33 protein-coding genes, 1 tRNA gene and 2 pseudogenes are annotated in these 57,671 nt (G+C 57.7%); 17 read left to right on the top strand and 19 right to left on the bottom strand.

Annotated elements, in window-relative coordinates; translation table 11 throughout:
- Positions 1 to 405 precede the first annotated feature (405 nt).
- The 6 genes from HFD95_RS09215 (at position 406) to ompC (ending at position 27,415) form a co-directional block, all read left to right on the top strand.
- Entirely contained in the window at positions 406 to 18,411 is an 18,006-nt protein-coding gene (locus tag HFD95_RS09215; protein WP_167430163.1) for an Ig-like domain-containing protein, read from the top strand.
- A 347-nt stretch (positions 18,412 to 18,758) separates the two neighbouring features.
- The gene (locus HFD95_RS09210; RefSeq protein WP_167430162.1) at positions 18,759 to 20,702 is read left to right on the top strand and encodes an Ig-like domain-containing protein; all 1,944 of its coding nucleotides are present in this window, start codon (positions 18,759 to 18,761) and stop codon (positions 20,700 to 20,702) included.
- 304 nt (positions 20,703 to 21,006) lie between these two features.
- On the top strand, positions 21,007 to 22,362 hold the full coding sequence (locus tag HFD95_RS09205; RefSeq protein WP_167430161.1) for a TolC family outer membrane protein: 1,356 nt from the start codon (positions 21,007 to 21,009) through the stop codon (positions 22,360 to 22,362).
- Positions 22,363 to 22,378: 16 nt separating this feature from the next.
- A complete protein-coding gene (locus tag HFD95_RS09200; RefSeq protein ID WP_167430160.1) occupies positions 22,379 to 24,532 on the top strand; it encodes a type I secretion system permease/ATPase in 2,154 nt (717 codons plus the stop codon).
- Positions 24,529 to 25,698 carry an HlyD family efflux transporter periplasmic adaptor subunit gene (locus HFD95_RS09195; RefSeq protein ID WP_010248368.1) on the top strand — a complete coding sequence of 390 codons (1,170 nt, stop codon included), beginning with the start codon at positions 24,529 to 24,531 and terminating at the stop codon, positions 25,696 to 25,698. Before HFD95_RS09200 ends, HFD95_RS09195 begins: the two co-directional genes overlap by 4 nt.
- A 598-nt stretch (positions 25,699 to 26,296) precedes the next feature.
- On the top strand, positions 26,297 to 27,415 hold the full coding sequence (gene ompC / locus HFD95_RS09190) for a porin OmpC (RefSeq protein WP_167430159.1): 1,119 nt from the start codon (positions 26,297 to 26,299) through the stop codon (positions 27,413 to 27,415).
- 17 nt (positions 27,416 to 27,432) lie between these two features.
- Here the strand turns inward: ompC and HFD95_RS09185 are convergent, their stop codons facing one another.
- Both HFD95_RS09185 and HFD95_RS21975 read right to left on the bottom strand, forming a co-directional pair.
- Positions 27,433 to 27,627 carry a hypothetical protein gene (locus HFD95_RS09185; RefSeq protein ID WP_010248364.1) on the bottom strand — a complete coding sequence of 65 codons (195 nt, stop codon included), beginning with the start codon at positions 27,625 to 27,627 and terminating at the stop codon, positions 27,433 to 27,435.
- Between the two features lie 149 nt (positions 27,628 to 27,776).
- On the bottom strand, positions 27,777 to 27,887 hold the full coding sequence (locus HFD95_RS21975) for a hypothetical protein (protein ID WP_010248361.1): 111 nt from the start codon (positions 27,885 to 27,887) through the stop codon (positions 27,777 to 27,779).
- A gap of 171 nt (positions 27,888 to 28,058) precedes the next feature.
- On the opposite strand from HFD95_RS21975, the gene apbE reads away from it, so the two are divergent.
- The 3 genes from apbE (at position 28,059) to HFD95_RS09170 (ending at position 31,495) form a co-directional block, all read left to right on the top strand.
- A complete protein-coding gene (gene apbE, locus HFD95_RS09180; RefSeq protein ID WP_045140632.1) occupies positions 28,059 to 29,105 on the top strand; it encodes an FAD:protein FMN transferase ApbE in 1,047 nt (348 codons plus the stop codon).
- Positions 29,105 to 29,746: a DNA oxidative demethylase AlkB gene (alkB, locus tag HFD95_RS09175; RefSeq protein ID WP_033767444.1), complete on the top strand. Its 642-nt coding sequence runs from the start codon at positions 29,105 to 29,107 to the stop codon at positions 29,744 to 29,746. The genes apbE and alkB overlap by 1 nt, the downstream gene beginning before the upstream one ends.
- A gap of 96 nt (positions 29,747 to 29,842) precedes the next feature.
- Positions 29,843 to 31,495: a multidrug ABC transporter permease/ATP-binding protein gene (locus tag HFD95_RS09170; protein WP_010248354.1), complete on the top strand. Its 1,653-nt coding sequence runs from the start codon at positions 29,843 to 29,845 to the stop codon at positions 31,493 to 31,495.
- Positions 31,496 to 31,665: 170 nt separating this feature from the next.
- Here HFD95_RS09170 and HFD95_RS09165 read toward each other — a convergent pair whose 3' ends face one another.
- The 5 genes from HFD95_RS09165 to HFD95_RS09145 form a co-directional block, all read right to left on the bottom strand.
- The gene (locus HFD95_RS09165) at positions 31,666 to 32,382 is read right to left on the bottom strand and encodes a 4'-phosphopantetheinyl transferase (protein WP_167430158.1); all 717 of its coding nucleotides are present in this window, start codon (positions 32,380 to 32,382) and stop codon (positions 31,666 to 31,668) included.
- 71 nt (positions 32,383 to 32,453) lie between these two features.
- A complete protein-coding gene (locus tag HFD95_RS09160; protein WP_003854174.1) occupies positions 32,454 to 32,657 on the bottom strand; it encodes a hypothetical protein in 204 nt (67 codons plus the stop codon).
- Positions 32,658 to 33,097: 440 nt separating this feature from the next.
- Positions 33,098 to 33,174, bottom strand: a tRNA-Pro gene (locus HFD95_RS09155).
- Positions 33,175 to 33,247: 73 nt separating this feature from the next.
- Complete coding sequence (yejM, locus tag HFD95_RS09150; RefSeq protein ID WP_022625056.1) at positions 33,248 to 35,002, bottom strand: LPS biosynthesis-modulating metalloenzyme YejM; 1,755 nt, start codon at positions 35,000 to 35,002, stop codon at positions 33,248 to 33,250.
- A 22-nt stretch (positions 35,003 to 35,024) separates the two neighbouring features.
- On the bottom strand, positions 35,025 to 35,252 hold the full coding sequence (locus tag HFD95_RS09145; protein ID WP_010248348.1) for a YejL family protein: 228 nt from the start codon (positions 35,250 to 35,252) through the stop codon (positions 35,025 to 35,027).
- Between the two features lie 158 nt (positions 35,253 to 35,410).
- On the opposite strand from HFD95_RS09145, the gene yejK reads away from it, so the two are divergent.
- The gene (yejK, locus tag HFD95_RS09140; protein ID WP_010248346.1) at positions 35,411 to 36,415 is read left to right on the top strand and encodes a nucleoid-associated protein YejK; all 1,005 of its coding nucleotides are present in this window, start codon (positions 35,411 to 35,413) and stop codon (positions 36,413 to 36,415) included.
- A gap of 118 nt (positions 36,416 to 36,533) precedes the next feature.
- Here yejK and rplY read toward each other — a convergent pair whose 3' ends face one another.
- Together rplY and HFD95_RS09130 are read right to left on the bottom strand one after the other, a co-directional pair.
- Entirely contained in the window at positions 36,534 to 36,818 is a 285-nt protein-coding gene (gene rplY, locus HFD95_RS09135) for a 50S ribosomal protein L25 (protein WP_003854168.1), read from the bottom strand.
- A 176-nt stretch (positions 36,819 to 36,994) separates the two neighbouring features.
- Complete coding sequence (locus tag HFD95_RS09130; protein WP_010248344.1) at positions 36,995 to 38,749, bottom strand: DEAD/DEAH box helicase; 1,755 nt, start codon at positions 38,747 to 38,749, stop codon at positions 36,995 to 36,997.
- A gap of 155 nt (positions 38,750 to 38,904) precedes the next feature.
- On the opposite strand from HFD95_RS09130, the gene rsuA reads away from it, so the two are divergent.
- From rsuA to HFD95_RS09115, 3 genes are all read left to right on the top strand, one after another.
- A complete protein-coding gene (gene rsuA / locus HFD95_RS09125; RefSeq protein ID WP_010248342.1) occupies positions 38,905 to 39,624 on the top strand; it encodes a 16S rRNA pseudouridine(516) synthase RsuA in 720 nt (239 codons plus the stop codon).
- 49 nt (positions 39,625 to 39,673) lie between these two features.
- Positions 39,674 to 40,870 carry a Bcr/CflA family multidrug efflux MFS transporter gene (locus HFD95_RS09120; protein ID WP_010248339.1) on the top strand — a complete coding sequence of 399 codons (1,197 nt, stop codon included), beginning with the start codon at positions 39,674 to 39,676 and terminating at the stop codon, positions 40,868 to 40,870.
- A 294-nt stretch (positions 40,871 to 41,164) separates the two neighbouring features.
- The gene (locus HFD95_RS09115; RefSeq protein WP_010248336.1) at positions 41,165 to 41,485 is read left to right on the top strand and encodes a hypothetical protein; all 321 of its coding nucleotides are present in this window, start codon (positions 41,165 to 41,167) and stop codon (positions 41,483 to 41,485) included.
- Here HFD95_RS09115 and yejF read toward each other — a convergent pair.
- From yejF to yeiP, 9 genes and pseudogenes are all read right to left on the bottom strand, one after another.
- The gene (gene yejF / locus HFD95_RS09110; RefSeq protein WP_167430157.1) at positions 41,472 to 43,076 is read right to left on the bottom strand and encodes a microcin C ABC transporter ATP-binding protein YejF; all 1,605 of its coding nucleotides are present in this window, start codon (positions 43,074 to 43,076) and stop codon (positions 41,472 to 41,474) included. The two genes, HFD95_RS09115 and yejF, sit on opposite strands and share 14 nt — an antisense overlap.
- Positions 43,077 to 44,099 (bottom strand): ABC transporter permease, encoded by a 1,023-nt coding sequence (locus tag HFD95_RS09105; protein ID WP_167430156.1) that lies wholly within the window; start codon positions 44,097 to 44,099, stop codon positions 43,077 to 43,079.
- Entirely contained in the window at positions 44,096 to 45,190 is a 1,095-nt protein-coding gene (locus tag HFD95_RS09100; RefSeq protein ID WP_167430155.1) for a microcin C ABC transporter permease YejB, read from the bottom strand. The genes HFD95_RS09105 and HFD95_RS09100 overlap by 4 nt, the downstream gene beginning before the upstream one ends.
- A gap of 11 nt (positions 45,191 to 45,201) precedes the next feature.
- Positions 45,202 to 47,010: pseudogene (locus HFD95_RS09095) on the bottom strand (extracellular solute-binding protein).
- A 43-nt stretch (positions 47,011 to 47,053) separates the two neighbouring features.
- Positions 47,054 to 48,616 carry a cyclic di-GMP phosphodiesterase gene (locus HFD95_RS09090; protein ID WP_029519627.1) on the bottom strand — a complete coding sequence of 521 codons (1,563 nt, stop codon included), beginning with the start codon at positions 48,614 to 48,616 and terminating at the stop codon, positions 47,054 to 47,056.
- Positions 48,617 to 48,838: 222 nt separating this feature from the next.
- Entirely contained in the window at positions 48,839 to 49,414 is a 576-nt protein-coding gene (gene mepS, locus HFD95_RS09085) for a bifunctional murein DD-endopeptidase/murein LD-carboxypeptidase (protein WP_010248316.1), read from the bottom strand.
- A 512-nt stretch (positions 49,415 to 49,926) separates the two neighbouring features.
- Entirely contained in the window at positions 49,927 to 50,634 is a 708-nt protein-coding gene (locus HFD95_RS09080; protein ID WP_010671014.1) for a phosphatase PAP2 family protein, read from the bottom strand.
- Between the two features lie 45 nt (positions 50,635 to 50,679).
- On the bottom strand, positions 50,680 to 51,648 hold the full coding sequence (locus HFD95_RS09075; RefSeq protein ID WP_010671013.1) for a GTP-binding protein: 969 nt from the start codon (positions 51,646 to 51,648) through the stop codon (positions 50,680 to 50,682).
- Between the two features lie 76 nt (positions 51,649 to 51,724).
- Complete coding sequence (yeiP, locus tag HFD95_RS09070; RefSeq protein ID WP_003854146.1) at positions 51,725 to 52,297, bottom strand: elongation factor P-like protein YeiP; 573 nt, start codon at positions 52,295 to 52,297, stop codon at positions 51,725 to 51,727.
- Between the two features lie 343 nt (positions 52,298 to 52,640).
- Here yeiP and HFD95_RS09065 point away from each other — a divergent pair, with 343 nt between their 5' ends.
- Positions 52,641 to 52,895, top strand: coding sequence for a YkgJ family cysteine cluster protein (locus HFD95_RS09065; protein WP_031292689.1), 255 nt, complete (start codon positions 52,641 to 52,643; stop codon positions 52,893 to 52,895).
- A 39-nt stretch (positions 52,896 to 52,934) separates the two neighbouring features.
- On the opposite strand, the pseudogene HFD95_RS09060 reads toward HFD95_RS09065, so the two are convergent.
- Positions 52,935 to 53,171, bottom strand: a pseudogene (locus tag HFD95_RS09060) (twitching motility protein PilT); the annotation flags it as partial.
- A 312-nt stretch (positions 53,172 to 53,483) separates the two neighbouring features.
- Between HFD95_RS09060 and fruB the strand changes: the two are divergent.
- Genes fruB through fruA form a run of 3 tightly spaced genes read left to right on the top strand, consistent with a single transcriptional unit; the run spans position 53,484 to position 57,278 of the window.
- Entirely contained in the window at positions 53,484 to 54,614 is a 1,131-nt protein-coding gene (fruB, locus tag HFD95_RS09055) for a fused PTS fructose transporter subunit IIA/HPr protein (RefSeq protein ID WP_010248303.1), read from the top strand.
- Positions 54,611 to 55,549, top strand: coding sequence for a 1-phosphofructokinase (gene fruK, locus HFD95_RS09050; protein ID WP_010248301.1), 939 nt, complete (start codon positions 54,611 to 54,613; stop codon positions 55,547 to 55,549). The genes fruB and fruK overlap by 4 nt, the downstream gene beginning before the upstream one ends.
- Before the next feature lie 16 nt (positions 55,550 to 55,565).
- Positions 55,566 to 57,278: a PTS fructose transporter subunit IIBC gene (fruA, locus tag HFD95_RS09045; protein ID WP_167430154.1), complete on the top strand. Its 1,713-nt coding sequence runs from the start codon at positions 55,566 to 55,568 to the stop codon at positions 57,276 to 57,278.
- Positions 57,279 to 57,671: the final 393 nt, after the last annotated feature.

Below are 57,671 nucleotides of genomic sequence, written 5' to 3'. Positions count from 1 at the left end.
CCGCATCATTCTCGGAAACAGTCAGCAATAAATTGACATGTAAAAACAAAGGCAAAGCGGATTTCATGAAAACCTTATTTCAAGTGTGGCTTATGTAATGAAGATTAAACCATAATTAAATCTGTACATTGAAATTGTTTTTTAACACGATTACGCTAAAACTTAATCTGTCAGAAACGTTACATTTTGCGTGAGTCTGTACAAGTAAAACTAACAATAATAGCGCCGTTCGCCACTCAGGTTAGGGCGTGCGGCCAGCTTTGGCTTTGCCGTTTCGACATACACCAGGTTAAGACATCTTCTGATCTTCAGAAGGTGAAACTATGTGTGAACACTGTAAGCATAAAATAATTTTATGTTTATGGATTCAGTATATTAGCTAATCTGGTGGAGTAGAGGTTACAAATGGCAGAACTCACGCAAGGCCGTGTAGACATTATCTCGCGCGAAAACGGCACACTCATCTCGCAGTCCGTCAGCGGTTCGTCACAATCCATTAACCTCACCGAGCCCAGCGTCGTGCGCATCAGCGGCACCCGCGACATGGTGACGCAGTATGAGCGCCAGGGTAACGATCTGGTGCTGCATATGCGCGACGGCAAGACTGTCCGCTATCAGAAATTCTTCCTCGACGACGCCGATGGCCAGCACAGCGAACTGGTGTTCGATGATGGCGTCAACCCACCGGAACACGCGCTCTTTCCGCAGACCGCAGAAGGGGCTGAACTCGCTTCGACGTCGGTCACGCCAACCTATGAATCACTCGACAGCGTAGAGCCGCTGCTGCTGGCAGATAACGCCAACACCTCGATGGGTGTGATAACGGCGGGCGGTCTGGGTGTGCTCGGCTTAGCCGGTCTGGCCGTTGGCGTCGGCGGTGGTGGTGGTGGCGGCGGTGGGGGTAACGGTGGCGGCAATGACGGTGGCACCGATCCTGGAACACCGGTCACGCCGGGGACGCCTGCTATCACGCTCAATGCGTTCGCTGGCGATGATGTTCTGGATAACGCGGAAAAAAGCAGCGATCAGGTACTGAGCGGCACCACCAGTAATGTCGAAGCGGGTCAGATTGTCACTGTCACGCTGGGCGGCCAGACCTACAACGCCACCGTCGGTGCTGACGGCAGCTGGAGCGTCACTATTCCTGCTTCCGCGCTGGCGGGACTCGCCGCAGGCACCACCACCATCGACGTCAGCGTCACTAACGCGGCGGGCACGACGACCACCGGCAGCCTGCCCATTACCGTCGCGGCCGCCGATCCCGGCACACCGGCTGCGCCGTCCATTAGCCTGAACCCGTTTGCGGGCGATAACCTGCTGGATAACAGCGAAAAAACCACGCCACAAACGTTGTCCGGCAGCACCAGCAATGTCGAAGCGGGCCAGCAGGTCAGTGTGACATTGGGCGGACAGAGCTATAACGCCACTGTGGGGGCGGATGGCAGCTGGAGCGTCTCAATTCCGGCTGCCGCACTCTCGGCGCTGGCTGCAGGCAGCAGCACCATTTCGGTCAGTGTGACCAGCGCCGCGGGCACGGCGGCTTCCGCCAGCCTGGGTATCCAGGTGCAGGCACCTGACACCACCCCTGGCGTGCCAGCCCTGACGATCGCCCCGTTTACCGGCGACGACGTGCTGAGCAACGCAGAAAAAACCAGCGATCAGATTCTTAGCGGCAGCACCACCAACGTCGAAGCCGGGCAGATCGTCACGGTTACACTGGGCGGCCAGAGCTACAGCGGCAGCGTGGCAGGCGACGGTAGCTGGAGCATTACCGTGCCTGCTGATGCGCTGACCGCACTGGCATCCGGCACCACCACGGTGACTGCCACCGTTGCTAACCAGGCAGGAACCGCCGCCAGCGGTAGCCTGACCGTAAACGTAGAACCACCACTGACTCAGCCGGGTACGCCCGTTATCACCATCGATCAGTTTGCCGGTGATGACATTCTCAGCAATGCCGAGAAAAGCAGCGATCAGGTTCTTAGCGGCACCACCACTAATGTGGAAGCGGGCCAGATTGTCACCATCACGCTGGGCGATCAGACCTACAGCGCAGTAGTGGATGCGCAGGGCAACTGGAGCGTCACGCTCTCGCCTGCGGCACTGAATGCGCTGGCAGCCGGTTCGGTGGCGATTTCCGCGGTCGTCACCAGCCAGGCTGGCATTGAAGCCAGTGAAAACCGCGCGATCAGCATTGATACGCCGGTCGTTCCGGGCCCGCCATCCGTCGCGCTGGATGATTTTGCCGGGGACAACGTGCTGAGTAACGTGGAGAAAGCCACCGATCAGACACTCACCGGCAGCACCAGCAATGTTGAAACCGGTCAGCTGGTAACCGTCACCCTGGGCGGCCAGACTTACAGCGGCAGCGTTGATGCTCAGGGCAACTGGAGCGTTACTTTGCCATCGGCGGCCCTGAGCGCCCTGGCGGCAGGTGAAACGACGCTGACGGTTTCAGTCAGCAATGTGGCCGGTGATACCGTGACCGGCACGCTGCCCATCACCGTGGAAGCGCCTGTCACATTGCCGGGCGAACCCACCGTCACCATTGGTCAGTTTGCCGGGGATGACATCCTCAGCAACGATGAAAAAGGGACGGCCCAGACGCTCTCCGGCTCCACCACAAACATCGAAGCGGGCCAGACGGTGACCGTTACCTTCGGTGGCCAGACTTACCTTGGCACCGTCGATGGCAGTGGTAACTGGAGTGTAATTGTTCCGGCAGCCGCGCTGGGTAATCTGCCGGCGGGAGCTAATACCATCAGCGTCACCGTCAGCAATGCCGATGGCGTGAGCACTACCGAAATCCGCGATATCGCAGTTGAGACGCCAGTAACGGAACCGGGCGTGCCGTCTCTGACCCTGAATGATTTCGCCGGCGACAACCTTCTGAGCAACGACGAAAAAGCGGTCGATCAGCTTGTCAGCGGTAGCACCAGTAATATCGAAACCGGGCAGATCGTGACGGTTACCCTGGGCGGTCAGACCTACAGTGCCAGCGTGCAGGGTGATGGCAGCTGGAGCGTCGCCGTGCCGTCAGCCGCGCTGAATGCGCTGGCAGCAGGCACCACCACACTGACCGTCTCGGTCAGTAATGCAGCGGGCGACACAGTCACTTCAACGCAGCCAGTCACTGTCGAAGCCCCGGTAACGCAGCCGGGTGAAGCCACCGTAACCATCGACGCCTTTGCCGGGGATGACATCCTCAGCAACAGCGAGAAAGCCAGCGATCAGCTGCTGAGCGGCACCACCACTAATATCGGCGAAGGCCAGCAGGTCACTGTCACTCTGAACGGAGAGACTTTTACCGCCACGGTCGGTGCGGATGGCAGCTGGAGCGTGTCGATTCCTGCCAGTTCGCTGGCGGCGCTGACAGCCGGTAGCGCAGCCCTGAATGTGACGGTGACAGATCAGTCTGGTACTCAGATCACTGAAACCCGCGACTTCCTGGTGGAGTCAGCGGGCACTTCACCGAATGCCCCGACGCTAACCCTCAATACCTTTGCTGACGACAACATCCTGAGCAACGATGAGAAGCTGGAAGCGCAGGCGGTCTCCGGGACCACCACCAACGTCGAGGCGGGCCAGATTGTCACGGTGACGCTGGGCGGCCAGAGCTACAGCGGAACGGTTGGCGCCGACGGCAGCTGGAACATTGCCATTCCGGCCGATGCACTCGGTGCGCTGGCAGCCGGTTCTGCCTCGCTGGTGGTCACGGTCAGCAATGCGGCAGGCACCACCGTAAGTGACACGCTGCCGATCACGGTTGAGCCGCCGGTTACCGAGCCGGGCCAGCCCACTATCACGCTCGATCAGTTCGCCGTGGATGACGTGCTGAGCAACGATGAGAAAACCAGCGATCAGCTGCTGAGCGGCAGCTCAACCAATGTCGAGGCGGGTCAGGTCGTGACCGTTACGCTGGGCGACCAGACTTACAGCGCCACGGTCGGCGCGGATGGCAGCTGGAGCCTGAGCGTCCCGGCCAGCGCGCTGGCGGCACTGACGGCGGGCAACGCGACTATCGCGGCCACAGTCACCAATCAGGCGGGCGTAACAGTCAGCGAAGATCGGGTGATTGCGGTGGAAGCGCCAGCGGAACCGGGTACGCCGACGGTGACGATCGCCCTGTTTGCCGGTGACGATCTGCTGGATAACAGCGAAAAAGCGCTGGACCAGACGCTGTCCGGCAGCACCAGCAACGTGGAGGCGGGCCAGACGGTCACCATTACCCTGGGCGGCCAAAATTACACTGCGCTGGTCAACGCGGATGGCAGCTGGAGCACGCAGATCCCCTCTGCGGCGCTCAGCGCACTGGCGGCGGGCAGCAGCACCATCGCGGTCAGCGTCACAACGGCGGCAGGCGCCTTAGCTACCGACACCCGCGATATTAACGTCGCCCCGGCGGCAGGCGAACCTGGCGTGGTCTCCATTAGTGAACCGATTAGCGTGGATGGCTTCCTTAACCAGCAGGAGCTGAACAGCGATCTGATCATCAGCGGTTCTGCCGTAGGCGTTAACCCCGGCCAGGCGGTGCAGGTTAACTTTAACGGCAGCAATTACAGCGCGGTAGTGAACAGCAATGGCTTCTGGAGCGTCACCGTTCCGGCAGGCGATCTCACCACTATTACCGACGGCGTAAAACTGATTTCGGTCACCACCACCGACGCCACCGGCGCACTGCTGACCGACTCCGCTCAGCTGAATGTAGTCGCAGCCACGCTGCCGCAAATCACGCTGGAGGAGAGCGCGATCACCGATGGCCTTCTCAACCGGGTGGAAGCGGGCAGCGATCTGCTGATCGGCGGCAGCACCGGCAAAGCCGTGCCGGGCCAGCAGGTTGAACTGGAACTTAACGGTAAAACCTACAGCACCACGGTCAATCCTGACGGCAGCTGGAGCCTGGCGCTGCCGGCCGCCGATCTCGCCTTACTGCCACAGGGCGCCAACAGCCTGATCATTACCGCGATTGATGAAGCAGGCAACCGCGTGGACGAGACGCTCAACTTCAGCGTCGACACGCTGCCACCGAATCTGATTGTGGCAGAGGTCGCAGGCGGCGATGGCATTCTCAACAGCAGCGAAGTGGCTGCCGGTCTGCCGGTCAGCGGTTCAGGTGCGTTGCCGGGCGAAGTGGTTTCTGTCTCGCTGAATAACGTGAGTTACAGCGCCACCGTAGATGGGCAGGGCAACTGGACGGTGGATCTGCCGCCAGCGGCGCTGCAGGCCCTGTCAGATGGCAGCAGCTATACGCTGGTAGTTACGCTGACAGATGCCAGCGGTAACACCACCACGCAGACGCAGCCCCTGGCGGTCAGCACGCAGCCTCCGGTTGCAACCGTTACCGCACCGGGCGGTGATGGCGTCCTGACCAACAACGAACTCACTACGCCGCTGCAAATCAGCGGAACCGGCACCCCGGGCGACAGCGTGACGGTGGAATTAAACGGTAAGTCCTACACCGCCATTGTTGACGAAAACAGTAACTGGAGTGCATCCGTCCCGGTGGCCGATCTCGGCACGCTGACCAATCAGACCTATCCGGTGACCGTCACCGTGACCGATCCGGCCGGTAACATCAGCACTCAGAATACGGAACTGCGGGTGGCTACCGCGGTGCCCGCTCTGACGCTCAACGATCTCAGCGATGATGGCGTGATCAACGTCAGCGACGCGCAGCAGCCGCTAATCGTCAGCGGAACCGGCGACGAAGGCGACATCATCCGCGTCACGCTGAATAACGTGGCCTACAGCGCCGTGGTGGCGCAGGGTGGCAGCTGGAGTGTCACCGTTCCGGCATCCGACCTGGTAAATGTGCCCAACGGTACCCAACCGGTATCGGTAGTGGCGACAGACGCCGATGGTAATACCACGCCAGCCAGCAGTTCGCTGATTTTCGCCACCACACCGCCGTTGCTGGAAGTCTCCACGCCGGGCAGTGATGGTTATATCAATATCGCTGAACACACTCAGGATCTCACACTCGACGGACGCGGGGGGGCCCAGGGCGACACCGTCACGGTGAGTTTCAATGGCGAGACCTACACCGCCACCGTGGATACCGATGGCGCGTGGAGTGTTACGGTGCCCGCCGCGATTATCAGCCAGCTGGGTGACGCAACCTATCCGGTGGATGTGGTACTCAGCGATGCATATGGTAACAGCAGCACCGTACCGACCAGCGTCACTGTGCTGGCGGCAACGTCGCCGGCGCTGACCATTAATCCCGTGACCGGCGATAATCAGGTCGACAGCGCTGAACAGCTCACCGACATTCTGGTCACCGGTAACGTCACCGGCGTACCGGCAGGTCAGCCGGTATTGCTGACCATCAATGGCCAGTCTTACGATGGCGTAGTACAGGCGAACGGTAGCTGGAGTGTGTCGCTGCCAGCCGGATCGCTGGGCGGCGCAGGCGATAAAACCTTCACCGTGGCGATTACCGATGTGGCCGGTAACCCGGCGCTGCCTGCTGAAGGGCAGTTTAGCGTGGTTACTTCACCCGTACCGTCGCTGTCGATTGCCCCAATCAGTGACGACAATGCGCTGAATGCCCTGGAGGCGCAGAGCGATCTTATCCTCAGCGGCGGTTCAGCGAACCTGCCGGCTAACAGCCCGATCAGCGTAACGCTGGTGACTGGCGGCACCGTCTACAGCACGACGACCGATGAAACCGGTGCGTGGACCCTGACCGTGCCGGCTGCCGATCTGGCGACGCTGCCGCAGGGCACGACCACCGTTACCGTCTCTTCGGGTGATGTGCAGAACAGCCTGCCGCTGCTGGTGGCGACCGCGCCGCTGGCAGACCCGCAAATCAACACGCCATTCACTGACGGCATACTCAATACCGATGAAGCCAGCGCGGCGCAGACGCTGACCGGCACAGTGCTGCCAGGCCAGGCCGTCAGCGTGACCCTGGGCGGTGCCAGCTATCCGGCCACTGTAGACGCGAATGGTGAATGGAGCGTGACGATACCCGCAGACAGACTGCAGGCACTTGCGCAGGGCAGTAATCCGATTACCGTGACGGTGAGTGATGAAGCGGGTAACAGCACCAGCATCAGCGAGCCGCTGATTGTTGATACCGGCGTACCGGCGCTGACCGTTAACCCGATTGCCACCGATGGCACGATTAATGAGGCTGAAACTGCCACCGATCTGACCCTCAGCGGCACCGTTACGCCAGGTAGTAGCGTCAGCCTTGCGCTGAATGGCCAGACCTATGACGCAGTGGTTGCCGCCGATGGCAGCTGGACCGCCACCGTGCCTGCTGCGAATCTGCAACAGTTGCCAGATGGCCGTTACGATCTCAACGTGACCGTCACCACCGTCAGCGGCAACGTCGCCACTACGCCAGTGTCGGTTACCGTGGATACCACGGCACCAGACTTCAGTATCACTGCGCCCGCAGGTGATGGCGTGCTGAACATCGCTGAGCAGGCGGCAGGGTTCAGTTTCAGCGGCGCAGGCAGTGAAGGCGACCGCGTCAGTGTGACGCTGAATGGCGTGACCTACACCGGCACCGTTGATGGTGACGGAAACTGGGCGCTGGCTGTTCCGCCAGCGGCGCTTGCCGGTCTGACCAATGGCAGCAGCTATCCGGTGGTGGTCACCGTCACCGACGCGGCCGGTAACAGCAGCAGCCAGAACAGTGCCCTGACGGTTGCGACTACGCCGCCTCCGCTGGTCGTCGCGCCGGTCAGCGGTGATAACGCGCTGAACGTCGGGGAACTGGCAGAGCCACTGGTGGTGAGTGGCAGTGGTCAGAATGGCGACGTGGTCACGGTGCAGCTCAATGACCAGCTCTACAGCACCACCGTTGGCGTTAACGGCCAGTGGACGCTGCAGATCGCCCCTGAAGCGCTTGCGGCGCTGCCTCCTGGCAGTAATCTGGTGACGGTGACGGAAACCAGTGCTAACGGGAATCAGAGCAGCCAGGTGGTTGATCTGAATGTGGCAACCGCGCCGGACGTGCAGCCTGTACTGACCATCGACAGCAGCACCTTCGCCGGTGACGGCATCGTCACGACAGCGGAGCAGCTGCAGCCGATAACGGTGCGCGGCAGCAGCACGAATGTCGAACCGGGCCAGCAGGTGATCATCTCCCTGAATGGGATCGAATACAGCGGTGTGGTCGAGGCCAGCGGCAACTGGAGCATTATTCTGCCTGCGGGCGCCCTGGCTGAGCTGGGAGAAGGCAACCAGACGCTGAACGTCAGCGTCATCAACGCCGTGGGTAACACCGCCAGCAGCCCGCTTGACTTCAGTGTGGACAACACCCTGCCGTCGATCGCGCTGGCACCCGTCAGTGACGACAACTACCTCAATGCGCAGGAATTGGGTGGCGCCGTCGTGGTCAGCGGCAGCACCAGCGGTCTGCCTGATGGCAGCATTGTTACCGTGCTGGCCAACGGCACCACTGTCAGTACCACCGTGACGGCAGATGGAAGCTGGAGCCTGACCTTACCGGCAGGCACCTTTACCGGATCGGCAGACGGCCCGCAGACCATCACCGCCACCGCCAGCGACGCTAACGGACAGCCGCTGGCGACCAGCGACGCTACCCTGACGGTGATCGCCAGCGCATTGCCGGTGGCGACCCCGGGCGTGGCCTTTGATGATGGCATTCTGAACGGTGAGGAAGCCGCCGCCGGTGGCGCGATCACTGGTAACACGGGCGTGACCGGCGACGGCCAGACCGTCGTCGTGACGCTGGGCGGCAACAACTACAGCGGCACGGTCGATGCTGCAGGCAACTGGCAGGTCGCCGTTCCGGCCGATGTCTTGTCTGCATTGCCGCAGGGCAATAGTGGCTACACCGTGGTCGTCAGTGATGTGGCGGGCAACAGCAGCCAGGCTGATGGCAACCTGGTGGTGGATACACTGCCTCCGGTGCTGAACTTCATTACGCCATCCGATGGCATCATTAACGCCGCTGAAAGTCAGCAGCCGCTGACGCTGACCGGCAGCAGCGAAGCTAACGCCCTGATTGTGGCCAGCTTCAACGGCACCACCCTGAGCACCACCGCTGACGTTAACGGCGTCTGGTCGCTGGAGCTGCCCGCCACGGTTTACACCGGGCTGGGCAACGGCAGCTATCCGCTGACCGTGACCGCCAGCGATGCGGCAGGAAATGCCACCACCACCAGCCGCGACCTGGCGCTGAAAGTGGAGCCAGGCACACTGCCGACCCTGACGCTGGATGCCTTTGCCGGTAACAACGTGGTCGATGGCGCGGAGCGCCTCACCGATCAACGTCTCTCCGGCACCACCACCAACGTCGAAGCGGGTCAGCTGGTTACCGTCACCGTTGACGGCACAGTCTACAGCGCCGCCGTGCAGGCGAGCGGGGCATGGAGCCTGATCGTGCCAGCCGGTGCGCTGGCCGCGATTAATGATGGCAGCGCCAGTTTTACCGTGGCAGTCAGCGATGTGGCGGGCAACACCTCCACCAGCAATCTCACCTTTGACGTCAACAGCAATGCCTCTGGCCTGGCGATGGATGCCATCAGCGAAGATAACTACCTGAATGCGCAGGAGCTGGGTCAGGCCCTGGTCGTCACCGGTACGTCGGTGAACGTGACAGAGGGCAGCACGGTCACGTTGCTGTTTAACAACATCAGCTACACCGCGCAGGTCTCGGCCAGCGGCCGCTGGACAGTGATCGTTCCAGCTGAGGCACTGACGGCGCTCGCCGATGGGCCTTACACCCTGACGGTCACCGCAACGGACAGCGGCGGGGCGACCCTGAGCAGCGAGGCAGCGCTCAGCGTGCTGGCGACGCTGCCAGCACCGCAGATCGTCTCGGCCTTTGGCGATGGCTTGCTCAACAGCAGCGAGATCGCTACAGCACAAACCCTGAGCGGCACCACCGGCATAACCGGTGACGGCCAGACGGTGAGCGTGCTGCTGAATGGCGCAACCTACAACGGCACCGTCGACGGCAATGGCAACTGGCAGATCAGCGTGCCGGCTTCCGCGCTGGCCGGTCTGCCGGAAGATCTACTGAATTACACCGTCACAGTCCAGGATGCGGCGGGTAACACCGGCAGCAGCCAGGGCAGCGTGACGGTGGATCTGACGCCACCGACCCTGACACTGAATACGGTTGCGGGCGATAACAGTATCAATATTGCCGAAAGCACCGCGCCGATAGTTCTCAGCGGCAACAGCAATGCCGAAGCGGGACAGCAGGTCACCATTACCCTGAACAACCAGACCTGGACCACCACGGTTGACCAGAACGGCGAGTGGAATCTGACGCTGCCTGCGGGTTCGCTGGCCGGCATTCCGGCCGGGGCGTACATCCTGACCGTGACGGTCAGCGATGCGGCGGGTAACCCGGTAACCGAAACCCGTGAAATCACCGTGGCAACGGCGTCGCTGGCCGTCAGCATAGACACCCCGTTTGGTGATGGTTATCTGAACCTGGCGGAACAGGGGGTCGGTCAGACGCTGACCGGCAGCACCGGTGTAGCGGGCAACGGCCAGACCGTCAGCGTGACGCTGGGCGGGAATGATTATTCCGCTACGGTGGATGCGCAGGGTAACTGGACGCTGACCTTAACAGCGGATCAGGTGCAGACGCTGGGCGAGGGGGTTACTACGCTGGTGGTCAATGCCAGCGATGCCGCGGGTAACAGTGGTTCGCTGACCAGCGCCGTTACGGTCGATCTCACGCCGCCAGTGCTGACCGTCAATGCCATCGGCGGCGACAACATCATCAATTCGGTAGAGGTGCTGGAAGCGGTCGCCATCAGCGGCAGTGCGTCGATAGCGGACGCCGGACAGACGGTCACCGTCAGCTTCCAGAACGTCGATTACACCACTCAGGTGCTCTCTGACGGCACCTGGGAGGTGACACTGCCAGCCAGCGTCGTGCAGGGGCTGGCAGACGGCAACTACACCGTTGCTGTCTCGATGACCGATGCCGCGGGGAACCCGGCCACGGCCACCCAGACCCTGACGCGTGATGCTGACACTCTGAACCTGCCAACCCTGACCATCGGGACCATCAGTGATGATAACTTCCTTAATCAGGCGGAGTCGCTACAGGATCTGAACATCGGCGGCACCAGTAACAACCTGGCGGAAGGCCAGCTGGTGACGGTGACGCTGAATAACATTCAGTACAGCGGCACGGTGGCAGCCGATGGCAGCTGGACGGTGACCGTTCCGGCCGCCGATCTGGGTAATCTGCCGGATGGCGATCAGCTGCTGGTCGTGGTCTCAGCGGATACGTCTGGCAATCCGGCCAGCGCCAGCACCAGCCTGGTCGTGCTGGCCAGCGAGCAGGTTCAGCCGACGCTGACCATGAACGTGGTAGCCGGCGATGATGTGATTAACGCCACCGAGGCCACAGCGGATGTCGCGGTCAGCGGCAGCAGCACCCTGCTGGCAGCGGGTACGCTGGTGACGGTGTCGTTTAACGGCACTGACTACAGCACCACGCTCGACGCTGACGGCAACTGGACGGTGAATGTGCCGTCTGCTGCCTTTACCAGCGTGGCTCCGGGCAGCACGCAAATCTTTACCGTGACCGCCACTGATGTCGCAGGCAATCCGGCGACCGCCACTCAGGAGGTCAGTTTCATTACCACACCGCCTGCGCTGACGAATATCACGGTCGATGCGGGAGATACCCTTAACCTGGCGGAGTCGCTGCAGGATCTCACCATCAGCGGCAGCACCACGGGCGCATTGCCGGTGACGGTGACGCTGAATAACGTCAGCTATACCACCACGGCCGATGCCGACGGTAACTGGTCACTTACTATTCCGACCGCTGACCTGCAGCAGCTGGCGGACGGCCCCAATGCGATTACCGTTTCGGTCACCGACGCGGCGGGCAATATCACCACGGATAGCACCACGACACTGGACGTAGCGTTTAATACCCTGCCAGCGCTGACGCTGAATACGCCGTTTGGCGATGCGCTGGTCAGTGCGGCAGATGCGGAAGGGGCGTTAACGCTGAGTGGTGACAGTACCAATCTGCCGGAAGGCAGCGTGGTGAACATCTCTGTAGGCGGGCAGAACTTCAGCACCACCACGGATGCCAGCGGTAACTGGACGCTGAACCTGGCACCGGGCGCGCTGACGGGCCTGGCCGATGGATTGACCCAGGTGGTGGTCAGCGCCGCGGATGGTGCCGGTAATCCGGCGCAGGTTACCGCAGGCGTTGAGATCCTGCAGAGTGATCCTGTTTCAGCCGCCTTCGACACGACACTGTTCGGCGATAACATCATTAATATCAGCGAAGCCGGTTCCGTTCAGCTGGTCACCGGCACCTCCACCGTCGTGCCGGGCCAGACCCTGAGCGTCACGGTAGGCGATGACAATATCCCGCTGTCGGTGACGGTCGATGCCAATGGCAACTGGACTGCCAGCCTGCCCCCAGAGTTCATTGCCAGCCTGGGAACCGGTGAACATACCCTGACCCTCACCACCACGGATCGGGCCGGTAACAGCATTGAAACGACCAAAACGTTCGTCGCCGCGATTACGCCGATTGCTGACCCAACGCTGGATACGCCATTTATTGATGGCCGTATCAATGCTGAAGAGGCCGCCTCAGGCGGATCCCTGACTGGTGCGGTGAATATTAATAACGCCGCGTCGGTCACGGTGACCATTAATGGCACGGTCTATTCCGCTACGCTCAGTGCGGATGGTTCGCGCTGGTCGCTGGATCTGCCACCTTCTGTATTGCAGTCATTGCCGGATGGCAACTGGCCGGTGAGCGTGACGGTTACCGATGCGAACGGCAACGTCGGCAGCACCAGCGGCACGATACTGGTCGCCGTTAACGCGCTGCCGGATGTCACCCTGAACCTGCCGTTTGGCGACGGTGCGCTGAACGCAGCAGAGGCGGCCGGTGAACAGATCCTCAGTGGCACAACCGGCATTACTGGTGCCGGACAGACGGTAACGGTGCTGATCTCCGGCTTTAACAACGGTCAGCCGCTGGCAGCCACGGTGCAGACCGATGGCAGCTGGTCTCTGGCCCTGTCGCCCGCGCAGTTAGCCACTTTCACCAGCGGCACCCACACCATTACCGTGACGGCGACCGATATCGCGGGTAACAGCGACGCGACGGCGCAGAACGTGGTGACAGAGGTGGCGCTGCCTGTGCCGACCTTCAACCCAGGCGCATTTGGCGGCGACAACCTGCTGAACATCAGTGAAGCCGCGGCAGGGGTGACTCTGACCGGCACCACCGGCAGTGTCGGGGCGAACCAGGCGGTCAGCATTACCGTGGATGTCAACGGCAGCCTCTATTCTGGCACCGTGGCGAGCAACGGTAACTGGACTGTTAACATTCCTGCCAACGCCCTGAGTTCACTGGGTGACGGTGCGCAATCACTGACGGTTAACGTCGTGGATGCGGCGGGCAACAGCGCGTCGGCGCAGCTGCCGTTCACCGCGGATCTCAGCGCGCCGCAGCCTGCGGTCAATCCGGAATTCCTTGGCAGTTATGTGAATGGCGGCGATGTGGCCGCGGGAGTGACGCTGAGCGGAACCACCGGTGAGGCGGGCGCGAATCAGACTGTGCAGCTTACGCTTGGCGGCACAACCTATTCTGCGACAGTGGATGCCAATGGGAACTGGACGGTGCCACTGACAACGGCGGAGCTTTCACTGCTGCCGGATGCCACCTATCCGGTTACCGTGACAGCAACCGATGCGGCGGGCAACAGCACCACCATTAACAGCTCGCTGGTGCTCGACACCACACCACCGGTGCTTAATGTTGCCGCCTTTACCGGTGACAATGCGCTGAACTACGCCGAGAGCATTCAGCCGCAGAGTCTCAGCGGCACCGCAGCGGGAGCCGAGCCGGGATCAGTGGTTTCAATCTCGCTGAATGACACACTGCTTGGCACCGCGATAGTGACAGCCAACGGCAACTGGAGTGTAACGCTGACGCCAGAACAGATGGCCACCTTTGGTCCATCGACGACCCTGGCGCTGGCAGTGACCGATCTGGCAGGCAATACCGCCAACGGCACGGTTGCGCTGACGGTAGATCTTACCCCACCGCCAGGGCCGCTGGTTACGCTGGGCACGGTGTCGGGCGACAACATCATCAGCACCCAGGATATGGCGGGTGGTGTGGTAGTGAGTGGCACCTCCGCTAACCTCGGCGTAGGTGGGGTAGTGACGGTGTCGATCAATGGTCAGGAGTACGCGACTACGCTGGATGGGTCGGGCAACTGGTCAACGGCGGCATTGCCGGTCAGCGCCTTTGGCAATGCGGACGGCAGCGTCGCCATCACGGTGAATGCTACCGACGGCACTAACCCTGTGACTACCAGCGGTAACGTGCTGATCGACCTTACGCCACCGGCACTGACTCTCAATCCGTTTACCGGTGACAACCAGGTCAATGGCAATGAAAGTGCCACCAGCCAGGCCATCAGTGGCACCGCCGATCTCAGCGAAGTGGGTCGCACGGTGGTGGTGACCTTCAATAATCAGACCTACAACGCCGTGGTGCAGAGCAACGGCACCTGGTCCACAACGGTTCCTGCCAGCGCGATGCAGGCTCTTCCCGATGGCAGCTCGCCGGTGATCACCGCGCAGCTGGCGGATGCGGCCGGTAACGTGACGACGACCACCCAGACGGTGACGGTGGATACCGCCGCGCCGCTGGTCCAGGTCGACGCGTTCCTCGGCGACAACGTGATCAACGCCGCTGACCTGGTGCTAAGCCAGGTGCTGACCGGCAGCGCGCAGGGAGCAGAAGGCCAGACCATCGGTCTCTATCTGGGCGATGCCGCGCCGATCGCCACCGCGACGGTGGGTGCTGACGGACGCTGGAGCATCGATCTCGCGCCGGATGTCCTGTCGAGTCTCACTGACGGTGCGCTGGTGTTTGGCGTGAGGGTCAATGACGGTGCGGGCAACCAGACCGACGCCACGCTGACGGTCAACAAAGTGGTCAACAGTGCGCTGACGCTGGTGGTCGACTCGGTGTTCGGCGACGGCACGCTCAGCGCGCTGGATACCACGGTGGCGCAGACTATCTCCGGGGTTGCGACTTCGGCGGGTGTGGGCGCCACGGTATCGGTAGTGCTGGGCGGCACAACGCTCTCTGCGTCAGTGGGCCAGGATGGTAAATGGGCCATCGTGGTGCCGCCTTCGGTGCTGGGCCTGTTAAGCGATGGCAATCTTGCGCTTGACGTCACCCTGACCGATGCCGCGGGCAACACCCGTACCGTCGGTGAAACCGTCACGGCGATTGTCGATGCGGTGCCGGTGGTTGGCGCGCTCACCGGGCTGTTTGGCGGTGATAACCTGCTGAACATTGCGGAAGCCGCTGCCGGACAGCTGGTCAGTGGCGTGATAGAAAATGCGGCTGTGGGTTCCCAGGTAACGGTCACCTTTGGCAGCAAGAGTTACAGCACGACGGTGCAGGCGGGTGGAGTGTGGAGCGTTAACCTGCCGGGCAGCGATCTGACCTCTCTGCTGGATGGCAATCTGACGCTGGGTGTCAGCGTCAGAGACGTGGCGGGCAATGTCGCCTCCAGCAGCGCATCCATCGGCATCTTTACTCAGACGCCATCAATCTCGCTGACCTCACTGTTTGGTGATGGGGTGCTGAACCTGGCCGATATCGCCACCGGACAGGTGATCAGCGGGGTGGTGAACAACGTCGCGCAGGGCAGTGTGGTGACGCTCTCGGTTGGCAACAGCCAGGTGACCGCCACCGTGGGTGCGGGCGGGGCGTTCAGCGCCACAGTGACGCCAGATATTCTGGGCACGCTGGCGCAGGGCAACCTGACGGTGGGCGCATCGGTAACGGATGCAGCGGGCAATACCGCCAGCACCAGCGCCGGTATCCGGGTCGATACGCTGCTGCCGACCATCACCGTGAATCCGCTGTTTGGCGACGGTCTGCTGAACGTGGCGGATTCGCTGGTCACCCAGGTGATCGGTGGGGTGATTGGCGGCGCGGAAGCGGGATCGCGCGTGGTGGTGTCGGTAGGTTCACAGCAGTTGGTGACGGCGACCGATGCCAATGGCAACTTTAACGTCTCGCTGACGCCAGCGCTGTTGCAGGGGATTGCAGATGGCAATCTGACCGTGGGTATCAGCGTCACCGACAGCGCGGGTAACACCAACAGCACCACGGCCGGGGCACTGGTCGGTATTCACAACCTGCCGAAAGTCACCCTCAATCCACTGTTTGGCGACGGCGTGCTGAACCTGGCAGAGTCGCTGGTGACTCAGACCATCAGCGGCACGGTCTCCGGGCTGGCTGCGGGTAGCAGCGTCAGGCTGACGATTGGCAACACTATCGTCGACGCGCAGGTCAACGCGGATGGCAGTTTCTCAACCGCCATCTCGCCAGCGATTCTGTCAACGCTGCTGAACGGTAACTTCACCGTCAGCGCGGCTGTCACCGATCCGGTCGGTAACGTCAGCAGCACCAGCGCGGGCGTGTCACTGGGACTGTTCCAGCCGACTCTGTCGGTGAATACGGTGTTTGGCGATGGCGTGCTGAGCGCCGCGGATCTGGCCTCTAACCAGACCCTGAGCGGGACGTCCAGCCTCTCTGCCGGTTCAACCGTCAGCGCCACGCTGAATGGCCTGACCTACACCACCAAAGTGGTCAGCGGCGGCAACTGGAGTATTACCGTCCCGAAAGCGGATCTTGTTGCTATCACTGACGGCAGTAAAATCGTTACGGTCACCGGCACTGATGCCTACGGTAACGTGGCAAACAGCAGCGGAACGCTGAGCGTCATCAGTCAGTCGACGCCGGTGGTCGCCATTACCTGGCTGTTTGGTGACAGTGCACTGAGCGCGGTGGATGTGAAAACGGCGCAGACCATCAGCGGCACCGCCAGCAACGCCGAGGGATCGGTCGTGCGTGTCACGCTGGGTGGCCAGACTTACAGCACGACGGTGAGCAGCAACGGCAACTGGAGTCTCTCTGTTCCGGCGGCTAACCTTGCTGCCATTACTGACGGTCTGCAGACCGTCACCGCCAGCGTGACCAACGGTGCGGGCAGCATTGGCAACACCTCGGCGTCGCTGGGTGTGGTCAGTCACACCACGCCAACGGTCAGCGTCAACAGCTTCTTTGGCGGCGATGGCTACCTCAATATTGCGGAAGCCAACAGTACTGAAACCATCAGAGGAACCAGCACCAACGCGGCGGGCGGCACGGTCACGGTAAACGTGGCGGGCAATATCCTCACCACTACTATTGGTGCGAATGGCGCCTGGAGCATCATCGTGCCGTCAGCGACGCTGAAAGGGATCGCCGATGGCAGCCATCCTCTCACCGTCACGGTGGCGGATATTGGCGGCAACACCGCAACCAGCACCAGCAGCTTTACCGCGCTGTCGCACAATCAGCCGCTGGTCGGGGTCGATCCGGTGCTGAGCATCGTCGGTTCTTTACTGGCGGGTCTGGTGGTGCAGGGGGGATCGCTGAATGCCGCGCAGGGCTCGAAAGTGAACGTTACGCTGCTGCTCTCCAACGGCAACAACGGCCCGACGCTGAACACCACGACCGATGCGCTGGGGCGTTACGCGGTTAACTTCTCACCTTCACTGCTGTCGGTGGGTGGCCTGCTGCTGTCGCTGGGAACGCTGGCGAAAGTCACGATTACCGACGCGGCCGGTAACAGCTACTCGACCACCAATACCCTGTTGCTGGGTGCGCTGCTGCCGGTAACGCTGGCGGCAAACGAATCGGTTGCGCTGTTCTCGGTGGCGGATGACAGCGCTACTGTCGCCAGCGCGGAGACGCAGCATAACAGCAGCACCAGCAGCGACGAGAGCAGCGCCCATGTGGCGGTGGCTTCCACGTTGATCACCGAAGCGGATACCGTGACGCCAGTCAGCAGCAGTGAAAACGCGGCGGCAAATGACGCCGCGGTGGCAGCGACACCGGCAGAGGAGGCGGGTTACACCATCGGCGGCGTCGTGATTACGCTGGCCGATGGCAGCACCATTGAGGGGGCGACAGTGACCGGCAGCAGCGGGGCGGATATCGTGACGGTCAGTGACCTTAACTTTACCCATATTGATGGCGGCGCAGGCACCGATACCCTGGTGCTGAATGGTGAGCATCTCAGTCTGGATCTCACCGCGCTGGGCCTGAAGGTCGAACACATTGAGGTGCTCGATTTGGGTAAAACCGGAACCAACTCCGTGAAGCTCGATCTCAATGAAGCACTCAATATCACGGATAAGCAGAGTGACGATTTGCTGATCAAAGGCGCAGATGGCAGCCAGGTGACACTGGCTAACAGCAACGGCGGAATCTGGGAAGTGACGGGCGAGCGTACCGTTGAGGGCAGAGTCTTTGAGATCTACCACAACTCGGCGCTGACCAGTGATAACACCCTGGGCGATGTGCTGGTGCAGCAGAACCTGCAGGTTCATGTTGTGTAGTGACTGAAAGGTCTGTTCAGAAGATGAATAGAGCGGGTGCGAAAGCACCCGCTTTTTTTGTTTTAGTCACGTGATAATTGCATTTTCCAGATTATCGCCACTATTCATTAGCAGAATGAAAGATTAGGGTAGGCGCAACAAACGGCGTCACGCCGTAAAATCAGCATTCTGACTCTATTTGGCGCTTTTATTAGCGTCCTGTTTATCAATCCTTGTTACCTGCGGGTAACCGGTTCCGACCAGCGGAAACGGGCAGCTTCAGCTGTCCCACTACCATGTCGTCAGACTAAACGATCGGTTTATCCGATGGTTTTTGTCTGCGTTTCTGTTCTGAACTGAGGTTACCTATGTCATCACGCGATACGCTTCGTACTACCCGGCTTGAATCCATTTTTCAGACGGCGGTGAGCGATTTTGCCGTCGCCGATAGCGCTGTGCCCGCCATTGCGCCAGCCGCCACGCAAAGTCTGAGCCTTCCTTTCGCCACGCCGGGCCAGAGCCTGCCGATCACTACGCTCTCCACCGAGTCACTGCATAGCAGCCCGCTCAACGACAGCACACTGGCTGTCAGCGCGGTGAAAAGTTCGCCGCCAGCTATGCTGCGACCCTATGAACCGATCGCCAGTGATGGCGTGATCGCTGGCTGGGAAGCGCAAAAGCCGGTGCATCTGCGCGGTCGTGCTGAAGGTGAAGCGGGCTCCACCGTAACGCTGACCTTCAACGATCAAAGCTGGCACAGCACCGTCAATAAGTGGGGCTACTGGAACGCCTCCATGCCGGCTGATACGCTGAAAGGCGTAGCGGATGGCAATCACACGCTGACGCTGACCATTACCGATAAAGCAGGGCAAAGCACGGCAACTACCGTTGATTTTGGTCTCTATACCGACCGCACGATCAAACCTACCCTGACCGTGGACACGGTCAGTGGTGACAACGCGGTGAGTATTGCTGAGAGCATTTATGGCGTTGAGATCAGCGGCAGCGCAACGCACTTGCCGGTGGGGTCGGTGCTGAAACTGACGCTGGGTACGCAAACCACCACCGCCAGCATGGGAAATGACGGTAAGTGGTATGGCTCATTTCATGAAAGCGATATGCAGGCGCTGAAAGACGGGGTCTACAGCCTGAAAGTCACGGCGACCGATCCCAATGGAAAAACCGCCACCGAATATCACGATCTGACGCTGATCACCCATCTGAGTAGCCTGCCAAAAATTAGCTTCGATAAGATCACTGCGGACGATGTGATAAACCTGGCAGAAAGCCAGCAGGACCTGCTACTGAGCGGCACGCTCTCCACCGTCATGCCGGGCCATCGCCTGGTGATCACGGGTGCCAACCAGAAAGATTATGCCGCCACCATAGGCGATGATGGACACTGGCAGGTGGTGATCCCGGCAGCGGATGTGCACGCCTTTATCAACGTTGGGGAAATCCGCGCCTGGTCGATCGACGGGGCCAAAAACTACATCGACGTCACGCATGAGCTGAATATCCACACCGGTTTTATTCCGATCTACACCGAAATGGATATCGGCGGTGACATGACGCTCAACTATCAGGAGGCGCAGCACGATCTGAGCTTCTACGTTGAAGGTGCCAACACCCTGGAGATCAACGGTAAAACCTACCAGCCCGATGCCAAAGGTATGGTAACACTGACCTCCAGCGAGCTGCTGGCGCTGCCGGATGGCCCGGTCGCCGCCACCTTTCACCGCTGGGATGAATATGGCAACAGCGACACCCAGACCAGCGATAAACTGTTTACAGTAGCCGTGCACCAGCGGCCGACGCTGACCCTGGACACGGCTTTTGGTGATAACAAAATTGATGCTGCCGATGTCAACAGCTGGCATCTGATTCAGGGCAGCTCCAGTCATCTGCAACCGGGCAGCCTGGTGGAATTAACGCTGGGCGATCAGCACTACAGCGCCAGTGTAAAAGCCGATGGCGGCTGGGCGCTGACCATTCTGGCCGGGCAGCTGGCACCGCTGGACGATGGTGAGTACCAGATGACAGTCAGCGGCAAAGACAGCGCCGGTAATCTGGCCAGTGCCAGCCAGACGGTACAGGTGGCCTCACATACCGAAAGTGCCAACCCGCTGGAGGGTCAGACGGTGGACCAGTTGCTGGAGACGGTCAGCCTGACCCAGCAGGCGGAGACGGCGCACGTGGCGCAGGCATCTTCTGCCGCCGCCGCACCGCAGGAAAGTCATCTGTTCTCTGATATTCCTTATACGCTCGCCGACCACCTGCTGCAGCATCCTGCGGCACACCCCCTGGTCTGACGCTGACACATTAGTAAACGCACTGCCTTCCGGACAGGTCTGTTAAGCCTGTCTGGATTGGCGCGAGCTCGCTCAGTGGTTGCTTTTCGTTCGTTCAGCAGAAATATTAACGATTTCATCTGTTTTTAGCAGGAATAAGCGCGGGATCTGATCTAATAATGTTAAAGGTCGTTTAGCGTCTCGCTTGCGAACCATAAATAAAATAATGCAGTAAATCTGTCAGACGCTGAGTAGCACCCCTTTTTGCTCGCTTTGTTCACCAGGAAAAACACCATGATGATAAGAACCCCTGTTGGTATGGATAATGAACAAAGCGCGATTAACTTTTTTGTTGTGCGCCCTGAGTGGCGTTGCAGTGCAAGCGGCCTTTGCCGCACCGTTACCTAAAGCCGAATTTAACTGGCGCGCCGCGCCCACCGAAGAGCAGATTGCCAGCTTAACGCTGCGCGACGCCATTCTTCGGGCCTTCGCCCGCAATCCGAAAATCTCGGAAGCGGCGGCACAGATCCACATCGGTGAGGGGGATCTTGATGCCGCCCGCAGCGCCTGGTATCCGCAGATCTCACTGCAGGGCGCGGCGGGACGCTCTCATCAGACCGACTCCGCCGGGAGCCTGAACAATAACGGCTCCGGTGGCATCACGCTCAGCCAGCTGCTCTACGACTTTGGCCGCACCGGCAGCGCCATCGATGAGCAGCACGCGCTGTCGGATGCTTATCGTTACAGCCTGTTCGACTCGATGACCACTGTGGCGGAAGATACGCTGCAGGCCTACCTCGAAGTCAAACGTTATCAGGCGCTGGCAGAAACGGCGCATACCAATATCGCCTCGCTGAAGCGCGTGCGGGATATTGCGAAACTGCGCGCCGATGCCGGCCTCAATTCCCAGTCCGACGTGCTGCAGGCAGAAACCCGCATCGCCGCCATGCAGGCCACGCTGGAGCAATATCGTGCCCAGCATCGTTCCGCCACCGCGCAACTGACCGTGCTGACCGGCGTGGTCCCCGCCACGCTGCCTGAACTGCCACAGGCGCTGCTTAAGCAGCAGATCACCCTCGACAAAATCGCCTATGAAAGCAGCGCGGCAGTGCGCAGCGCGCAGTCGAAACAGGAAGCCGCTCGTGAACGGGTGCGCCAGGCAGAGTCCGGTCACTGGCCGACGATTAAAGTGCAGGCGGGCCGGACCCGCTATGAAAACGATCGTCAATCTTACTGGGATGATGAAGTGCAGCTGCAGGTGGAAGCACCGCTTTATCAGGGCGGCCTGGTGAATGCGAAAACCCAGTCAGCAGAGGGCGATCGTGAAGCGGCGCAGGCCGCTATTCAGCAGGCCAAGCTCGCCATCAATCAAAACGCTTCTACCGCCTATGCCGACATGATTGGCGCGCAGCAGCGGCAGGCTGCCGGGGAAGTGCAGCTGGCCAGCGCCGACCATACCCGTAATGTCTACGCCGATGAATATCGCCTGAGTAAGCGCAGCCTGAACGATCTGCTTAGCGTGGAACAGGATGTGTTTCAGGCTGACAGCTCACGTATCACCGCGCTTTACGATGGCTGGGACGCCACCGTGCGTTATGCCGCCGCGGTAGACAATCTGCTCGATATCATGGGTATCGATCGCCAGCAAAGCAGCGGCGATCTCCTTCCTTCGCTGCAATAGCGATAAGGCATTAATAATGATTACATCAACCCTGAATACCGATAACTGGATTGCCGCCATGCTGCGCGTAGCCGCGCGATTCGGTAAACCTGCCGATGGCAAAACCCTGCGTCAGCAGATGCGCTGGTTTGAACATCTGCCGGTGTCACAGCAGCTGGAACGACTCTCCGGCCTGCTGGGACTGCATCTGACCATGGTGCCGCAGAACAAACTGCGCTGGCGTCAGGAGATCACCCCGGTGGTGCTGGTGCTGGAGAATGCCAGCGTGGCGGTGCTGGAGAGCATCGATTCAGACAACAGCGCGCGCTACTGGCTCAGTGAAGGTGGCGATGTGGTGCGTGAAAGCGCTTTATCAGAACTGCTGGCACGCGCCCAGGGCGATGTCGGCGTGATTGGCGTAGCGGCGCGTGGCCGTGATGCGCGCATCGACGAATTCGTTCAGCCTTATGAACCACACTGGTTCTGGAAAAATTTTCGCGGTATGGGCCGCCGTATCACGGAAATTTCGCTGGCCTCGGTGATCAGTAATGTGCTGGCACTGGCCGGTATTCTCTTTTCGATGCAGGTCTACGATCGGGTCATCCCGGCCCAGTCGCAGTCCACGCTGTGGGTACTGTTTGTCGGCGTGCTGATCGCTGCGGCCATTGAGTATCTGATCCGGCTGATGCGGACCCAGGTGTCAGACTTAATGGGCAAACGCATCGACCTGAAAGTCTCGGCCATGCTGTTTGCCCGGGCGATGAGCATACGTAATGAGGCGCGTCCGAAATCGACCGGTTCGTTTATCTCGCAGCTGCGTGAGATCGACCAGGTGCGTGAGCTGCTCACCTCGACCACGGTAGGCGCAGCGGCCGATCTGCCGTTTGTTATCCTGTTCCTGTTTATTATGTCGTTTGTTGGCGGCTGGCTGGTGCTGATTCCGCTGGCGGCGATCCCGCTGATCGTCATTCCCGGTCTGCTGGTGCAGATCCCGATGGCGCGGCTGGCCAAAGAGGGGCTGCGCGAGGGCGCGCTGCGCAATGCGGTGCTGGTAGAGACCATTGAAGGGATTGAGGATATCAAGGCGCTGCAGGCGGAACCCTATTTTCAGCGTCAGTGGGAGCAGACGCACGAAGTCAGCGCCTCAATCAGTAACCAGCAGCGGTTGTGGGGCGCGCGTCTCACCGGCTGGGCCTCGACTGTGCAGCAGCTCACCTATGCGGGCATGCTGGTATTTGGTGTCTATCTGGTGCTCGATTCGCAAATCACTACCGGTACGCTGGTTGCCTGCAGCCTGCTCTCATCACGCACCATCGCCCCGCTGATGCAGCTGACCATGGTCTTCTCGCGCTGGCAGCACGCCAAAATGGCGATGAAAGGGCTGGATGAGTTGCTGAAAAAGCCGCTTGATCAGCCTGAAGCGACCACGCTGGCACACTGCCCGACGCTCACCGGCCAGTACGATCTGCGCAATGTGCACTACAGCTATGACGAAGAGAATGAAAAGAATGTGCTCAACGTTCAGCAGCTGCAGATTAAGCCCGGCGAGAAGATTGCCATACTGGGCAAAGTCGGAGCAGGGAAATCGACGCTGCTGAAGATCCTCGCCGGTCAGGCGCTGGCTACCCAGGGCAAAGTGATTGTCGATGGCGTCGATATTGAGCGTATCGATCCCACCGATTTACGTCGTCAGCTTGGCTGGCTGTCGCACGACTCCCGCCTCTTTTTTGGCACGCTGCGGCAGAATCTGATGCTGGGCAATCCCCATGCCAGCGAACAGGAGATGCTGCAGGCGCTGCGCATCAGTGGCGCGCTGTCGCTGGTCCAGCAGGATGCCGCCAGCCTGGACCGCATTATCAATGAAGGCGGGCGAGGGCTTTCGGGCGGCCAGCGTCAGATGGTGATGCTGAGCCGGTTGATCCTGCGTCAGCCGCAGGTGGTGTTGCTGGATGAACCCACCGCGGCGATGGATGAACAGCTGGAGGAGCATGTGATCCGTCAGCTACAGGGCTGGATTAGCGGCCGGACGCTGGTGCTGGTGACGCACCGTCCGGCGCTGCTGAAGATGGTCGATCGTATTGTGGTGATGGATAACGGCCGGATTGTGGCCGACGGCCCGCGCGACGAGATCCTGCGCCGTGCGACGACACCCGCGTCGGCACCGTCGCCAGGTAAAGGAGACACCGCATGAGTCTGGTTATTGTTGATAAAGATCTTGCCCGTCATGAGCGCCGGACATCGGCGATTATCTGGCTCTGCACCGCCGCGCTGGCGATTTTTCTCATCTGGGCGCACTTTGCCATTCTGGATGAGGTCACGGTCGGCACCGGTAAAGTCACTCCTTCCAGCCGCGCGCAGGTGATTGACAGCCTGGATGGCGGCATCGTCAAACAGCTTAACGTGCATGAGGGCGACATTGTCGAAAAAGGGCAGGTGCTGGCGACTCTCGATCCGACGCGCTTCCAGTCGAACTTCGGCGAGGCGCAGGCCAAAGTGCGCACGCTACGCGCCTCGTCCGAGCGGCTGGAGGCGGAGCTGTCGGGCACGCCGCTGACATTCAGCGCCGAAACGCTGAAGGAGCCGAACCTGGTGACGCGCGAACGGCAGCTCTACGAGTCGCGACGCCGTAATCTCACCGAAACCATCAGTAATCTGCAGCAGTCGCTGCGACTGGTACAGGATGAACTGCGCCTGACGGAACCGCTGGTTGCCAAAGGCGCAGCAGGGCAGGTCGAGGTGATTCGACTGCGTCGTCAGGTCAGCGATTTGCGCGGCAAAATCGATGAGGCGCGCAATGACTATCTGGTGCGCGCTCACGAAGAGCAGGTAAAAAATAATGCCGAACTGGATGCGCAACTGCAGGTTGCTGCAGGCAAAGAGGATCAGCTGACGCGTGCCACGCTCTATTCACCGGTGCGCGGCATTGTTAAAGATATTCAGGTCACCACGGTCGGTGGGGTACTGGAGCCTGGCGGTAAACTGATGGAAATCGTCCCGCTGGAGGATCAACTGCTGATTGAGACGCGCATCAATCCACGCGATATCGCTTATATCCGGCCCGGTCTGGCGGCTACCGTCAAAGTGACCGCCTATGACTCCTCCATCTATGGCGATCTGCACGGCGAAGTTGAAACGGTCTCGCCAGATACCCTGCAGGATGAGGTAAAACGTGATCAATATTACTATCGTGTTTATGTTCGTACCCAGAAAGCCGAGCTGACTAACCGTGCCGGACGAAAATTCCCGATTGTGCCCGGTATGGTTGCCAATGTAGAGATTAAAACCGGTCAGAAATCGGTTATGGATTATCTGATTAAGCCCCTGAATAAAGTCAAAGAATCGATGCGTGAGCGCTGAAAATCCGCACCAGCTTAAATATCCGCCTGCTTAATTACGGTGATAAATTAACATGGCGGATATTTGGGCAGCCAGGGCGCAAAGTGTGCGTATTTTAACAATATGTGCGGAAACAGGCCGTAGTTAATTTAACCCGGTTAAGAAAGTTTACGAAGATATAACGCAACGGTAAATAGCAGGCAAAAAAATGCCGGACAACTTGTCCGGCGGGAAATAATAAGTTGTACATCTCATTCGGGGAGAATGAAGGTAATAATGGAATAAATGATGATAGCGGGGTCTATTCTATTACCAGATGCCGTATAAGTTTTATCATTCAGTGCTTCGGAATACTCTTATGTAACCTGTTGATAACATAGCTCTCTGAATCGGTTTATCGATTTGTGCGCCATTTTTTATCGATCCGTGCTGGTTATTAGTTCCCCGTTGTTTACATTATGAAATAACTGTTTCGACGTATGAAACACTTTTGGAAATTTAGTAGCATTTTCCTGGTGGATTATTGCCCGTTATAAAACAACAATGGCCTGCCGGCTGAATTTTTAATCATTCAGTTAGCAGTGGCAAATAATAAAGGCACATAACAGAGGGTAATAAAATGAAACGTCGCGTTCTCTCCCTGATGATCCCTGCGTTGCTGGTTGCAGCAGGATCAGCAAACGCAGCTGAAATCTATAACAAAGACGGCAACAAATTAGATCTCTTTGGTAAAGTTGACGGTCTGCACTATTTCTCTGATAACGATGGTTCTGATGGCGATCAGTCTTACGTTCGCTTCGGCTTCAAAGGCGAAACCGAAATCAGCAATGAGCTGACCGGTTACGGCCAGTGGGAATACCAGGCGGCGCTGAACAACGCCGAGTCTGAAGGTACGGCTGACAGCTTCACCCGTGTTGGCTTTGCCGGTGTGAAATTTGGTGATGCAGGTTCGTTCGACTACGGTCGTAACTACGGCGTAGCTTACGACATCGGTGCATGGACCGACGTGCTGCCAGAGTTCGGCGGCGACACCTACGGCGCAGATAACTTTATGTATCAGCGCGGTAACGGCATGGCGACCTACCGTAACAATAACTTCTTCGGTCTGGTGGATGGCTGGAACTTTGCAGTCCAGTATCAGGGCAAGAATGGCAACAGCACCGAGTCTCCGAATGGCCGTGACGTACTAGGTCAGAACGGCGACGGCTGGGGTCTGAGCACAACTTATGATCTGGGTTCAGGTTTCGGCATTGGTGCGGCTGCTTTCCAGTCTGACCGTACCAACGACCAGAACAGCGCAACATCAGGCATCCTCGGGAGTGGCGATAAAGCGGAAGTCTATACTGGCGGTCTGAAATATGACGCGAACAACGTCTATCTGGCGGCTATGTACTCACGCTCGTACAATGCGACCCGCTTCGGCGACAGCACCAATGAATCTTCAGCTTATGGCTATGCGGATAAAGCGGACAACTGGGAACTGGTTGCGCAGTATCAGTTCGACTTTGGCCTGCGTCCATCCCTGGCGTACGTCACCTCACGCGGCACCGATGTTCAGAACTGGGGTAAACAGAATCTGAAAAAATATATCGACGTTGGCGCGACCTACTACTTCAACAAAAACATGTCCACCTATGTTGATTACCAGATCAACCTGCTGGACGACAACGCTTTCACCGACGCAGCCGGTATCAATACCGACGACGTGGTGGCACTGGGTCTGGTTTACCAGTTCTGAGTTGTACGGGAGCGCAGTTACCGCTGCGCTCCTGCGTCACCTTTCGGGCTGAGCGCTTCAGCCTTTCGCCACTTGGTGGCTTCCGGCGCGGTTGTCACTGACGACACCACGCTGCCGAATCGCGCGCCTTCAAATGCCACGCCTGCCAGGGTGAAGGCTGAAAAGCTCAGCCAGTGATGCCATGCTGACTGCCACTTCTGTGAATTTTTCATTCTGCACCTCTCAGAGATAAACACTGTTTCAACAGTGCAGAATTCATGCCAGCTTTACCGCTCTCACAGCCACAGACCTCGCGCGCACTTTGGTACACTTGCCGCGCGCGTCAGGGCGATCTTGCCCCAATCAGGTGCAGTGAAGCCTGTTATTGGCGCGGGCGTGAGGGTGTCATGTGACGATGACGACGCTGATGCAAGACTTTATAGCTACTGAAGATAAACAGCCCCAGGGCAATGACGAGAATCAGATAGATCATCTGCCGCTCCTTACTTTGGTTAACGTTAGTCGCCTGATGAAAGGCGCATACAGGGTAGATGACCGGTGAATACTGATAGGTTTCAGAGAAATATTCAACTCTCTTTAAGCGTCTTTACCCGAAGTTTATGCTTTGTAGCAGAGCTGAATAAAGTGTTACAAGTGAGGAAAGATGCGTTCTCAGATTAATCTGCTGTTTATAGCGATGTTAGCGTTGATGTTAACGGCCTGTGATAAGCCAGCGACCACATCCGCGCTGGTGCTGGAAGGAAAAACCATGGGAACCGTCTGGCGGGTAAGCATGGCCGGTGTGGCGAGTGAGCGCAGAGCGGAACTGCAACAGCGGATTCAGCAGCAGCTGGATGCGGACGATGCGGAACTCTCTACCTGGAAGCCAGACTCCGCCTTATCGCGCTTTAACCAAAGCCGTGACCTGTCACCGCAGCCGGTGAGTGAAAACATGGCAGATATTGTCACGACCTCACTGCGGATTGGCCGTAAAACCGGCGGGGCGATGGATATTACCATCGGGCCACTGGTCAACTTATGGGGCTTTGGCCCGACGAAGCAGCCCGGCCATACGCCGGATGCGGCACAAATCGCCGCCGCCCGGGCGCAGACCGGATTGCAGCATCTGCGGGTGGTGCAGGGCGCAGACGGACAGTGGCTGCAGAAAGATCTGCCAGGTCTCTATGTCGATCTCTCGACGGTGGGCGAGGGCTTCGCCACCGATCATCTGGCGCGACTGATGGAGCAGCTCGGCATCAATAACTATCTGGTGTCTGTGGGCGGCGCCGTGCTGAGCCGTGGCCTTAATGCGCAGCAGCAGCCGTGGCGGGTGGCGATTCAGAAACCGACCGATCGTGAGAATGCGGTTCAGGCGCGCGTTAATCTGCAGGGACACGGCATCAGTACCTCCGGCAGCTATCGCAACTATTATGAACTGGACGGCAAACGCATTTCTCATGTTATCGATCCCGTTACCGGACGGCCAATTGAGCATAAACTGGTTTCCGCCACGGTGATCGCCACCACGGCGCTGGAAGCCGATGGCTGGGATACCGGACTGATGGTACTTGGCACGGAAAAAGCCCAGGCGCTGGCGATCGAACAGCATCTGGCGGTCTATCTGATCAGCAAGCAGGGCGATAAATTTGTCAGCTGGATGTCGCCGCAGTTCGCTGCTTTCCTGATCCCCGCTGAATCCGGAGAACCCTGATGTTAGATCTGTTTAGTGAAGAACAACCCTGGCAGGAGACGCTGGCTGAGGGCGCGGTGATCCTGCGGCGTCGCGCACGTGAGGATGCAGAGGCGCTTTATCAGCAAATAATGGCAATTGCGGAGCAGAATCCGTTTGCCCATCGCATTACGCCCGGTGGCCATCGCATGTCGGTGGCGATGACCAACTGTGGCGATTTCGGCTGGTCGGTGGATTCTCGCGGCTACCAGTATCAGCAGCAGGACAACCTGAACGGGCGTAAATGGCCGGCTATGCCGCCGCTGTTTCGTACTCTGGCGCAGCAGGCGGCGTCTGAGGCGGGGTTCCCTGGCTTTAATCCGGATGCCTGCCTGCTTAATCGCTATGAGCCGGGCGCGAAGCTGACGCTGCATCAGGATAAAGATGAGAAAGATCTGCGTCAGCCTATCGTTTCGGTGTCGCTGGGTTTACCGGCGGTCTTTCAGTTTGGCGGTTTCGAACGGGGTGATAGTACCCAGCGTGTGCTGCTGGAGCATGGCGACATTGTGGTGTGGGGCGGGCCGTCGCGCCTGCGTTACCACGGCATCCTGCCACTTAAGCCAGGCGTTCATCCGCTGGTGGGTGCCTGGCGTTATAACCTGACGTTTCGACGCGCTTTCTGACCCACCACGCCGTTTACGGCGTGGTACGAATAACTATTGCTATCATTTTGCATCCCATTACACTGCAGGCTGTTTTTTGACTGCTGGATTGCCTGCATGACGTTGCTAAGCGTTGTTTTTCGCCAGTTCCGCTGGCCTTTTATCGGGGTGATTGCGCTCACGTTGTTAAGCGCCGTGCTGGGTATCGGCATGATCGCCTTTATCAATCGCGAAATGATTGTCGCCATCAACACCTCATTCGCGGTACTGCCGCAGTTTCTGTTGCAGCTGGTGGTGCTGATGGCGGTGACACTGGCCTCGCAGCTGGCGCTGACCATGCTTGGCCATCAGTTTGTCTGGCGACTGCGCGGCGAATTTATCAAGCGTATCCTCGATACCCGCATTGAACGCATCGAGCAACTCGGCAGTGCGCAGCTGCTGGCGGGCCTGACCAGCGACGTGCGGGCCATTACTCTGGCCTTTGTGCGCCTGCCGGAGCTCTTTCAGGGCGTGATTATTACGCTTGGCTCGGCGATCTACCTCGCATGGCTGTCGCCTAAAATGCTGCTGGTAACCAGTGTCTGGCTGGGTGTCACGCTGGTTGGCGGCTGGCTGCTGGTCTCGCGGGTTTACCAGCACATGGCAAAGCTGCGGGAAATCGAAGATAACCTCTATCGTGATTATCAGACGGTGATTGAAGGGCGCAAAGAGCTACAGCTTAACCGCTCACGCGCTCAGCAGGTTTACGACACGGTTTATCAGGAAGATGCCCGCGCCTGGCGACACCACATTGTCCGCGCCGATACTTATCATCTCAGTGCGGTCAACTGGTCAAATATCATGACGTTAGGCGCTATCGGTATGGTCTTTTTTATGGCCAACAGCCTGGGCTGGGCCAATACCGCCGTCGCCGCTACCTTTTCCCTGACGCTGCTGTTTTTACGCACGCCGCTGCTCTCCGCGGTGGGCGCGTTACCGACGTTGCTCAGTGCCCAGGTCGCATTCCGTAAGCTCAATGCCTTTGACCTCGCTCCTTATCAGTCAGGATTCCACTCCGCCTCCACGTCCTCAGACTGGCAAACGCTGGAGTTGCGCGACGTCTCTTTTCACTATGGTGATAACGGCTTCCAGGTCGGGCCGGTTAACCTGACGCTGCGCCGGGGCGAACTGGTCTTTCTGATTGGCGGCAACGGCAGCGGGAAATCGACGCTGGCGATGCTGCTGACCGGTCTTTATCAGCCTCAGTCCGGCACGCTGCTGCTGGATGGCAAGCCGATAACGGCGGATGAGCTTGATGTGTGGCGCAGTCAGTTCTCGGCGGTCTTTACCGACTTACACCTGTTTGACCGGTTAATGGGGCGGGAAGGGGTTGCAGCCAACCCGGCGCTGGTTCAGCTCTGGCTGGAGAGACTGAAGATGCAGGATAAGCTGAAGATTGAAGGTAACAAAGTGCTGAATCTGCAGCTTTCTAAAGGACAGAGTAAGCGACTGGCGCTGCTGCTGGCGGTGGCAGAAGAGCGCGATGTGCTGCTACTGGATGAGTGGGCGGCGGATCAGGACCCTCACTTCCGACGTATCTTCTATCGCGAGCTGCTGCCGTGGCTACAGCAGGCGGGTAAAACGGTGTTTGCCATCAGCCATGACGATCACTACTTCATTCATGCCGATCGGTTGCTGGAGATGCGTGAAGGCAAGTTGACGGAGCTGACCGGTAATGAGCGCGATCTTGCCACGCTCGACTCGGTAAAACGCACCGACACCGGGCTTTAACGGCAGCTGGCAAAGCTTAGCAAAAAAGCGTAGTGGCATGCTTCGCCTGAACCAGGCTACGTTAGCGATCAGCAGAAACTCCGGTTTCTGCCATTCTGAACCTTTTCTTTCGTCTGTGTTACCCCCGGCTAAACCGCAAAGTTTTAACGCGTATTGTTTAGCCGGTTTTTTTAAAGCCGATGTGTGATTAGCGTGATTACCTGAGTATCCCGCCACACAAAGCTCGCCTCCAGTAACGTTCCCATCGCAAAACACCCGCTGAAGTCCTGAGTCAGTCGCAACGTCGCGCGCTGCTGTGAGAAATCTACCGACACCAGTTCCGCATCCGGAAAGTCCATCGGCTGAAGCAGTTGCGGCCAGATGGCTTTATAAACGCTCTCTTTGAGGGAGAAGAGCAGGGTAGCGGCAGCGCGAAAAGAGACGGGCAGCGTCCGTAACAGGTGCTGTTCCTGCTCGTTCATCAGCAACGCAGCCGTTTCATGCGCCGTCGTCTCCGACATAAATTGCTCGACATCCACCCCAACAGCGCAGGGCTGACGGGTTGCCGCTACCACAACGATGCCTGCACTGTGCGACAGTGACGCCTGAATGCCAGCGGGCCAGCAGGGGGATCGATCAGCTGCATTGGTCAGAATGAAATCAGCAATACCCAGTTCTGCCATCACTGACCGGACCAGCAGACGGCTGGCGAGGTATTCAGCACGCCGTTTACTGACAGCCTGCTGCAGTCGGGCGGGCAGCGGAATATCCCATTCGACAGCCAGCCCGTCATGATACTTTTGCGGATCGAAGTGACTCACCGCCAGCAAAGGATCGCTGCGGTTAAGGTGCCGGGAAAGGATAAAGCCGCCTGCAACAGGCGGCAGCGGCAGGTCGGGATAGCGCATGCGGGACCATCATCAAAACCAAAAAGGCATTAAATCAGGCGCGATGGATCAGGGCAAGCAGCCCGCCGGAATCAGTCGTTGGGAGGAATGGCAAAACTCTTCAGAGAAACAACGAAATGGTGGTGACCCCTGCTGATGCGTGCACCTCGGTCGCACCAGTGGCTTGCCAGACGAAAGAAATCGTCGCTGCCAATGTCATACGCCAGTTCCACTTTGCTAATGCCTGAATGCAGCAATGCTTCTGCATCTTTCAGGCTTTTCGCTTTGATCGCCATAAAAATTATCCGTCAATTTCTGGGGATTTCAGGGTAGGCATTTTCTGTGACATTTTTGTTTCAGTTTGATGAATAAGCGCAGCCGGTAGCCGATTTTGTGAAGCAGATCAGATTATAATGCAACTGTTAACCTGCTGATTGTAAGAGGAATGTTAACTGCCATACGGGACTATTCTGAATGTTAAACGGAGAGGTAAGCTGAGATAGAAAGGCCGCGTCAGACGCGGCCCCGTGGGTTACTTCTGGTCTGGCGGGGAAGGTTGCTTATCGCCTGACTCGGGTGCTTCTGTTGGATCGTCTTTTTCAATATATGTCATGAACTCTCCTCTTGTTACCCACACGCAGTTAAGTATAGAACGGATTGCGGGAGGTGCGAGGAAAGTTAAGGTTTGATGACATAAACGAAAAAAGCAGCCTTTAGGGCTGCTTTTCAGGGAATTTGGTCGGCACGAGAGGATTTGAACCTCCGACCCCGGACACCCCATGACCGTGCGCTACCAGGCTGCGCTACGTGCCGAACACTGGAGGATTAGTCTACTGGTTATCACCATTAATGCAAGATACCTGCCGACTATTTGCCTGATTATTAATCAGTTAGCGATAAACCGCTTCTCTTCAGTTAATACCTGCAACAGCAGCGCCAGTTCTGGCTTGTGATCTTTCAGGGCGTTGCCCTGCGCATCATAAGCGCGATAGCTGCCGTTATTGTTGAGTACCAGCGTCACCTGCGGCGTGGTAATCACCAGCTTATTCTCTTCGCTGCTGACGACCCAGTCATGGCGACGGCGCGCAGCAAACAGATCTTCACCCTGAGAGTAGTTCACTGGATTGGTCCGCACATGCAGCAGTCGCTGCATCAGCGTCGACATCACATCCTGATGATCAGAAAGGCGATCAACGGTCTGCGCGGGCGTATCAGGCCAGTGAATCACTAACGGCACCTGCAGAGTCTGGCGGTTTCCAGCGCTGTCAGGATTGCCATCCAGTGCCAGTCCACGCTGCGCCGTAATCACCACCACCGTGTTCTTCAGTAAATCACGCGCCTGCAGGCTGCTGAGCACCGCGTGGATCTGCTCATCAACGGCAGGAGCCTGGCGCAGATAGCTGCGCTGACGCGCTTTTGCACTGTCGCCGGTGACGTCCGGGCCGTTCAGGGCAATCCATGAGAACCACGGCGCCTGTGAACCGTTCTGTTTCTCCAGCCAGTTCTGCCATTGCGCCACAGTACTGGCGTTGGGCTGGCTGGTGGTTGCAGGCAGTGAATAATCAGTCAGCAACGCCTGCCGGTAGAGCGGCGGATTAAAGCCTTCCGAGGAGAAGAGGCCAAACTGGTAACCCTGGGTGCTAAGCGCGCCCAGCAGCGCCGACGGCGTTCGGGATGCCAGAATACCGTTCATGTAGCTGGATGAGATCCCATAGAACAGGCCAAACAACCCTTTCTCTGGCGTATCACCCGCGCTGTAGTGCTGGGTAAAACGCACGTTCTCGCTGGCGAACTGATTAAGCTCCGGCAGCGCTTTGGCCAGCGTGGCGTTGTTCAGACCATCGACCGTCAGCACCAGCAGGTTGTTGCGTGTGCCGGCATCACGGAAAGTAATCTCGCTCAGCGGATATTCCACCGCCACTGCTTCCGGGTCGCCCTGCTGAATCAGCCGACGCTGATACTCCTGCGCATCCAGCAGACCATGACGCTCAAGGAAGCGGCGGGCGGTCATCGGGTAGGAGAGCGGCAGGTTGGCACGCTGCATCGTAATCGGACGATAGAAATTCGCATCGGCCCAGATATACATCAGGTGGCTGGCAAAGAAGGCGCTGATAAACAGGGCGGCGACAGGCTTGCCAAATGAACGGCGATTCAGGCTGCGAAGCTTCTGCCAGCTCCAGGTCGCAAACAGCATCTCAACCAGGAAAATCAGCGGCACGCTGATAAACATCAGCTGCCAGTCGCGCGCCATCTCGCTCTGATCAGGGTTAATGACCAGCTCCCACACCACCGGATTCAGGTGCAGGTGGAAGCGGCTGAACACCGCACTGTCGACCATCACCAGCGTCAGCCCGGCGGTAGCGACTACCGCGGACAACACCCGCATCAGCCGTTGCGACATCACCACAAAAGTCAGCGGGAAGATAATCAGCAGATAGGCGGCAAAAACAACAAAACTGAAGTGGCCAACCCAGCTGGTATAGGCGTAGATGCGCCCCGCCAGCGAAGAAGGCCAGTCGGCGACCAACAGGTAGCGACTGCCTAAAATCAGCGCGAATAAGATGTTAAACAGAGCAAACCAGTGACCCCAACTGATCATCTGGGAAACTTTTTCGCGGTAGCGCTGCCGGTTGGTTACCATATTATGAAGTCAAATCAGCCAATTAATGGGCGTTATCGTCACGCACAGACGCCTGAAGGGCATCGGCGAAAGATCGTGCCAGTGAACGACGTTGCGCCGGAGCGACATCGCTGTTAATTAAGTTGGTCACCATATTTCCCAGAACCATCAGGGAGAGATCGGTGGGGGCCTTGTCCTTGTGCAGGATTTGGGCCATTTCCGCGAGGAGTTGTTCCACGCGTTCGTCACTGTAACGGGATGATTGTGCCATATCGTCGTCTAAGCTCATTTCAAAAGGCGATATATTACCGGAACAGCGCACTTTTTACCGCAATTTTATCGAAAGCAGCGTGTTCGCTATACGCATGGAGTTGAAAGCCGATGCTGGCGGTGTTTGAATACGCGCCTGTGCTAAAAGGAGAGTCTACCATGAGTCTGGATATCGACCAGATTGCCCTGCATCAGTTAATTAAACGCGATGAAAACCAGCTTGAACTGGCGCTGCGCGATTCGCTGCTGCCTGCCACCAACACGGTCAACGCGATGGTGGAGGAGTTACACCGGGTTTATAGCGCAAAAAGCAAAGCCTATGGCCTGTTCAATGCAGAGAGTGAACTGGCAGAAGCGCTGCGTAATTGTCGTAAGGGCAACGATGATTTTCTCGCTTTTAGCCGTGCCGCGACCGGTCGTCTGCGCGATGAGCTTGCAAAATACCCCTTCGCTGAAGGCGGCGTGGTGTTGTTTATTCACTACCGCTATCTGGCGGTGGAATACCTGCTGATTGCGGTGCTGAACAGCCAGTCCAGCATGCGCGTCAACGAGCAGATGGATATCAGCAGCACCCACTATCTTGACATCAATCATGCCGATATCGTGGCACGCATCGATTTAACCGAGTGGGAAACTAACCCGGAATCGACCCGTTATCTGACCTTCCTGCGTGGCCGCGTCGGACGTAAAGTGGCTGACTTCTTTATGGACTTCCTGGGTGCCGAAGTGGGATTAGACACCAAGGCGCAGAACCGCGGTCTGTTGCAGGCGGTAGATGACTACTGCAACGAATCGGAACTGGATAAGCAGGAGCGGCAGAACTATCGCCAGCAGGTCTACAGCTACTGCAACGAGCAGTTGCAGGCGGGCGAGGAGATTGCGCTGGAAGAGTTATCGAGCGAACTGCCACCGCTGGGTGAAAAAACGTTCCAGGCTTTTACCCAGGAGCAGGGGTATGAACTGGAAGAGAGCTTCCCGGCGGATCGCAGTACTCTGCGCCAGCTGACGAAGTTTGCCGGAAGCGGCGGGGGCCTGACCCTGAACTTCGATGCGATGTTGCTGGGCGAACGCATTTTCTGGGATCCGGCAACGGACACCCTGACGATTAAGGGCACACCACCCAATCTGCGCGATCAGCTGCAGCGCCGTACCAGCAGCAAATAAAAAAGCCGGGCTTAGCCCGGCTTTCATTCCCTGCACGCGGCGATCATTTCACCGGGCAGCGCCAAAAGAAAAGGGCCGGTTTCGCAACCGGCCCTTCTGCTTTCAACGAAGTTCGCGATTAAGCGCGAACGAAGTCGATGTGGAACAGTTTTGGCTTGAACGGGTGACGCTGAACAGCCTGAACTTTCACTTTAGTTTCTTTACCGTCAACTGACAGGGTCAGCACTTCGTCGTAGAAACCTGGCTTAGATTGCAGGTTCATTACGGAGTCGTGATCCAGGTCGATGGCAACAGCCGCTTCAGAACCACCGTAGATGATGGCCGGGAAACGGTTTGCTGTACGCAGGCGGCGGCTCGCACCCTTACCCTGCTCTTTACGTTCTACTGCATTGATAGTGAGCATTAATATATCTCTTTATTTAATTCCTGCTACAGGCGACCCAGTAACAGGCTGGTTATTCAATACCGCTGATGCACATGCAAAAGCGGGCGGCAGTATAGCCGTTATGCTGGATGGTAGCAAACGATATACCCGCCAGCCGGGCTCGGCATCCGGTTAGCCGGACCCGATAGCGCTCATTAGCGCAGCTCATTGGCACGGCGATAGCGACCCTGATAATCGAACATTTTTTCGCGGATCTGCCAGAACTGACCTTTGGCCCGCGCCACCACAAAGTCGGGATGACGCAGCAGCGGCTGCAGCGCCAGCACGTCAGCGGCGCTTTGCCAGCCCAGCGGCACGCCGGGCGCGCGCTGATGCGGGCGCATAAAGAGCTGTTCAAACGCTTTGCGCTGGGCCGGTGTCTGCAGACGAAACCGTTCGCTGACGCTGGTGCCTTCCTCGTCATAATAGGTCGCCTTGAGCCATTCACCTTTGGCATCACGGCCCTGTTCCAGCGTCATGCCGCCACAGCGCAGCACCAGCGCATCTTTAAGCTTCAGCGCCGCTTTGAGCATATCGTCAGGATCGACCAATATTTTGTCGCACTGGTGACAGCGCCGGGCGGCAATATCATTCTCTGCGCCACAGTCGGGGCAGCTTTTAAAGCGGAAGCGGAAGTCACACTGTTCGCGCTCGCCCTCATCATCTTCCAGCACGCCCTGACAGCGTCGGCCAAAATGTTCGATAACCATGCCATCTTCGGTCGCCTTGCCCCAGAAGGTGTTGGCGAAACCGCAGGCGGGACAAAAAACCTGTACCGGCTGATTGTCGCTGGCCCCCTTGGGCGCGCCGACCTCGGGCGTAAAGAGATCGTGCGGATTACCGGCATAATCGAGAATCAGACAGTCGGTTTTACCGGGCGAGAGCCGCAGGCCGCGTCCGACGATTTGCTGATAGAGGCTGACCGACTCGGTCGGGCGCAGAATCGCAATCAGATCAACGTGCGGAGCATCAAACCCGGTGGTCAGCACCGCCACGTTAACCAGGAATTTCAGCTGCTGCGCCTTAAAGGCCAGAATCAGAGCATCGCGCTCTCTGGCAGGCGTTTCGGCTGATACCAGCGCGCTGTTAGCGGGCAGCAGCCGCAAAATTTCATGCGCATGCTCAACCGTTGAGGCAAAAATCATCACCCCCAGCCGATCTTCAGCGAACTCCACGATCTGACGGATAATATGGGGCGTCACGCGCTGCTGCTGTTTCAGTTCACGATTAAGATCGGCTTCGCTGAACAAGCCGCTGCTTTGTGCCGTCAGGCGGCTGAAGTCATACTGCACCACCGGCATATCCAGTCGCTCCGGCGGCACCAGAAACTGATGTTTGATCATGTAGCGCAGCGGCAGTTCATAGATACAGTCGCGAAACAGCGATTTTTCGTCGCCACGCACCATGCCGTGATAGTGGAACTGATAAATCCAGCCTTTACCCAGCCGGAAAGGCGTGGCGGTCAGGCCCAGTAAACGCAGTTGCGGATTATGCTGACGCAGATGATTGAAGATCTGCTGATACTGACTCTCTTTATCATCACCGATACGGTGGCACTCATCGACAATCACCAGTGAAAAGGCGCTGTCGAACTGGTCGAGGTTACGCGCCACTGACTGCACGCTGCCAAACACCACTTTGCGCTGACTCTCTTTACGCTGAAGTCCGGCGGCAAAGATATCCGCCTCCAGCCCGTAAGCCTGATATTTACTGTGGTTCTGCGCTACCAGCTCTTTGACGTGCGCCAGCACCAGCACCCGGCCACGCGCCAGCCGTGCCAGCTCGGCAATGACCAGGCTCTTTCCGGCACCGGTCGGCAGCACAATGACTGCAGGCTGTTGATGACGACGGAAATGCGCCACGGTGGCATTCACCGCATCCTGTTGATAGGGGCGTAAGGTAAAAGACATGATGCTCACTTTTGCAAAACTGGGGGTAATTATGCCATGAAAGTGCGGTAAACGCGCTGTCAGGCTGGCGCGGATCACGTTATACTTCCCGCACATTTTCAACGGTTAACCAGGCCGTTTCAGATTCCCTCCGCAGTAACAGGCAAAACGAATTCATGCGACTCGACAAATTCATCTCTCAGCAACTGGAAATCAGCCGCGCCATCGCCCATCGCGAGATCCGTGGCCAGCGTGTCACCGTTAACGGGGAAATCGTACGCGATACCGCGTTTAAACTGCTGCCCGACCACGAAGTCGTCTATGACGGCAACGTACTGCAGATGCAGACTGGTCCACGCTACTTTATGCTGAACAAACCGCAGGGTTACGTCTGCTCAACCGACGATCCCGATCATCCCACCATCATCTATTTCATTGAAGAACCGATGTCATTCAAACTGCACGCGGCGGGGCGTCTTGATATCGACACCACCGGACTGGTGCTGCTGACAGATGATGGCCAGTGGTCACACCGTATTACCTCGCCACGTCATCACTGCGAGAAAACCTACCGTGTGACCCTGGAATCACCGGTCAGTGACGATACCGCCGCGCAGTTTACGGCGGGCGTGCAGCTGCACAATGAGAAGAGCCTGACTAAACCGGCTCAGCTGGAGGTGATCACCCCGACAGACGTCCGGCTGACACTGAGCGAAGGCCGTTATCATCAGGTAAAACGGATGTTTGCGGCAGTAGGCAATCGGGTCCTTGAGCTGCATCGCGAGCGCATCGGTGACATCGTACTGGACGCCGATCTGGAACCGGGCGAATATCGTGCGCTGACAGAAGAAGAGATCGCCAGCATCGGTCTGCCGAAAGAGCTGCAGACAAAATAACCGGACGGGCCCGGCGGCCCGCATTACGACCATAAGGGCAGGAGAGGGTGTGCGTAAGGAAAAGAATTCGCCAACAGGACTGGTGGTCATCCTCGGTCTGTTAGCCATGCTGATGCCGTTGTCGATCGACATGTATCTGCCCGCCATGCCGCAGATTGCACGTGAGTTCGGCGTTTCAGCCGGTAGCGTGCAGATGTCGCTCAACCTCTACATTCTTGGCTTCGCGATTGGGCAGCTGATCTATGGGCCGCTGGCAGACAGCTATGGGCGTAAGCCGGTGATTGCGCTCGGGACCCTGATCTTTGCCTGCGCCGCCGCGGCCTGTGCGCTGTCGCAAACCATCGATCAGCTGATTACGATGCGCTTTCTGCATGGGCTGTCGGCTGCCGCAGCCAGTGTGGTGATCAATGCGTTAATGCGTGACAGTTACTCGAAAGAGGACTTCTCCCGCATGATGTCCTTTGTGATGCTGATTACCACCATTGCGCCGCTGCTGGCGCCGATCATCGGCGGCTGGCTGCTGGTGCTCTGGAGCTGGCACGCCATCTTCTGGGCGCTGGCGGGCGCGGCGTTAGTGACGACCGTGCTGGTGACCACGCAGATCCGTGAAACCCTGAAGCCGGAGCAGCGACAGCGGTTTCATCTGCGTACTACGCTCGGCAATTTCGTAACGCTGTTTCGCCACAAGCGCGCGTTCAGTTACATGCTGTCGAGCGGTTTCTCCTTTGCCGGGCTGTTTACCTTTCTCAATGCCGGTCCCTTTGTTTACATCGAACTGAATCACGTTTCACCGCAAAACTTTGGCTACTACTTTGGCCTCAATGTGGTGTTTCTGTTTGTCCTGACGCTGATTAACAGCCGCGCCGTGCGCCGCTTTGGCCCGGTGGCGATGTTCCGGATGGGACTGCTGATACAGTTCTGTATGGGGATCTGGCTGCTGCTGGTCAGCGCCTTCAGCCTCGGCTTTTTGCCGCTGGTGATGGGGATCGCGATGTTTATCGGTTGCGTGTCGATGGTCTCATCGAATGCGATGGCGGTGATTCTGGATGAGTTTCCACATATGGCGGGTACGGCATCGTCGCTGGCGGGCACCCTGCGTTTTGGCGTCGGGGCATTTGTTGGCGCACTGCTGTCGCTGGTGAGTTTCAACAGCGCCTGGCCAATGGTCGGCACGATTGCACTGTGCGCGACAATCTCTCTGCTGCTCTTTTTCTACGCTTCACGTCCCCGCACTGCGTCCCGGTAATCGGGCGCAGTGATTTCCCTCTGCAATGACCTGCCGACTTGCACGCCTCCTGACTTTGTTTCGATATTGTGAAAATATTTAGTTAAAAAAGTAATCACAATGCAGCTAAAATGATTGTTAACGGCGTGTGAACGCGGTACATATAGGCTGAAGTGCGATGTGAGTCGCAAAAAATGCGCTTCTGCAATCCACACGGACGGGCCATTAAACCCTGTCCGGACTCAGCGGTTATCAGGCCGCTTCCAGCTGGGCTGCTTTGTGTTGCGACATAAACTCATCCGGGGAGAGTAAACTATGCTGCAACTTTCGATTGTGCATCGTCTGCCACAGCATTTTCGCTGGGCCAGCGATCACCACAGTGCTATCGAATCCGATGACACCACGCTGGACGAGCAGGATTTCGTTGCGCTGCGATTGATCAGCCATGACGGCATTCCGGCGTGGGAGATCCTTCAGCAGCTAAAAGAGGTTCTGGCGGATATTCAGGTCGATTGTAAAGTGGCCGAGTGCGAAGGACAGCCCTGCCTGTTCATTCAGCGTCGTGACGAAAGCGCCACCAACTGCTGCCTGAAAAATCAGGGCGTAGCGATTGCCGAAACCTTTATCGCAGGTTGAGTTGCGCCGACTGCAGCAGCTCGCGGGTATACCCGGCCGCGGGTGAAGCAAACAACCTTTCACACTCTCCCTGTTCCACCACTTCTCCCTGACGCAGCACAATAAGCTGATGGCACAGGGCGCGCACCACATCCAGATCGTGACTGATAAACAGATAGCTGAGCTGCCGCTGCTGCTGTAAGCGGCGCAACAGCGTCAGAATCTGCTTCTGCACCGTGCGATCCAGCGATGAGGTCGGTTCATCCAGCACCAGCAGCTCCGGCTCCAGAATGAGTGCCCGCGCAATGGCAATACGCTGTCGCTGACCGCCCGAAAATTCGGCCGGATAACGGTGGCGACTTTCCGCTTCAAGCCCCACCTCCGCCATCACCGCGATGACCCGCTGCTCCTGTTGCGCACGGCTAAGTTCGGGCTGATGCACCGCCAGGCCTTCCGCAATGATCTGCTGCACTGTCATACGCGGATTCAGTGAAGAGTTGGGATCCTGGAACACCACCTGAATGCGCTGACGCAGCGGCAATAACTGACGACGTGACAGCTGATGCAGCGGCTGGCCGTCAAACCAGACTTCGCCGCGTGAGGCAATCAGCCGCAGCAGTGCCAGCCCGGTAGTGCTTTTACCTGATCCGGACTCGCCGACCAGCCCCAGACTTTCGCCGCGCCGCAGGCTGAAGCTCAGCCCGGAGAGCACCTGTTTCTCACCACTCTGCCGGCGGAACAGCCCGCGCCGCAGCGGAAAGCTGACCTGAAGATTATCGACCCGAAGAATGACCGGCGCGTCTGTGGGCAGCGGCAGCGCTTTTCCTTCCGGTTCGGCGGCCAGCAACTGCTGGCTGTAAGGGTGTTGCGGCTGATTCAGCAGGGTCTGGCAGCGGTTCTGTTCGACGATGTGACCATTGCGCATCACGCTGACGTTATCCGCCAGCTGACGCACGATATTCAGGTTATGGGTGATAAACAGCATGCCCATATTCAGCTCATGCTGCAGTTCACGAAGCAGCGTCAGGATCTGCGCCTGCACCGTCACATCCAGCGCGGTGGTTGGCTCATCGGCAATCAGCAGCTGAGGCTCGGTCAGCAGCGCCATGGCGATCATCACCCGCTGACGTTCCCCACCCGAAAGCTGGTGGGGGAAATCATTGAGCCGGGTGGCAGGTTGCCGTATCCCGACCCGATCAAGCACGCTGAGAATTTCACCGCGTGCCGCCGGACGACGCAACCCGCGATGCAGCGACAGCACTTCATACAGCTGCTTCTCCACGGTGTGCAGCGGATTAAGCGATACCATCGGCTCCTGAAAAATCATCGCGATCTGGTTGCCGCGAATCCCGCGCAGGCGCTGCTCACGTGCGCGCAGCAGATCTTCACCGTTAAACAGAATCTCCCCGCTGGGATAAGCCACCGCAGCCTCATGCAGCAGTCGCATCACCGACAGTGCCGTGACGCTCTTACCGGAACCCGACTCGCCCACCAGCGCCAGCGTTTCGCCCGCGTCAATGCGCAGTGAAACGTCATTGACCACCTGGCGAAGCGTCTCGCCCTGACGAAAGGCGACCGAGAGATGATTGATGGCAAGCAATGGCGTGTTCATTCAGGCTCCTTTGCCCGGATCAAAAGCGTCGCGTACCGCTTCGCCAATAAAAATCAGCAGCGAAAGCAGGATCGCCAGGGTGAAAAAGCCCGCCAGGCCTAACCAGGGTGCCTGCAGGTTATTTTTGCCCTGCAGCAGTAACTCGCCCAGCGAGGGCGAACCCAGCGGCAGGCCAAAGCCGAGAAAGTCGAGTGAGGTTAGCGTGGTAATCGATCCGCACAGAATAAACGGCAGAAAGGTCAGGGTGGCGACCATGGCGTTTGGCAGCATGTGGCGCAGCATAATCCGGCCGTCGCTAACCCCCAGTGCCTGCGCCGCACGGATGTAATCAAAGTTTCGGGTACGCAGAAACTCGGCCCGGACCACGCTGACCAGGCTCATCCAGCCGAAAGCCACGGTGACCAGCAGCAGCCACCAGAAACCCGGCTGGATCACGCTGGAGAGGAGAATCAGCAGAAACAGCGCAGGCATGCCGGACCAGACTTCAATCAGCCGCTGCCCAATCAGGTCAATCCTGCCGCCGAAATAGCCCTGCAGCGCGCCGACCACAATCCCGATGACACTGGAGAAGAGCGTCAGCATCAGTCCGAACAGCAGAGAAATCCGCGTGCCATAGAGCAGGCGTGCCATCACGTCGCCGCCGTTGGCATCCGTGCCGAGCCAGTTCTGCGCAGAGGGCGGAGAGGGGAAGGGCACCTCGGTGGCAAAATTGATGGTGCTGTCGCTGAAACGAATCGGTGCCCATATTGCCCAGCCATTCTGCTCAATGCGCTGCCGCAACCAGGGATCCTGATAATCCGCCGCTGTCGCCAGTACGCCGCCATAGTCGGTTTCGCTGTAGTCAAACAGCAGCGGCACTGTCCAGCGCTGCTGGTAATGCACCAGCAGTGGCTTGTCATTGGCAATCAGTTCGGCACCCATCGACAGCAGAAAGATGATCAGAAAGATCCACAGCGACCAGTAGCCGCGCCGGTTATGACGAAAGCGCTGCCAGCGCTGTTGATTCAGCGGAGAGAGCGTCATGAGCGGCTCCCGAAATCGATGCGCGGATCGACCAGCGTATAGGTGAGATCACTGAGAATATTCATCAGCAAACCTATCAGCGTAAAAATATAGAGCGTGCCAAACATCACCGGATAGTCACGTTGCAGAGTCGCATCATAGCCGAGCAGCCCAAGTCCGTTGAGCGAGAACATAACCTCGATCAGCACTGAACTGGTAAAGAACATGCTGATAAAGGTGGCGGGGAAGCTGGCGATCACCAGCAGCATCGCATTGCGAAACACATGGTGATAGAGAATACGGCGCTCCGGCACCCCTTTGGCGCGCGCAGTCATCACATAGAGCTTGCGGATCTCATCCAGAAACGCGTTTTTCGTCAGCATGGTCAGCGTGGCGAAGCCACCGATCACCGTCGCCAGCACCGGCAGGGCGATATGCCAGAAGTAGTCCAGCACTTTGCCATACCAGGGCAATGTGTCGTGCTGCGCAGAGGTGAGCCCGCGCAGCGGAAACCAGTCCAGATAGCTACCACCGGCAAACAGCACGATTAACATGATGCCAAACAGAAAAGCCGGGATGGAGTAGCCAATGATAATAAAAGCGCTGCTCCAGACATCAAAAGCGCTGCCATTGCGCACCGCTTTGCGGATCCCCAGCGGGATCGACACAAGGTAGATAATCAGTGTGCTCCATAATCCCAGACTGATCGAAACCGGCAGGCTCTCTTTGATCAGCCCGATCACTGAGGCACTGCGAAACAGGCTGTCGCCAAAATCCAGACGCAGGTAATTCCACAGCATCTCGCCGTAACGCTGCCAGAGAGGTTTATCGAAACCATAACGCTGTTTAATCTCAGCAATCAGTTCGGGATCCAGCCCGCGTGCGCCACGATACTGATTATCGGCAGGATTGAGATGACTGACGCTGGCGCGTGAACCGGCGCTGTCTGCGCCGCTGCCGGGCAGACCGGTTGTCTGACCAAACTGAATGTTAGCCAGCGCCTGATCGACCGGTCCGCCGGGCGCGATTTGCACGATAAAAAAATTAAGCGTGATGATCGCCCATAACGTCGGGATGATCAGCAGCAATCTGCGCAGAAAGTAAGCGGCCAACGGTGATCTCCTTAGCGTTTGCTGGCCGGCAGGCGTCCGGCTTTGTTTGTGTCGTACCACCAGTTTTCCAGTCCGACGCTATAGGCTGGCTTGCGGGCAGGGTGAGAAAACTTATCCCAGTACGCCAGCCGCTGCTCTGCGTTGTACCACATCGGGATCATATACGCATTCCACAGCAGCACCCGGTCCAGCGCCTAGGCCAGCGGCCGCAGCGCGGTGGGATCACCCTGATGCGCCACAATCTGTTTCACGAAATGATCGACTACAGGCTCTTTGACCCGCGGGGTATTCCACGACGAGGCGATAAAGTCAGACTGCCACAGGATCTGCAGACTGGAGGTCGGGATCGGCATTGCCCCATAGACCGTGGCAATCATGTCATAGTCGCCTTCGCGCCAGCGCCGCAGATACTGCGAGTTGTCGATCTGCCGCAGGTTCAGCGTAATGCCAAGCCGGGAAAGATTGTGCTGGAACGGTAACGCCCAGTCGGTATTGGTGCCACCGCGCAGCAGGAGTTCTATGGTAAACGGCTGACCGGTTTTATCATTGACCAGACGGCGATTTTTTATCTGCCAGCCCGCCTGTTTCAGCAGGTCAGACGCTTTTAACAGGCTGGCGCGGTCATAGCCGCTGCCGTCGGTTTTGTGTGGCTGATAAGGCTGGCTGAACAGCTCAGGTGGCAGTTGCGCGCGCCAGGGTTCAAGCAGGGCCTGCTGCTGTGCATCCGGCACGCCGCTGGCCGCATACGCCGTGTTCTGGAAATAGCTGCTGGCGCGCTGCCAGGCACCGTAATAGAGCGCCTTGTTCATCCACTCGAAATCGAACATCAGTGACAGCGCCTGACGCACGCGGCGATCCCGGAACAGCGGTTTTTCATTGTTGAATGCCAGCCAGCGGGTATCGATAGCGGCATCGTTAGGCGTGGTCTCTTTAACGATGCTGCCATCGTCAAAATTGCGGCCACGATACTGAGTGGCCCATTTCTTTGCCGATGTCTCTTCACGCAGATCGTAAGCACCCGCCTTAAAGGCTTCAAATGCCACATTGTCATCCAGATAGTAGTCATAGCGCATTCGATCAAAATTAAAGCGTCCGCGATTGACCGGCAGATCAGCGGCCCAGTAATCTTTTACCCGGCTGAACTCAATAAACTGTCCCAGCTTCCAGCGGGTGATGCGATAGGGTCCGCTCGACAAGGGTGGCTCGCTTAACGGCTCATTAAACTTCTTATCGCGCCAGAACGACTCTGCGATAACCGGCAGCGTCAGTAAGCCAAGCAGCAGATCTTTATCCGGCTTCTGTGCCTCGATGCGTACAGTGAGATCGTTCAGCGCTTTAACGGTCACGCCACGGTAGGCGACGCGAAATTGAGGCACGCCCTCGGTCATGAATTTCTGATAGGTGAACGCCACGTCGCGGGCGGTTATTGGTGTGCCATTCTGAAAACGGGCGCGGGGATTAAGGCGGATCTCAATCCATGTAAAATCGCTGGCGTAGCGCGCTGACTCGGCAATCAGCGGATAATAACTGCCAGGTTCATCGTCTGAGCTGGTGTAAAGCCCATCATAAAGCGTGCCGGTGTTAATGCCCGGATTACCGCGAGAAGCGTAGCGGTTGAAGTTGTCGTAAGTGCCCACTACCGCCATGGTGATGCTGCCGCCTTTGGGTGCGCGGGGATCGGCGTAGTCGTAATGGCTGAAGCCGGGCGGATATTTCGCTTCACCGGCCTGGGTGAACGCGTAGCTTTGCTGCACAGAAGCTGCCAGCAGCGGGGCGCTGAGCAGGCCGCACAGCAGCAGAAGTCCGGAACGAAACAGCATGCACTCTCCTGTCAGATGTCTGGCGCGATTGGGCCAGGTAGTGTCAGGCGTTATGACGCCGGAAATAGTCTATCAGCGTTTCCGGCCGCAGCGGACGGCTAAAGATGTAACCCTGCAGATGGGTCACACCGCGGTTAATCAGCCAGGCAGCCTGCTCGCCGGTTTCTACCCCTTCGGCCACACTTTTCAGGTTCAGCTTCTTCGCCAGCTGCAGCACGGTATCGAGCACCGGCGAGGTCAGGCTATCCGTACCGATGCTCTGAACAAAGCCGCGATCAATTTTCAGATAATCAAAGTCATAACGTTCCAGATAGATCAGCGCGCTGTGACCGGTACCGAAATCATCAATGGCGATATGGATCTGCTGCTGATGCAGCCAGTCAAACAGTTCTCCAACGTTTTCGTCGCGCACCATGGCTCGCTCGGTGATCTCAAACACGTAAGTAAAGTGGTCCGCAGGCATGGTATCAAGCCAGCGCAGCACATCCTGACGGAAACCGCTGTCAGCCAGATGCAGGGGCGAAATGTTGAGGCTGAGGCAGGCATGACGGGGAATGGTATGACACAGCAGGTGGGCATCACGGGAAACCAGCTGAAACAGATGTCGGGTCAGGGGAATAATCAGGTTTTGCGCCTCGGCATAGTGAATAAACACATCGGGCGGAATCGGGCCTTTCGTCGGGTGGGTCCAGCGCAGTAACGCTTCCATCCCATACGGCTGACCATCATGGGAGGTGACCAGCGGCTGATATTCGACGTGAAATTCACCGCGCTTCATGCCCCGAATCAGCTCTTTACCAGGGCGCTGATAAACCGACAACAGCAGCCAGCAAGCGCCTGAAACCAGCAGCGACAGTAGCAGGCCGCTCAGCAGGATATTCTGATAATCGCTGAACGCCAGAGTGGAACCGTACAACACAAACTGCAGCGGATAGCCTGTCAGCGCCTGCCGGTGCAGCGGCGTCGGCAGGTTTTTATTCTGCATGACGACGGATTGCCAGCTGGTTAAGGCACTGCGTTGTGCCACCAGTGCCATACCGGTGATTTCCGGATGCCCGGACGCCAGCAGCTGATAGGGTGCCAGGGTAATATTCAGCGTCGCGAAAACGCCTGACTGCAGGCTGCCGGGATTTTTGATCCATAACGCCAGCGCCGGTTTATTGGGCTGCAACGGCGTGCCCGGCATCAGCTGCAGATCGATATCACGCGAAATATCACTCAGGGGCGCAATTACATTGAGCGGCAGATTAAAACTGCCGGTGGCCGAGGAGCAAAAGGCATTACCTTCTTTAACCAGCAGGATGGCACGAAGATTTCCGGCAAAGGCGGCGCGTGAGGTAAGTTCACGATTGATGGTATTGCAGGCAGTGTGGGTAAACGGAAGCAGGGGGCTGAGAGTACTGTTAATCAGGCTGGAGAGCGTTTGCTGTAATGCCGTACGGCTGTTCTCCAGCAGTTGCTGATGCTGTCGTTCGCGCTTCTGCCAGGTCTGGTGAAGCGAGAGTGCAGCAAATAACAGAAAGAATAAGCCGCCAGCCATCGCACTACTCCATGCGATACGGCGAGGATAGGTGGCATGGCGCCGTAGCGCCCCCGACAGTGGCATGAGGAGCTTCCCCTAATCAAATTATTATTATGTTATTGCGCACGACGGCTTCGGTTTAAGCGACCGAGAATATAACGAGACGGCGGGAAATGTCTTGCTATTAATCTGAGTCAGAATGCTTTTATCTTATATAACTGCTGGTAAAAATGATTAAAGGCGAAAAAAAACGCTGCATAAGCAGCGTTTCATGTTCTCTGGCTGAGAGAAGATCGAAAGTGGTTATCAGGTCGGGTTACGACTTAATACACGGCGTCCTTCACGGTAGCGCTTTTTCCAGTAATCATCATTCAGACTGGAGATCATCACGCCACTGCTGGTCGAGGCATGAACGAAGTTATCGTTGCCAAGATAGATGCCAACGTGACGGCCCGTAGAGCCTGCACGGAACATCACCAGATCGCCGGGACGCAGTTTACTGCGGGTAATCTCTTTACCGGTGTCCTGCTGCTGAGAGGTAGAACGCGGTAATTCTAAGCCAAACTGATCGCGGAAGGTGCGTTGTACAAAGGCGGAACAATCGATCCCGCGTTTAGTATCGCCACCGAGGCGATAGCGCACACCTTTCCAGACGGCGTATTGTTCCATGATGCGCGACTTAACGTCGACATTACGCACCATTTCTTCAAACTCATCCTGAGACGCCTGAAGTAAAAAACCATTGTGGTTGTTAACTTCATGATTCTCGTTATTCGCGTTTTGACTGCTATGGGTACTGCTACAAGCTGAGAGGAGTGTTGCCAGCGCCACTGCGGGCACGATCCGCAAGATATATCTCAGTATTGGTTGAGACTTGACCATTATTCGGGTTTTCCTTCGATTTCCTTACGACAAGATTGTCGCCAGCCAGATGACAAAACAGGGAGATTAATAAGCGAAACAGACTAAGACAAATCCTTAATTACTAAAATGTGTTAATGGACACATTTTAACGGTAAAAAATCCGAATTTTCTGCCGCTTTTGCCTCACTGCGACTGAGGTTAACTGATTACAGACGCCGTGGCGAGTGCTTTTAATCAATTTCATATAGGTTTTTTTGATGTGAAATCAAACCGTAACACACTGACTACTTTAGCTACAATTGTGGTCAAATGATGGTGAGAACAGGGAGTTAAAGGGGGGCTAATTCGGGGCATAGCCGCTATTTTTAGAGTTTTCTTTATTGACAGAGGATATTGGCGACTATTTAACCTGCCAGCTGGGTCATAACCTTTTCTTTTCGTGAATTTAATTAGCAGGCTAATAGTGATGGGGTGTTTTTTATAAGCACGGGCGGTTCAAACCAGGGGTTTAAATCGCCCGCGCTTAACATTTACGTCACGGGCTTATATTTACCCGGCAATTTGCGATAAAACCAGTTAACCAATACGTCACTGGCTGGCGTTAATAGCCACCAGCTCAGACCCACTAATACCACCGACATTGAACCGACGGCAACATCGGTAAACCAGTGCGCACCGGCCATGATGCGTGGCAGTGAAAATATCACCACAATAGCCGTGGCAATTAAAAAGCGGCTGAAACCAAAATAACGCCAGATAAAGCAGGCGAAAATGATCAGCATCATACCGTGGTCGCCGGGGAAGCTATCTTTTGAAGCATCTTTAGCGGGAATACCGGTCAGTTCACTGACGCGATGCACGTTTTCGAAGAACAGTGTCGGACTGGAGTGTTTAACCGGCAATAAATGGCCCAGCTGATTGAGAACGACGGCGGTCAGCAGCATGGTGATGCCGATTGCCAGCATCCGGCGCTGCGCCTGTGGCGTTTCGCGCCGCCAGATCGACAGGTAAAGCAGACCCATCGCCAGCAATGACACCGCATCAAAACCACGGTAATTCGTGATAGCGACGATCAGCGCGAACAGCGGATGGGTCACCATCTGGCTATTGAAGCCAAAGAAAATAGATTTATCGACGCCGAACCAGAAGCCATGTTCCGGGGGCAGATACCATGACAGAAATAGCACCACGCCCAGTGCATTAAGCAGCAGGATAGTAATAAGGCGAGTTACGCGCATAGTTAAACTCATTATTATTAAAAATAACCGCCAACAATACCTCTGTCAGCGTAAACGGCACTTCAACAATGCCGATTGTAGACGATTCCAGTCAGCCTGTTGAGAATGAATGATCTCAATGCGGCTATCGGATGGCGGTGAGGGGAGTGTTTCACTCTGCAGCTCATTTGCCTGGCGATTGATGCGCAGAGCGCCTTCTTTCGTGCGCATCACTCCTTTAACGCGATCTACCGGCGCCTGCCGAACCCATTCCAGCAGCATGCCGCTGTCGAACAGCGTATCACCATCAAACAGCCAGCCGCAGGCGCTATAGCCCTGTCCGTGGTTCAGCGCCCGACGCCAGCGCGCCTCGCCATTCAGTCGCAACGCCGCCAGACCGCTGGTAGGACCCGACGAATGATGGTGCTGCGGCACGGGAAGCTCGCGCGGCTGCCGGGGTGTATCCAGCAGGGAAAGGGGGATCTGACCAAATTCTGTCTCTATCAGAGGGCGCGCAGGCTGCATCTGCTGCTGCCAGTCAGCCAGGCGCTGATGATCCGCCTGATCCCAGCAGTCGCGCTTATTAGCGATAATAAGGTCGGCGGCAGCCAGCTGATCGCGGAAGTTTTCATTGGCAACGATACGAGGATCAGCCAGCTGACGCGCATCCAGCAGCGTTAGTGTGGCATTCAGTTGCAGCCACGACTGATAGACGGGCGCACTCAACATCTCCAGCACCTGACGAGGATGGCCCAGGCCGGTTGGCTCGATCAGCAGCCGATCGGGTTTACTCTTCAGCAGCATATTCAGCCCGACCTGCATCGGCAGGCCATTCACACAGCACAGGCAGCCGCCGGGGATCTCTTTCAGCGTGGCACCGCTATCGGCCAGCAGGGCGCCGTCGATCCCGATCTCGCCAAATTCATTAACCAGCACCGCCCAGTTTTCCCCGGACGGCCTGGCAGCCAGCAGATGGCAGAGCAGCGTGGTTTTGCCGCTGCCCAAAAAACCGGTAATCAGATTAACGCGTGTCATGGGGGTGACTCCTGCCGGGGAATAACGTGATAATGTAATAATATAACACTATCACGATCGGCAGCAGGCTTCTGATTTAGTCTGCACGGCCCATATAGCGGCGTTCAGCAATGTGGATGCGGATGCGGTCACCGTTGCTGAGGTATTCCGGTACCTGAATCGAGAGGCCTGTACTCATACCGGCGGGTTTGGTGCGAGCGCTGGCAGAAGCACCTTTAATGCCTGGTGAAGTATCCACAATCTCCATATCCACGGTTTGTGGCAGTTCCAGCGCCAGCACCTGACCTTCCATCGTCAGCACGTGAATGCCAGGGATACCGCCTTCAGGGATAAACAGCAGCTCTTCTTCAATCTGCTCCTGTTTAAAGGAGTAGGGGGTGTAATCCTCATCATCCATAAAAATATATTCGTCACCATCTATATAAGAGAAGGTCACGCTGCGACGGCTGAGCGAAATTGCATCAATAATCTCGTCGCCTTTAAAGCGCTCTTCCACTTTTAAGCCGGTGCGGACATCGGTAAAGCGCATTTTATACAGGGTGGCGGCACCGCGTGCGCTGGGGCTCTGGACATCAATATCTTTAACCAGCAGCAGTTTACCGTTGTGCGTGACGGCCATCCCTTTTTTGATTTCATTGGCTTTTGGCATTGCTGTTCTCGCTATCTTGAGAGTGAAGTGCGCGCAACGTTACTCGCGCCGATGAAAACTGGCAATATCACCGGCGTGAAATTTTGTCTCAGGCCGCGGCTTTCATGGCAATTGCCGCCCCGGACTGCTATTGTCGCCGCGACTTTCTCTGCCTGAGCACAGCATGCAATGCCGTAGCCAGGGCGGTGCCTGTTGTACAGCGCCCTCTATCTTTTCACCGATTTCTGACATGGGTGACAGTGAACGATTTAAGCAGGAAGTTAAGAGCTGAAGGGTGTGGTGTCGCTCCCTCTGAGGTTCTGTTACTGTCTGTTGTATCCTGAAGGTCGCGTGAGAGGTGTTAATGCAGTGTCGTATTGATTGTGGAGCCTGCTGCATCGCGCCGTCAATCTCCAGCCCCATCCCCGGAATGCCGCAGGGTAAACCCGCGAATGTCCGCTGCATTCAGTTATCGGATGAAAATTTGTGCATGATTTTCGGTTCAGATTTAAGGCCGAAAGTATGCGGAAGTCTGCAACCTTCAGTTGATATGTGTCTTACAGACCGTACTTCAGCCATGACCTACCTGATTGAGCTTGAAGCCAGCACTCGTGCCTGAGAACCCTCCCACCGCTTAGATTTAATCCCGCGTCAGCGGTTAGCTGACCCACTCTTCCAGCTGCAATCCGGGTACCCGTTCTAACTCGCGTGTGTTATTGGTCACCAGAATAGCCCTGGCCGCAATGGCATGCCCGGCAATCGCGGTGTCGTTGGGACCAATGGGCGTTCCGGCAGCAGCCAGCGCCGCTTTGATTTCAGTGGTTGCATCTACCGCTGCGCGATCCCATGAAAGTACAGCATCAGGACGTGCGCAGAATGCATCCACCAATTGCAAACGTATCTGCTGTAAACCGAAGCGGATACCGCGCCATCAGGCGCTGACGCTGCTGAAGTTTTTCGGTCCACCCATTCTCACTTTACAGCAGCAGCGTCAGCCTGTTCGCCCGCTAATCACCTAAACCTGCCCGAAATGTGCGTAACGTCAAAAATCTGCTACGCCGTTTGCGCATTTTCTTGCCTGGCGAAAGCGGCTGTACCACAATCCCTGAAACGTTTCAGCGGTGACTGCGCCATCTGTTTTCCTCAGCATGGCGTAAAATCTTTCCCACTAGCTGAAACGATTCAATCTCAGCAAGCGAGGAGAATTATGTTCCAGCTCGAATTGCAGGCCATCCATACCGGAGCCAGCGCCCAGAATAAAGAAGAGGCCATTCGTCAGGTTGCTGCCGCGTTAACCGCGGCGGGCAATGTGACCGAAGGATACGTCAACGGCATGCTGGCGCGCGAACAGCAGACCTCAACCTTTCTTGGCAACGGCATCGCAATCCCTCATGGCACCACCGATACCCGCGATCTGGTGCTGAAAACCGGCGTTCAGGTTTTCCAGTTTCCGCAGGGCATTGCCTGGGGTGACGATCAGACAGCCTATGTTGCCATCGGGATTGCCGCTAAGTCGGATGAACATCTGGCGCTGCTGCGTCAGCTGACCCATGTGCTGAGCGATGACACCATTGCAGAACAGCTAAAAACCGCCTCTGCTGAAGATCTTCGTGCGTTGCTGATGGGCGAGAAACAAGCCGCTGAATTCAGCTTCGACACCTCATTAATCACGCTCAACGTGGCTGCCAGTGATCTGATCACCCTCCAGGCGATGAACGCCGGTCGGCTGCAGTCCGCTGGTGTGGTGGATGCCAGCTACGTCGCAGACGTGGTTTCAACGCCTCCGCTGAATCTGGGTCAGGGCATCTGGCTCAGCGACAGCAGCCTCGGCAACCTGCGCAGCGGCGTGGCTATCAGCCGCGCTGAACATGCCTTCGACCATCAGGGCGAATCGGCTGCGATGTTAATCAGCGTTTCGGCGACCGATGAACGTCCGCTGGAAGTGCTGGGTTACCTCAGCGCCTTGCTGCAGCAGGGCAAAGCGGATCGTCTGTTGAAAGCGGATGCTGCAGGCGTTTACGCACTGCTCACCAGCGAAGTCGATGAGCAGGCTGACGTGCTGACGGCTGAATTTACCATTCGCAACGAACACGGCCTGCATGCCCGTCCGGGCACGGCGCTGGTCAGCGTGATCAAGCAGTTCAACAGCGACATTACCGTGACCAATCTCGACGGCAGCGGCAAACCCGCTAATGGCCGTAGCCTGATGAAAGTGGTTGCGCTGGGCGTGAAGAAAGGCCATCGCCTGCGCTTCACCGCCAGCGGTGAAGATGCACAGCAGGCGCTGAACGCGATTGAAGAAGCGATCACCAGTGGTCTGGGTGAGGGGGCATCATGAGCAGACGCGTCGCCACCATTACGCTGAACCCGGCGTATGACCTGGTGGGTTATACCCCTGAAATTGAACGTGGCGAAGTTAACCTGGTGAAAACCACCGGGCTGCATGCTGCGGGCAAGGGCATCAACGTAGCCAAAGTACTTAAGGATCTGGGTATCGATGTCACCGTCGGTGGCTTCATGGGGAAAGAGAATCAGGACGGTTTCCAGCAGTTGTTCAGTGAGCTGGGCATAGCCAACCGTTTCCATGTCGTGCCTGGCCGTACCCGTATCAACGTTAAACTCACTGAACAGACCGGTGACGTCACCGATCTGAATTTCTCCGGTTTTCAGGTGACGGCGCAGGACTGGGATCGTTTTACTACCGATTCTCTGACCTGGCTGGGCCAGTTCGATATGGTCTGCGTCAGCGGTAGTCTGCCTGAGGGCGTCGACCACGATGCCTTTACCCGCTGGATGACCGAACTTCGCACCCACTGCCCATGCATCATCTTTGACAGCAGCCGCGAGGCGCTGGTGGCAGGACTGAAGGCGGCACCGTGGCTGGTTAAACCTAACCGACGTGAGCTGGAAATCTGGGCCGGTCGCAAACTGCCAACCCTGCAGGATGTGATTGGCGCTGCGCACGAACTGCGCGAGCAGGGTATTGCCCATGTGGTGATTTCGCTGGGCGCAGAAGGTGCTCTGTGGGTCAACGCTTCTGGCGAATGGATCGCTAAACCGCCGGTGTGCGAAGTGGTCAGCACCGTGGGTGCAGGCGACTCAATGGTTGGCGGCCTGATTTATGGCCTGCTGATGCGCGAATCCAGCGAACACACGCTGCGTCTTGCGACAGCTGTGGCGGCGATGGCCGTCAGCCAGAGCAATGTTGGCGTTTCCGATCGTACTCAGTTGGCCGCAATGATGGCGCGCGTCGACTTACAACCCGTTAACTGACAGCAGGAGAGCGATAATGAAAACGCTGCTGATTAAAGACCCTACACTGGGACTGGCTTCCGCATATATGGCACAACAGCGTCTGGCGGCTGCCGCCGCTGCGGCGGGCCTGACCCTGACTGATAATCCTGCCGACGCTGAGCTGGCGATTGTGCTGGGCAAAAACGTGCCGGACGATGCGGCGCTGAACGGCAAAGCGGTCTGGCTGGGCGATATCCAGCTGGCAGTACGTGAGCCAGAAACCTTCCTGAACCGCGCGAAAGCAGAAGCGAAAACCTGGCAGGCACCGGCTGCGGTAGCAACGCCTGCAGCAGGCGCACCTGCTGCACCGGCTCAGGCTGGCGCGCAGAAACGCGTCGTCGCGGTGACCGCCTGTCCGACCGGCGTGGCGCACACCTTTATGGCTGCCGAGGCCATTCAGGCTGAAGCTACCCGTCGCGGCTGGTGGGTGAAAGTTGAAACCCGTGGTTCAGTGGGTGCCGGTAACGCGATCACTCCGGAAGAAGTCGCTGCCGCCGATCTGGTGATCGTCGCAGCTGATATCGAAGTCGACCTGGCGAAATTTGCCGGTAAGCCGATGTACCGTACCTCAACCGGTCTGGCGCTGAAGAAAACCGCGCAGGAGCTGGATAAAGCGGTAGCAGAAGCGAAGCCGTATAAAGCGGCGGCTGGCGGACAGAGCAATTCCAGTGAAGAAGAGAAGAAAGGCGGAGCAGGAGCTTATCGTCACCTGCTGACCGGTGTTTCTTACATGCTGCCGATGGTGGTCGCAGGTGGTCTGAGCATAGCGCTGTCGTTTGCCTTTGGTATCACGGCGTTTAAAGAGCAGGGCACGCTGGCTGCGGCGCTGATGCAAATTGGTGGTGGCAGCGCCTTTGCCCTGATGGTGCCGGTGCTGGCGGGCTTTATCGCCTTCTCCATCGCTGATCGTCCGGGTCTGACGCCGGGTTTGATTGGCGGTATGATCGCCACCAGCATTAACGCAGGTTTCTTAGGCGGTATTATCGCGGGCTTTATTGCCGGTTATGCGGCGAAGCTGATCAGCGGCAAAGTTAAACTGCCGCAGAGTATGGAAGCGCTGAAACCGATACTGATTATTCCCCTGTTCGCCAGTCTGATCACCGGTCTGCTGATGATCTACGTAGTGGGTAAACCGGTTGCTGGCATCATGAACGGCCTGACGCACTGGCTGGCCAACATGGGAACGGCGAATGCGGTCCTGCTGGGTGCCATTCTGGGCGGCATGATGTGTACCGATATGGGCGGTCCGGTAAACAAAGTGGCTTACGCGTTTGGCGTCGGGTTACTGAGTTCGCAGACCTATGCGCCAATGGCTGCCATTATGGCAGCCGGTATGGTGCCACCGCTGGCGATGGGGCTGGCGACGCTGGTTGCCCGTCGTAAATTCAATAAAGGTCAGCAGGAAGGCGGTAAAGCGGCACTGGTTCTGGGTCTCTGCTTTATCTCTGAAGGCGCGATTCCGTTCGCTGCCCGTGACCCGATGCGCGTTCTGCCTTGCTGTATCGTTGGCGGTGCAACCACCGGCGCGATCTCCATGGCGATTGGCGCAAAACTGATGGCTCCGCACGGTGGACTGTTCGTACTGCTGATCCCTGGCGCGATTACCCCGGTTATCGGCTATCTGATGGCGATCATCATCGGTACTGCGATTGCGGGTCTGAGCTATGCGGTACTGAAACGTCCGGAAGAGCAGCTGGCGAAAGCCTGATTTGCAGAAGTGCATAATCTGCTGAAGTGAAAATAACAGGGAGCCGGATGGCTCCCTGTTTGCTTTTACAGACGGTTCCCGAAGTCAAAGCGACGGGAGCATACGCCTGGAGTAAAGCATCGCGGGCCATGGACAAAAAGCCGGGAGCGTTTTTGAACAACGCAAAGCGTTGGCCCGGCTGCGGGCGCACCTCAGGGATGAGGTGCGTAATCGCCCGCGCTGCGCCTGCCAGGGATGGCGTTTTTTTGCGTCTTTACGGAAGGCGTATGCTCCCTGAGCCAGTGTTCTCTCTAAACGAAAAGGGAGCCATGCCAGCCAGTTAAGCGACAGGTGATAACGCAGTCTGGTGCCGCTCAGGGGCTGGCGGTCCTCGCGCCGCTGCGCGGTTCCTTC

The sequence above is a fragment of the Pantoea sp. EKM10T genome (assembly GCF_011800685.1).
Taxonomy (GTDB): Bacteria; Pseudomonadota; Gammaproteobacteria; order Enterobacterales; family Enterobacteriaceae; genus Pantoea; species Pantoea agglomerans.
Note: the sequence above shows the minus strand (reverse complement) of the source record. Positions and strands in the feature narration are given on the sequence as shown.

Excerpts from the sequence above, each read along its gene's own strand:
- HFD95_RS09210 (WP_167430162.1), top strand. The coding sequence starts at position 18,759 with ATGTCATCACGCGATACGCTTCGTACTACCCGGCTTGAATCCATTTTT.
- HFD95_RS09090 (WP_029519627.1), bottom strand. The coding sequence starts at position 48,616 with ATGCCACTGTCGGGGGCGCTACGGCGCCATGCCACCTATCCTCGCCGT.
- rsuA (WP_010248342.1), top strand. The coding sequence starts at position 38,905 with ATGCGACTCGACAAATTCATCTCTCAGCAACTGGAAATCAGCCGCGCC.
- HFD95_RS09165 (WP_167430158.1), bottom strand. The coding sequence starts at position 32,382 with ATGCGCTATCCCGACCTGCCGCTGCCGCCTGTTGCAGGCGGCTTTATC.
- HFD95_RS09200 (WP_167430160.1), top strand. The coding sequence starts at position 22,379 with ATGATTACATCAACCCTGAATACCGATAACTGGATTGCCGCCATGCTG.
- yejK (WP_010248346.1), top strand. The coding sequence starts at position 35,411 with ATGAGTCTGGATATCGACCAGATTGCCCTGCATCAGTTAATTAAACGC.
- HFD95_RS21975 (WP_010248361.1), bottom strand. The coding sequence starts at position 27,887 with ATGATCTATCTGATTCTCGTCATTGCCCTGGGGCTGTTTATCTTCAGT.
- fruK (WP_010248301.1), top strand. The coding sequence starts at position 54,611 with ATGAGCAGACGCGTCGCCACCATTACGCTGAACCCGGCGTATGACCTG.
- fruB (WP_010248303.1), top strand. The coding sequence starts at position 53,484 with ATGTTCCAGCTCGAATTGCAGGCCATCCATACCGGAGCCAGCGCCCAG.
- HFD95_RS09145 (WP_010248348.1), bottom strand. The coding sequence starts at position 35,252 with ATGGCACAATCATCCCGTTACAGTGACGAACGCGTGGAACAACTCCTC.
- HFD95_RS09195 (WP_010248368.1), top strand. The coding sequence starts at position 24,529 with ATGAGTCTGGTTATTGTTGATAAAGATCTTGCCCGTCATGAGCGCCGG.
- yeiP (WP_003854146.1), bottom strand. The coding sequence starts at position 52,297 with ATGCCAAAAGCCAATGAAATCAAAAAAGGGATGGCCGTCACGCACAAC.
- rplY (WP_003854168.1), bottom strand. The coding sequence starts at position 36,818 with ATGCTCACTATCAATGCAGTAGAACGTAAAGAGCAGGGTAAGGGTGCG.
- alkB (WP_033767444.1), top strand. The coding sequence starts at position 29,105 with ATGTTAGATCTGTTTAGTGAAGAACAACCCTGGCAGGAGACGCTGGCT.
- HFD95_RS09080 (WP_010671014.1), bottom strand. The coding sequence starts at position 50,634 with ATGCGCGTAACTCGCCTTATTACTATCCTGCTGCTTAATGCACTGGGC.
- HFD95_RS09170 (WP_010248354.1), top strand. The coding sequence starts at position 29,843 with ATGACGTTGCTAAGCGTTGTTTTTCGCCAGTTCCGCTGGCCTTTTATC.
- HFD95_RS09130 (WP_010248344.1), bottom strand. The coding sequence starts at position 38,749 with ATGTCTTTTACCTTACGCCCCTATCAACAGGATGCGGTGAATGCCACC.
- fruA (WP_167430154.1), top strand. The coding sequence starts at position 55,566 with ATGAAAACGCTGCTGATTAAAGACCCTACACTGGGACTGGCTTCCGCA.
- yejF (WP_167430157.1), bottom strand. The coding sequence starts at position 43,076 with ATGAACACGCCATTGCTTGCCATCAATCATCTCTCGGTCGCCTTTCGT.
- ompC (WP_167430159.1), top strand. The coding sequence starts at position 26,297 with ATGAAACGTCGCGTTCTCTCCCTGATGATCCCTGCGTTGCTGGTTGCA.
- HFD95_RS09065 (WP_031292689.1), top strand. The coding sequence starts at position 52,641 with ATGCAGTGTCGTATTGATTGTGGAGCCTGCTGCATCGCGCCGTCAATC.
- HFD95_RS09185 (WP_010248364.1), bottom strand. The coding sequence starts at position 27,627 with ATGAAAAATTCACAGAAGTGGCAGTCAGCATGGCATCACTGGCTGAGC.
- HFD95_RS09075 (WP_010671013.1), bottom strand. The coding sequence starts at position 51,648 with ATGACACGCGTTAATCTGATTACCGGTTTTTTGGGCAGCGGCAAAACC.
- HFD95_RS09105 (WP_167430156.1), bottom strand. The coding sequence starts at position 44,099 with ATGACGCTCTCTCCGCTGAATCAACAGCGCTGGCAGCGCTTTCGTCAT.
- HFD95_RS09160 (WP_003854174.1), bottom strand. The coding sequence starts at position 32,657 with ATGGCGATCAAAGCGAAAAGCCTGAAAGATGCAGAAGCATTGCTGCAT.
- apbE (WP_045140632.1), top strand. The coding sequence starts at position 28,059 with ATGCGTTCTCAGATTAATCTGCTGTTTATAGCGATGTTAGCGTTGATG.
- yejM (WP_022625056.1), bottom strand. The coding sequence starts at position 35,002 with ATGGTAACCAACCGGCAGCGCTACCGCGAAAAAGTTTCCCAGATGATC.
- mepS (WP_010248316.1), bottom strand. The coding sequence starts at position 49,414 with ATGGTCAAGTCTCAACCAATACTGAGATATATCTTGCGGATCGTGCCC.
- HFD95_RS09115 (WP_010248336.1), top strand. The coding sequence starts at position 41,165 with ATGCTGCAACTTTCGATTGTGCATCGTCTGCCACAGCATTTTCGCTGG.
- HFD95_RS09215 (WP_167430163.1), top strand. The coding sequence starts at position 406 with ATGGCAGAACTCACGCAAGGCCGTGTAGACATTATCTCGCGCGAAAAC.
- HFD95_RS09205 (WP_167430161.1), top strand. The coding sequence starts at position 21,007 with ATGAACAAAGCGCGATTAACTTTTTTGTTGTGCGCCCTGAGTGGCGTT.